Source organism: bacterium (assembly GCA_016789445.1).
Classification (GTDB): Bacteria; Patescibacteriota; Minisyncoccia; order Phycocordibacterales; family UBA2100; genus UBA10103.
The window spans coordinates 1-53,906 of the sequence record JAEUQT010000001.1 but is presented as its reverse complement, the minus strand read 5'-3'; the positions used below and the strand labels follow the sequence as shown (position 1 = coordinate 53,906).

Genomic DNA, 53,906 nt, shown 5'->3' with positions numbered 1-53,906 from the left:
CCGTAGTCTGCAGTTTCGGATCCCAGTTCACGATGCGGTTTCCCCGATAGATGAGTCCCGCGTCGAACATGCTCACGAACGCCGTCATGACTGCCTTGTAGCGTGCTTCGTCGAGCGTATACGCGTAGCGGCTCCAATCGAGGGATGCGCCCATTACCTTCACCTGATTGATGATGGTGTTCTTGCTCTCTTCGGTGAACGCGTCGATGCGCTGCATCAATTCCTCACGGCCCAGATCGTAGCGCGTCTTCTTCTCCTTCTTATAGATGTCGGTCTCGACTTTCGCCTGCGTCGCGATGGCGGCGCTGTCGGTTCCGGGGATCCAAAGCGTCTTCTTGCCGTTCATGCGCGCGTAACGGATGAGGATGTCTTCGATGGCGAGCATCGCGGCATGACCGATGTGCAGGGTGCCGGTCACGTTCGGCGGAGGGAGGACGATGGTGTAGGACTCGGCATCGGGGGCGGTGAGGCCGGCCTTGATCATGGTATCCGGATTGGCATAGCCGCTTTCGTCCCAGAGTTTGAGGGTTTCCGGCTCCCGGTCGACGGGGTTATAGGGTCTGAGGAATTCTTCGGGGATTCCGGCCCTGTTTTCAGGCATAAAAGGCATCCTAGCATTAAGTTGCTGACGCTTCACGCCCTCTTTAACTGGCTACGCTATAAAGACAGCCCCAACGCCGGACTAGTTTCGGCAGCGGGGTAGAGGGCTTTGCTTGTGACTAGTCACTCGCGAAGCCCTTTTTCTTATGCGTTGCCGCTCAAGCGCAGATTTCCGTTTGCACGGAGCGTGCTGATATCCGCGAACTGACCCGCCTGGGCCCGGAAATAACCGGCGAGCGCGATCATGAGGGCGTTGTCGGTGGAGAGGGCGCGGGGCGGGATAAGGAGTTTTGCGTCGAGTCCGTATTCCTTGATTCCCTCCTGCATGCGCTCGCGGAGGTATTGATTCGCGGAGACGCCCCCGCCGATGAGAACCGCGTGCGCTCCGTGTTCCTCGACGGCACGGATGGTCTTTGCGACGAGGACGTCGGTCACTGCGTCTTCGAATTCGCGTGCGATTTCCATTTTCAAGGAGTCCGAGAGCGGCTGGTGAGCTTCGACGACGCGGCGCACCGCCGTCTTGATACCCGAGAATGAGAAATCGTAATCCTTTGAATCCATCATCGGGCGCGGAAGCTGTACGGTGGAAGGCAGTTGCTTCTCGCGCGCCATCTCAGCGAGTTTCGCGATCTCAGGACCGCCGGGATAGGGAAGATCCATGAGTCGTGCGACTTTGTCGAATGCTTCGCCGACCGCATCGTCGCGCGTCTGTCCTACCAGTTCGTACCGCATCGGCTCTCGTGAGAGTACGAGCTCCGTGTGGCCACCGGATACCAAGAGGGAGAGAAGAGGGAATTTGAAGGGAGCGAATCTTCCTTCTGCCATCGCGCTCAATATGATGTGGCCCTCCATGTGATTGACCGGAACGAGCGGCAGCTGCCACGCATGTGCGAGCGCGCGCGCGAAATTCACCCCGACCCAGAGCGCGGGCTCAAGCCCGGGGCCGTGCGTGACGGCGATGCAGTCGATGTCCGGCTTCGCGTGCGACGCGAGGAATTCTTTCAGTTGCGGAAGCAATTCCTGTTCGCGGGTGAGGATGTCATCGAGGCCATCGAGAGGTGTGGTTCCGGAGGCGGAAAGCTTCGCTTCTTCAAGTGCTTGTGCGAAAAGAGGCACGAGATTCTTTTCGTGTTCGCGTCGGGCGAGATTCGGGAATACGCCGCCGTAGGGGGCATGGGTCTCTACCTGCGAGAGGAGGGAGTTGCCGAGAAGCGAATACGAGAAATCCGGCCCGAACGAGCCGTCTGCTTCGATGATGGAAATGCCCGTCTCGTCGCAGCTGGTTTCTATTGCGAGTATGCGCATCTGCCTAGACTAGCCGAGAGTGCATCTTGAAGCTAGTGGCGCTTCCTATGCTCATGGATGGCGATAGAGAAGAAGAGGATGCCGGCAGTGCCGAAAATCCATGACATCCAATCGAGGAGACCTGCTTCCGCGATGGATGATGTCCAGCCCATATCCTTCAATGCATTCAAGAGGAAGGAGCCCATAAGGAACGACGCCGCGATGGCGTACCGATCATGATGCTTCATGTCCTGAGTATGCGTGGCAAACCCTCGAGAGGGAACAGTGGACTGTGGACAGAGGCTCTTCATCTAAATTTCCGTGAGGCATTGGTATGCTCGCTCGATGGAGCCGCTGACGGCGCTTCTCACCGCGTACCAGATCCCGAGCGTCTTCGCTGGCGCATTCTTTTTCGGAGACAGTGTCATCCTGACCGCTGCGTATGTGGCGGGGCAGCTCTCGTGGTCGCCGATCCCGCTTTTCCTTGCCGCGCTTCTCGGGACGGTTCTCTCGGATACATTGTGGTTTCTCTTCGGCGCAAAGCTGCTCAGTCGATTCAATGATGCCAAATTCCTCAAGAAGGAGCGCGAAAAGATGTCGGGATTCGTACAGCGATTAGTGGGGGAACGACCGCTTCCCGCGCTCATCATGGTCAAATTCCTGTATGGGAGTCGCGTCGCGATGATCCTCTTCGTCGCATCGCGGGGCATGTCCTTCACGACGTTCTCCTTCTTCAATGCCATCGGCTCAATCATCTGGCTTCTCGTATTTATTCCGCTCGGGTATTTCGCCGGTAAAGGCGTCGGGACGGCATTCCCCTATGTCAGTGTCGTTCCCGCTGCGCTTGCGGTATTGGTCCTCAGTATCATCGCGTTCCGCGTAATCACGATATGGATGGAAAGACGAAACGCATAGCAGCTATCGTTGCAGCGTATAACGAAGCGGGGAACATTCACCGCGTATTGGAATCGCTCACCCGGTATCCCGGTTTCGATCAGGTCATCGTGGTGGATGATGGCTCCGATGATGGAACATCAGCGGTCGCGACGACGTACCCGATTCGACTCATTCGTCATGCGGAGAATCAAGGTAAAGGTCGTGCGATGGCTACTGGTGCTGCCGCGACGGACGCTGACATACTCTTCTTCTGTGATGCCGATATGTACGGTATCGATGCTCCGATGCTTGAGGGGATTCTTGCGGCGGTGAGAGAGGGGAAAAGCGAGATGGTGATCGCCATGCGTAACTGGCGGATGTATTACGTGGGTTCCATCGTATCCGTCATCCCCATGCTCGGCGGACAGCGTGCGCTGACGCGCGGGTTGTGGGAGAAAGTCCCGAGCATCTACAAGGAACGATTCATGATCGAGATCGCGCTTAATTTCTATGCGCGGTATTGGGGTAACGGATTCCTGTATCGGGTGTGTCCTGATTTGCGACAGGTGCCGAAGGAGCGGAAGTTCGGACTCTGGCGCGGATTCGCGCGACGGATGATCATGTTCGGCGAAGTCTTCCTCGCGCAAGCACGGTTGCAGCTTCTCAATGTGCCGCAGACGATGAAGGCGGGGAGGGTGGCGCTGCGCAACATTGTTGCTGCAGCTGCAGGCGCGGTCATAGGCAGTGTCATCATATTCGCAAGCTATGCGGGACCGGTCTCATTCGTCCGCGAGGTCTTCGCTAAGGAATTGGCGGAAGATCCTGACGCTCCGCTCGTGCAGTTCCTTCTCTACCTTGGTTCGAATGTCGGAGTCGATCTCATCGCGCTCTTCGGTGTCATGCTCGTAGCGCTCAATCTCTTCGTCGTGCTTATCAATCTCAAGGACCTACGGCTTTTGGCGTATCGGCCGGCGAAGGTGGTGAGGGTGGGTTGAAAAGAGTTGCTCGTGGTCAGGCATTCAAATTCTCAGTGGTCACAGAGATTCCCGTCGCCGTCGCGATGGAGCAGAAAGGATCGGTCACGAATAAAATCCGCCTCGTCAGGCGAATTTTTTCGCGACCCCGTCTCGCCGGTCTTTCATGTGTGGTCAGGCATTCAGCTTGCGCCGTCGCGCAAACTGCCGCCCGACCCGGCCTCGCGGTTCCGCCTGCTGGCGGAACATCGCTCCGGCTCGCACATGGCACAAAACCTGCCGCAGGGCAGGTTTTGTGTCTCATGTGCGCGCTGAGGGGATCGAACCCACGGCCCTCGTCACGTCAAGACGATGCTCTACCACTGAGCTAAGCGCGCGTTATTTTCTCACTTTCAGTCTCGTGCTCGCCCAGCCTGGCATATCAGCGTCATCCGCCGGAGCTAAGCGCGCTAAGCTTGATTCCCCTAGGAATCGTGTGGCGCAGTATAGTCCAAAGCGGTAGAATCTTCAATATATATGTCCCTTGAGCGGATGCGTCGCGTACAGCAGCCTGAAAGCCCGGCTGAAGATACACATTCCGTCGATGATCTGCTCGATCTGCTGCCCGAAGAGCACCATGACACCTGGGTGCAGAAGATCGCGGGCAAGGAGGTGCAGGAGCAGAAGGCGATCCTGCGCAATGGAATCCAACGACGCGCTGAAGCGGTAAAACCCGCTGATCACCACTCAGAATATCTGCGCATCGCGAAGGAATTGCCGCGAGAGCTCATCGCACGTATGCGCGATATCGATCGTCATTCAGAGGAGATCAATCGTGGCCAGAACGGGCGTATCATCCGTTGTCTGCAACAGGATCCGACCCGTCCGGCGGTCGTGTACAAGGTCCTGCTCCACCCGCCGATGCATCCGCATAATTCATTGAGGTCGGAGGCCGCTTTTCAGGCCGACGTCCACCGGCTTTCGCTCGATCATCCTGAGATCCGTGTCGCGGTGCCGCGGCCCTTCTTCTTCGCAAGCAAGCTTGGTATCGATACGATCGCGCAGGAAGAAGTCACCAGCTGTATCGCGGTTAAAGATATCATCGATCAGGATATTCCGATTCCAGCGGGGCTTGATATCGATACGATATTCGCGGAAGTGCAGCGCTTCGTCGATCTGATGCACGCGAACGGTTTCTATCATCGGGATCTGCGGGAGGGGAATATCATGGTGAACCTTGATCCGAATCCCGATGGAGATGAACCTTTGGCATATGTCATCGATATGGGATATTGCGCGCGAGCGTGGAGTGAAGAGGAGGCATATCGAAGACTTGACGCGCCGCGAGATAATGTTATACTAAAGAAAGTTAAAGAAATGCTGGAACACCGGCGTGAAATCCAACAGGAGCGTTCATAACTATGCTAGGCGTCACTGAAGAGATGGTAAAGGAAATCAAAGCCGCTTTTGCGAGCGGTACATCCTCTGACGGTTTCTTTCCGCTCCCGAATATGGGCATGTACTTCGTCTCACGGACGAAGCAGCAAGCGGCCGGTTACGGATATATGTTCTCTGAAAATGTAGATGGCCAGGAGGTCCATATCTACATACGAATCTAGACGGTCTCGCATCAGGTGAGACCGTTTTCTGTTATGGAACTACTTTCAAATGATGAGCCAGAAATAATCGAAAAAGCCGCACGGGTACTTCGTGCAGGCGGCGTCATACTGTATCCGACCGACACCCTCTACGGACTCGGGGCGGATGCGCTTTCAGATGAGGCGGTGGCGAAGGTGAAGGAAATCAAAGGTCGCGATGCGGCAAAGCCTATCCATGCGATCGTCGCGGATGTCGAGATGGCGAATCAGTACGTGGAGTTCGGGGAAAAAGGATTCGCGCTCGCCTGTGCGTATATGCCCGGGCCGCTCTCCCTCATATTAAAGAAACGTGCAGGCGTCGATACCGGCATCGGGAAGAATATGGATACGTTCTGTATCCGTATTCCGGATAACCGGTTCTGTATCGAACTCGCACGAGCATTCGGTAAGCCCTATACGACGACCAGTGCCAATCGTGCAGGAGGGACGACGGGGCGATCGGTGCGGGAGATCCTCGAACAATTAGGTGAGAAGGCATCCTTGATCGATCTCGTGATCGATGCGGGAGAGTTGCCGGAGCGGAAACCATCCACCATCGTGAACGTGAGTACCGCCGACGCGGTCATCGAGCGGGAAGGAGCGATCTCCCGCGCGGAACTTACTCTCTGACGACGAACGAGGTGATCGTGTGACCGGTGCGGTCGTTCGAGGTATAGGTAAACTCCGCCTCGTACGCATTGTGGCCGTCTTCGTATTTTACTTTGCCTTTGTTTTCTTCCGGCTCTACTTCGATTTCGGTCACGTAGAACGTACCTCCCATGGTCTCCTTGATGGGGGAGAGCGCGGAGATGTTCTGGGTCACGTAGGCCTCGACGCTCATCAATTTGCCCTGAGGTGCGCTGGTGGTCGGCGTCTGTTCCTGCGGCTGCGGCGTCGGGACGAGTTCGGCTTCCTGATCCTTCGGCGTGTACGCGAAATAGCCGCCGATACCGACCGCGATGATAACGAGTGCGAGAAGTGCGATTTTGTTCATGAAAATGTAGACGCGTCTGATGCGTATATGTTACCGATTATAGCGCTCTTTGTGGTGCTTGAGGTACGCCACGATGATAAAGCTGATGATCACCATGAGGAACCATGAGGTGATCTTGTTGGTGCTGACGACGTTCCAGACGTGGACCTGATCGGGATACTGCCATGCGCCCCAGAGCGTGGAGAGATTTTCGGCAATCCAGATAAAGAATGCGGTGAGACAGAAGCCGAGCGAGAGCGGCATGGAATACCGGCGTTTCGTTGGTACGAACGTGATGAAGGTGCGTGCGAAGAGGACGAAGACCGCCGGGATGAGGATGATGCGGAAATCCGGTACAAAACGATTGGTGAAGAAATTGAGGTAGATGAAAAAACAGAGGACGACCGTCATCCAGTACGGCGGGTATCCGCGCAGTTCGAGCTTCAGCAATCGCCATGCCTGTGAGATGTAGCTGCCGACGGCTGCGTACATGAATCCGGAAAAGAGCGGAACGGTCGCGATCTTGAAAAAAGCTTCCTCCGGGTAGCTCCATGAGCCGACAAATGCACTCGTCTTATAGAGTTCAAGTACCGTGCCGACGATGTGGAAGAGGAAGATAGTCTTTATCTCGTCCCAGGTTTCTACTTTCGTGAGAAAGAGGATGATCTGCAGCGCTATCGCGCTCAAAAAGAGAAAATCGTAGCGGGCAAGACCAAAGAGGGGAATGTGATTGGAAAGGAAAAGAAGCACGAAGAACGAACCTGCGAATATGCAGGATCGAGCTTCCTTAATGCCGAACACTACGAAGTCCCTGGCGAACTCTTTGAGTGTAAGCCGGGAATACATGTGACCTCACGGGGAATCGAACCCCGATTAACGCCTTGAAAAGGCGCTGTCCTAACCATTAGACGATGAGGCCTACGGGGGCCAATATAGCGCATTTTCCCCAAAACTTGAAGGGGTGGTCCTTTTCGTGTCCTCGTGCATGCTATCCTTATCGGCGTGGAGAAGTTCCCCGCACATACTCCTCGCCCTGAAGGCGAGCATACCTCCGAATTGCCCGAAAAGGCTCGTGCTGAGCTGCGCCAGACCCTTGCCCGAGTGCTTGCTAATGACGTCGCTGAGCGAGAGGCAGAAACCAAGGCTCAGCGTGCCAAAAAGGGCTAATTCTGGTACTATCTGCCCGACTGGAGAGGTGGCTGAGTGGATGAAATGCCGTTGACGGCTTTTCATCCGGTCCGAGCTCCGCGAGGAGAAATCGATGTGAGCCGATTGAAATTCGGCGCACCGATTTCAGGAGGAAGCGAACTCCGCACGTGCTCGAGGATTAAACGTGCAAAACGCACAATCGACTTGGAGAGGTGGCTGAGTGGTCGAAAGCACCGCACTCGAAATGCGGCAGACTGGAAACGGTCTCGAGAGTTCGAATCTCTCCCTCTCCGCCAAGAGTATTTTTTATCGGAGGTATGCGAGTGCATACCGCTCCGATACGCCGCTGAGGCTTAGTTGAGCTTGAGGTTCAGAAAGCGCAGTATGGATTCTCTATGGCAAATTACCCCCCCTACGGCTCGATTTTTAGAAAGTGGGATCCCCATGTCCATACGCCGGAGTCGCACCTGAACAAGGCAGATCATGATCACGGCCGGCGTTCGGGAGTTGGTCGCGGTGTGGCCCCTCGGCGTCGTGCTAGTCCACGAACAGGTGAAGCGCTTTGAAGATTTCACCCCAGACAATGACCCTCAGGGTGAACATGACTTCGGCAGCTTCGAGCATGTCGGCGAGATGCTGTTCTGGAAGATTGACTATTACGCCAAGGATCTCGAGTTCGGGTCTGAGAATCCGGCTGACGCGGGTATCACGACGCGGGTACTCACGATCATGCTCGCGGATGAGTACTGAGTGGGAGGCCTCGCGCGCAGCGCGAGGCCTTTTGGGGCAGGCGGCTCGCTCCAGAACTCCGCCAACGCCGCCTAGAACTTCAGGCAGTAGGTATAACACGAAGTCCCTGGCGAACCGACGTACTGGTTTGCGCACTCACAGGCCGCTGTCCCGATCGGCCTTGCTCCGGCCGTAACCGCATCGCCTGAGCGATACGCGCTGCATCCGGTGCGGACGTACCCCGAAGGACAGTTGGCGGTCGTGCAGCGCGAGCCTCCGGTGGAAGCAGTTGTGCACGAAACCGTGGTTTGCACAGGACTGACAGCCACGGCTGCCGTCGTCTGTACCGTGCCATCGATGAAAGTAATGCTCACCACGCCGCTGCTCGGAAGGAAGCTGCTCCAGCTGCCGCTGCTGTTCTTGAACTGCAACGTGCCGGCATTGTCGCGGATGCCATAACCACTCGTGCCCGTAGCGGCGCCGAAATTGAGGTAGCGCGACGCGCCGGAGAGGAGGAGGTTGCCGTCGACGCGGCTGCTGCCGCTCACGTCGAGGCGATAGGTGGGCGCAGTGTTGTTGATGCCGAAATTGCCGGTCAGCGTACCGTTCCCGAAAACAGCGAGCGTGTTCACCGAGAGACCGCCGTTTTTGACTTGCGCGGTCGCTCCGATGTTGATCGGCGCGGCGGCGTTGCCGTTGGGTGGTGCGGACGTCGGGCCTGCCCAGGCGACGACGACCACTGAGGTGAAGACCGCGCCGACAAACCCAGCGGCTATCATCTCGAGGCCTCGCTGAAGTCTCTGCATCATGCAGATGATTGTACCAAGCCGTGGTCGGCTTGCGTAGAAGCGTGAGGATTAGCTGCCCGTGGTTTCCATCGCGGGTGCAGGTTCGGCATCCGCAGGGCTAGGACCGAGTGCTTCAGTCCCCAAGCCCGGCTCCGGGTTCTCGTACGCTGGCTCTTGTTGCTGTTGGGGTGTCCCATTATCGTCGGGCGATGCCGAAGCATCGGGGAGGTCCGGGACGTCGTCATTAGCCGCTGGAGGCGGCACGGATGAGGGGAGCACGGCGGCGCCGATCTGGTTTAGCAGGGCGTTGAGCTGGGATTTGGTAAGGCAGAGCGGGGAAGCGTCGTTCGCGCCCTCGGCGATGCAGAGTTCGCGCGTGAGCGTCAGGCTTTCGCCGACGGCGCGCTGGAATGCCAGTTCCTTCGTGACGAGGTGTTCCGCCAGGTCCGCGAGTTTACGGGCGAGGTCCTGGATGGCGCCGACGAGGATGGCGAGGATGGCGCGGTCGTCGATGCCGGAGATATTCAATTGGGCATCATAGGTGGCGAGATGAGCGTCCACGTCGGCCGCGTCTTCGGCGATGAAGCCGTATCGGGTGCGGCCGTCGCCATGCTTGTATCTGAAGGAGACCGGGTTGAGCGCGAGGACCTGCTCGAGAGCTTCGGTCACGAGGGGATTGATTTCCTCCTTCGTGTCGCGCGTCGAGGAGAGGCAGCTGTCTGACGCGCCGTTGTAGACCACCTGCTTGTTCGCATCGAGGCAGAGGGAACCGGCGCCGGTGACGAGGGCCGTAAGGAAGAGAGTGGTCGATGTCGTTGACATGGGAATCCTCCTGTACTGAACGACTGGTGTAATTATACATTAAATAAATAATTAAGTCAAATACCTCGGCTTTTCCACCGATTCCCTTACGACACGTAAGCATAAGGAAGCCAAGCCGTCTTATTGATACAATGGAATTCATGAATCGCTTCTGGCCCTGGCTGGCGGCTATCGTCCTTCTTTTGGTCATTGGTGGTGCCTACCTTATTTCAGTGACGCCGTTTCAGGTGGATCAAGAGGCGGCCGTGCGTCGCGTTGTGGAAGATTTCGGGTCGCAGCTCAAGGATGTATCGCTTCTTGCACCGTCGGCCGATGTGGAAGCTGCTATGCGGGCAAATTACAGTCCGTACGTCTTGGATGTGCTCGTTCAGGAGTGGGCAATCGACCCGGCGAATGCGCCAGGAAGACTGACGTCGAGTCCGTGGCCGGATCGCATCGATATCCGCACTCTGACAAAGGAGACTGACACACGGTACCGCGTCGAAGGTGATATCGTGGAAGTAACGAACGAAGGAGGTGGTATCAACGAAGAGCCGACCGAAGCGCTCCGACGCCCGGTTACTATCACCGTCGAGCAGCTTGAAGATGGCTGGCGGATTACGGAATTCATCATGGCACCGGCTCCAAACGAGGGACAGTGGCTGCGTTCATCGGCAAATGCGCAGAATATCAGCTTCATGTATCCGGTGGAGCTTCCGACGACGTATATCCAAGCCGCACAGTGGCCGCCGGTCGTTGAGAGAGTCGTGAATCAGTATTCCTGTAATTCAGGACCGATAACTGCCGCAGACGGGCCGATGCAGACCGTCGAGAAGCGCACGATCGGCGATCGTGAGTACTGCGTCACGTCGCGGGCACAGGGGACGGCTGAGGGTGATGTGCGTGCCTATGAATACGCGTTCGCGTTCGGCGATGCGACGTACCGTCTGTTCTTCCAGCTCCGCTATCCGCAGTGCCTCAATATCGAAGGTCCGCAGCAACAGGCGTGCGTGAGCGAGCAGGAGAACTACAACCTCGACGCCGTCATCGACCGTATCGCGCAGAGCATCCAGATGGGTAAGTAGAAAAATAACCGACCTGAGAAGGTCGGTTATTAGATTATCCACGATGAGCGCTTGGATGTCCTCTCTGGCCACACTGGTGCTTCATTGCTGAAAAATTAGTGCAGTCGCTGCCGCGTTCGCGATTATTATGAATAATAACCGTCACGCAGCCACAATCCCATCGTCGAATATCAGCATATACGGGACATCCGTGTTTGCATGCACAGTGGCGTGCTTCGGATGTATATTCATTCTTAGCCACCTTGTACTCCTTTCTGTTATGCTGAGTAAATCCGTGGCAAACCTAGCATATTCATGATCCCGACGCTACCAAACCCTCTTCGATCCTTCCGTCTCTATCGCTTGCGTGAATTGGCGCGAAGGATCGGAGCGGAAATGATTGATCTCAATCTGGACCCCGGGTTTATGAACCACTATCAATCCTGTGCGCGTTATTTTCGGCAGAATATACCGACCAAGACGGCACACGCTGGCGTTATGCAGGGTGCGAGTGTGGTGTATGGTCGCGAGACCATTTCAGGCGATGCGGTAATAGGTGGAATATACGACGCTGAATATCGAGGGACAGAGACCCGGTATCGATATCTGAGCCCTCTCCATACGGAACGAGGATTCGAACTGGTGACTAATTGTACTATCGATAGAGCGTCTCATCTTTCAATTGTAGATGTTGGTGCTGGAAGTGGAGAGACACTTAAGTTCTTTGCATCGAGATTGCGCGTTCCTCCTCAACAGCTGTACGGTGTCGATGTAAGTGGTGTGAGTGTCTCATTGCTTAAGAATGAGGGATTTAACGGTAGCGTGGGGCGTCTTGAATCCGTTGGATATCCTGCCGGATCATTCGACCTTACTTTCTTAAGTTACTTCATTGATTATGACCTTGATCAGGCGTCGACCTTCAAGGAGGCGATTCGTGTGACAAAGCCGGGGGGATTGATCGTAATTGAGGGATTATTCCCAGTACGTCCTCCCGCCGAACTCGTGGCTTTTATGAGATCTCCTGCAGTGACGAGAGGTCAGAAGCACTGGGAGGATATTTTACTCGTTAGCGAATGGTTCAAGCAAAGAGAGTTTCCAGGAGTACGCATCCGCCTTGCTCGGATTGCAGTAGGGGAGCGGTATGTATACAGCCGCTTCGGATTCAAGAAACTACCCTCATACTTTCTCGCGTTCCATTTAGAAAATACAAGATCTTTTGTGCAGTGATATACTTTATATATGAAATGGGGAATCGCGATCGTCGTCGTTATCATCGCGGGGGCGATGTACTACTTCTGGCAGGAATCACACTTCTCGACGCGTGGTGAGAGAAAACCGGCGACGCAGATACAGGCAGAGGTGAAGACCCGCATGTCGGAGGATGACCCGAAAAAGGAAATTCCAGAGGGCGTAATAATGGAGGACGGCACTATCTGACGCGGGAATACGCCATCTGCATCGTTGCGGGACCCCTGCGTCGACGTCATCGTGCGCGCAGGTACGTCTCCGTCGCCGCTTTCCCCGCGCCTCGCATCTACCGCATTCCTGCGTCAGATCGCGTTTAGACTACGATTTCGGATATGCTGGCAGTCGCGGGCTGGTGGTCCTTTTCCATGTGGACGTAGGCGTAGATGTCTTCGAGCGCCTTCACGGCGTCTCCTGCGGCGATGTTGTTCTGGTGGTACTTGCCGTCGGTGCAATCACCCGCCGCCCAGATGCGGGCGTTGGAGGTGCGCTGGGTGTACGGATCGGCGATGATCTGGCCGATCTCGTTCATCTTCACGACGTCCTTCACCCAGTCGGTGTTCGGGACAAGGCCGATCTCGACGAAGATACCCGCGACATCAAGCTTCTTCTCTTCGCCGGCAGCATTCTTGAAGCGCAGACCGTTCACGAATTTCTCGCCGGTGACTTCCAGAAGCGTGGAATTCTTCTCGACGCGCATCTTCGGGTGTGCGAGTACTTTCTCGACAGTGAGTTCGTCGGCGCGGAACGTCTCGGAGCGATTGAAAAGGGTGACGGTCTTGCAGTACGCGAGGAGCTGCATCGCGGTTTCGAACGCGGCGTTGCCGCCGCCGATGACGGCGACGTCCATGTCAGCGAACAGGGGTCCATCGCACGAGGCGCAGTAGGTGAGGCCTTTATTGTCGTATTCCGCCGCGCCCGGGATTTCGAGTTTGCGGCGGTTGGAGCCGGTGGCGATGAGAAGGGTGCGTGCTTCGTGGGTGGAACTGTCGGAACAGGTGATGGTGATGTGCGTGCCGTTATCGACCGTCGTCTTTGCGCGGTGCGGAGAGACGATGGTGAGCCATTCGCCCTTATAGGCTTCGACATGTGCGCGGAGTTTCTTCGCGAGATCGGCGCCACTGATGGCCTGATCGCCGATCCAGTTCTGGATTTCCGGAGAAACGGTGCTCTGGCCGCCCCAATCATCGGTGATGAGGATGGTCTTCAGGCGCTTGCGCGCTGCGTATACGGCTGCTGCTACCCCTGCGGGGCCGCCACCGACGATTGCGAGGTCATACATAGGAAGGACAGTATATCAAAGTAAAACGACTCACCGAAGTGAGTCGTTTCCGGCTCATCCTTCAACAGGACGGCCTTTTATGATGCGATAGTACAGTCCGTAGAGAACGAGAAAGCACATTGCCACGAATGTTGAAACGGCAACTGCTGGCCAGAAGCTGATGTCCGCAAAGAGCTGCTTCAGGGAGGGACGCTGCATGAGCCAAAAAAGCCCTGACGCAGCGAACGCTCCGATAGCAACAGTCCCCATGAAATCGAGGAACGAGAGTGGCCGTCCGTAATAGAGGTATCGATATGTCATCCACGTAACTGCCGTGAATAGCATCTGCAGACCTAGCTTCACTTGATCGATCGGTGGTTCCACCTGCCTCCTCCTTCTAATGAATAGGATTAACAACCGAATGGATGATGCCATCGAAAAAGTGGCATGTCAATCCATCTCTTTGAGGGATTACTTGCGGCGAAGGAAGGAAGGGAATCCGCCCCAGACATCGTCATCGTCGCTCGTGCCTTGGATGGGTTGGATTTCCTGCGGGCGCGGTGGCTCTTTCGGGGCCTCGTCCTTCTTCTCGTCCCGCTTGATGATCGGGGATTCTTCCTTCTTCTCACGGGATGGTGGGACGACGGACTTCTCGATGATCGGGGATGGTTCCATTTTGCGGATCGGGGTCATTTCAGGCTCCTTGCGGGAAAGGCGCTGCGGAACGGCGATTGGTGTCGTCGGATAGCCGACTTTGCCGCCGCCGAGGCTCTCCGGGAAGCCGGTCGCGATGACGGTAACCTTGACCTGACCCTTCTTGAGATTCTCGTCGGTGACGGCACCGAAGATGACCTTCGCTTCCGGATCGATCGCTTCGGTGATGACGTTCGCCGCTTCCTGCACTTCGAGCATGGAGAGGTCGTCGCCACCGGCAACAGAGAAGAGCACGCCCTTCGCACCGTTGATGGAAACTTCGAGGAGCGGAGAGTTGATCGCGAGGCGAGCTGCCGTTTCTGCGCGCTTCTCGCCGATCGCCGTACCGATACCCATGAGTGCTGAGCCTGCGTTGTGCATGATGGTGCGCACATCCGCGAAGTCGACGTTGATGATGCCGGTGGTGGTGATGAGGTCGGAGATGCCTTCGACCGCCTGCTTCAGGATGTCATCGCACATCTGGAACGCGTTCTTGATGCCGGTCTCACGCGAGACGATCTGCATGAGCTTGTCGTTCGGGATGATGATGATCGCGTCGACGGACTTGCGCAATTCCATGATGCCGTTGTCGGCCAAGCGCATGCGCTGCGCGCCTTCGAATGAAAACGGTTTCGTAACGACGCCGACGGTGAGTGCGCCCAATTCGCGCGCGATCTTCGCGACCGCCGGAGCTGCACCGGTGCCGGTGCCTCCCCCCATACCACAGGTGACGAACACCATGTCGGAGCCTTTGAGTGCTTCTTGGATTTCTTCGCGCGTCTCTTCAGCCGCCTGCTTTCCCAAATCCGGATCCATGCCGGTACCGAGACCGCGCGTGAGGTTGCGGCCGATGTGGATCTTGCGCTTCGCCTTCGACTTCTGGAGATCCTGCGCATCGGTGTTGACCGCGAGGAAATCCACGCCGACGACGTGGGAAGAAACCATGTGATTGATGGTGTTGCCTCCTGAACCTCCTACACCGACGACCCGGATGCGTGCAAACGATTCAACTTCAGGTCGTACTTGTTTTGCCATAGAAAGAAAATCTTGTTGGGTCATGATAGCACACGAGGATTTCTTGTAATCCTTGACGCGTGCATGATTTCGAGTCGTCTTTCACGGCTTAACAGAGCCATATGCGGGACTACGGTAGGAGCGAGCGGAACGCGTTCTTCACGGCGTCGAGCATGCGTTCGACGATATCGCCCAATTGATGATGGCGGCCGATGCGATCTTCCGCGAAACCCCAGCGACAAAGACCCAGCGAGACTGCCCACGTCGCATCGAGGCTAGAGACGCGTGCGGACATGACGGGGAGACCGATCTGGGACGGGAGTTTGAGCGCCGTCTTCGCGACATCAGCTGCTGCAGTAAGGCTTGCACCGCCGCCGGTGAGTACGATGCCTGCGGGAAGCAGGCGATCGCGTTTGATCGCCTTCAGGTGCGTGCTGATGAGCGCGAACATCTTCTTCAATTGTGCATTGGTGACCGTCGCGGCCTTTGACGGAGAAACCGTACTGCCGGTGATCGCGCCACGTTTCAATTGCTCAGCCTCGGAGAGCGGGAGCTGGAAGGAGAGTGCGAGCGCGTCGGTGATTTCTGATGAGCCCGTGGGAAAAACTTTGAGGGAGATCGGCGTGTCTTCGTCGAAGACGACGATCGAAAGTGTTTCCGCACCGATGTTCGCGAGGACGACGCCGGCGGTCTTCTGTGCTTTGGTGAGCGTCACTAAACTCGCCGCAAGCGGAGAGGCCATGATGCCTTCTACTTCGACGCCGGCGGCTTCGACTGCTTCGATGAGATCGTCGTGATGCTGCGCGAGCATCGTGATGAGCAGCGTGTCGGCGGAAAGTTTCGTGCCCTGCAGACCAAGCGGGCGTCCCTGCACGGGAATCCCATCAAGACGATATTCGAGGGGGATGACGTGGACGACGGTGCGATTGGAAAGACGTGACGATGCGCGCTTCTCGCTCTCAGCGAGCACGCGTTCCATTTCATGCGGCTTGACGACGCCACCTGATGCGGTGAGTGTGATGTCGGCGCTTGAGCGCACCTCTTCAAGCGAGATGCCGCCCATGGCGACACGTGCGTGTTTGATCGGGATGCGCGCTGCTTGGGACGCGCGTTGCACCGCGTCGTAGATCGCACGCGTCGCTTCTTTCTGATCCACGATGTAGCCGTGCCGGACCCCCTTTGAAGGTGAGGTCGCGGTGGCGAGGATCTGCATCGGCGCGTCGCTGTTCTCGGGCGGTGTAGCAACCACTACTTTTATGTAGTGCGTGCCGACATCGATTCCCGCATAGAACTTCTGCATGTCAGCACATTGTAGCGCATGACTGCCTCATTTTTATGGCTTTGTTGCTCGGATTACTGTGGAATCCCCTTGAAACCGAACTTTTTCAGGACCTTGGTCTCCAAAGCATCCATCTTGTCGCTATGGTCGTGGCCGGTGAGGTGTGCGCAGCCGTGGATGAAGAGGTGGGCCAAGCGCCAGTCGCGGGAGACCTTCATGGCACGCGCTTCGCGCTCGGCTTTGCGGACATTGAGGAAGATCTCGCCTTCATATTTCGAAATAGGGAAGGAAAGGACGTTCGGCTTGTAGGTTTTCTTGCGGTAGGTGGCGTTCATGCGCTGCGCGAGATCGTCGCCGCAGATGACGAGGGAAAGCTGGTAACCGGCGGGGAGGATGACCTTGGCCATGGCTTCAAATGGAAGTCGCACGGAATCACGTACCGTGCGTTTGATATCGATATGGGGAGATTGGCTCATGAAATTAGGCGGTGTGGAGAAGCTTCAGATGTGAGACGCGGGGAAGACAATTTTCGAGTCGTACTTTTAGGTACGATGAGGAAATTGTAGGGGCCCCGCAACGATGCAGATGAGGCTTATACACACGGCCTAACGTGCGATCGGGGTGTTTTCGCCCAACCCGGACGAGCGGCCGGCTGCAGGTGCCGGAGCCTGAGCATTCTCGCGGCTCATCGAGCCGGTCGCCGGACGACGGCCGCGGCGGACTTCTTCGACGAGCTTGCCCTCCTTGATGAGTTCCTGGCGACTCTGGTGACGCTGGATACGCTTGAGTGCGCGCTTCTTGGAAACGGTCTTGGACATATCGCGCTCGTAGTAACGGCGCTTGCGGACGGTCTGGATGAGGCCCGTACCCTGGACGCGGCGGGAGAACTTTCGGATGACCGAAAGGGCGCTCTCGGCACCGGTCTTCTGTACTTCTGCGTTTATCATGTGCTGGGGATACTACCACGGGGTATAGAGGGGCGCAATAGAGCTAAAACGGGGATATTGACTTTATTTATATTTGTACTATAATTTAATATAGAAACCGAATCAGGGAATAGGAGATCCAGATGGCAACTCTCGGTTTTATTCTCGCTCTTTTCGGGGCAACGCTCTTTCTCACTGCTTCGCAGAAAGTGGTCATGTTCAGCAGGCAACTTAAGCCTGGGACATACGACGAGAGTTGGGGCATGTGGCCGTCGTGGTTCGAGAAAGCGAGGCAGGAAGGCTGGCTGCGTAGGGGGAGGGATCGGAATATTCGTTCCGCTCTCAAGGGTCTCGCTATGCTTGCAATAGGATTAGTGTGCTGGCGCTTTATCGTGCTCGATAAGACTGGCCAGACCGTCCTTGTAGCGATTTCCAGTGTGACCATGTTCCTTGGTTATGTGTTTATAGCCATGGAGGACAGGTACTCAGTAGCATGCCGAACAATGATTACCGCCGGCATGCTCGGATGGGTATCGGTGGTCATCATGCACACCGCGTTGTCCGCCCTGACGATGCATTAGCCTCTTATCTTCAATATAGACACCCGACGAAAACCTCGTCGGGTGTTTTCTATACTCGCACTTTCTGACGACGAAGATAACTCGGGAGGTCCGGAATCAAAATGGCTTCCTGGCTGTTGGTCGCGACTTCGCGGACGAGGACGGTGCCCTCCATCGCTTCCTTGTGGCCCATGATGAGGAGGTGCGAGACCTTCATGCTCTTGGCGCGATCCATCTGTTCCTGCAATCGGTCATACATGAGTGATTGCTCGACGGCGATGCCTTCGCGGCGCAACGCTTCGAGGATGGGGAGCGCGCGGCGGCGCGCTTCGGCGCCGAGGTGGGCGAAGTAGAGCGCGGGCGCTGTCTTGCGTACCGCGGGGACCGCGCTCTTGCCGCGGATCTCGCAGGTGATGGTTGCGACTGCCGCGGTAGCCGGATGGCCCATGAGGCGCGTGGCGAGCGGATCGTACCGACCGCCGCTTGCAAAGACGACACGTGAATTCGTTTCCGGATCCTGGGCGGACACTTCGAACAACGTGTGTGCCCAGAAATCGCGGCTGCCGAGGACTCCCGCATGCAATTCGTACGGGATGTCGGACATCTCGAGGTATTCAAGAAGATCCCAGAAGCGACGACGTTCTTCTTCGGTGAGATATTCGACGCTCTGCGGCGAGCGCGGCATGGCCGGATGACCTTTCTCGAACAATTGGATGAGCGTGCCGAGTGGATCCTGCGCTGCGCGCGGTCGGAGCGCCGGTGCGATGCTATCGATATGCTTGCGGAGGAAGTGGCCCACGTCGCGCACGAAGCGATTCGACGATTCGATGGAGCCGATCGAGTTGATGGAAAGCGCGCGGTTGGCGATGCCTGCTTCATCGGCGACCGCATTCACGACGGTGATGAGAAGCGCTTCGGCGATTGCAGCCGGAGCACCGACGACATGGAGTTCGAAGGTAAGAGACGCAACCGGTCCGCGAGTTCCCGGCTGATTCTTTACGACGCGCCAGTAGAGCGGGATCTCACCCTGCTGACGATTAGCGCTCAAGGAGAGCTTCGCGCTCTGCAGAAGCATCTTCTCGTCCTTACGTGCAATCTGAAGGGTGTCGGTCTTCTGTTGCGGCAGCGAATTCCTACCCTTGGTGAGGCGCGCATCAAGCGACGTGAAGCCGTAATACTCGGCGGTGCGTATCGCACGCTCGACGAGTGCTGCGGTAGATTGGTGTCGTGTGTGTTTGAGTTGGATCATGGGTTATTGCCCCGAATCCTCTGCGCCAGAATCTTGAGAAGGATAGTCCGCGTCCCCCGGCAACACGCCGACGGATGAGACCGGGAAGAGACGGACGAGCACGTGACCGAGGATGTCCTCCTTCGGCAGTACTCCCCAGATGCGGGAATCAGATGAGACGCGGCGGTTGTCTCCCATGACGAAGTATTCATCGGTATCGAGCTTCAATTCCATGCCGGATGGACCGCCGAGATTGCTCGGAGAGAGGTATGGTTCGTCGAGAAGGAAGCCTTCAGGGTTCTCTGCGCTCGAGATACGTACGCCTTCTTCGGAAACGGAGACCGTTTCTCCCGGAAGACCGATCACGCGCTTGATGAGCGTGCGCGGTGCCTGCAATTCGCGGTTCTTGAGACGTTCTATAAGCGAGCATTCGCCGCTTCCGGGGAGGCAGAAGACGACGACATCGCCGCGCTGCGGATCGCTGAGGCGATACGAGAGGCGGTCGGTGATGAGATAGTCCCAATTATCAAAGGTGGGTTCCATCGAAGCGCCCGAAACGACATACGGCGCTGCGATAAAGAAGCGGATGAAGAGCGCGAGGCCGAGAGCGATCATCACGTAGGTCGCAAATGCTCCTGGTGATGATTCGTTCTTGCTTCGGATCTCCGGTGATGTGTTTCCCTGCATCACTGGATCATTCATGCGCGCAAGTATACTTCATTGAATGCATTGACACAAAGCGAATCGAGTGTCGCGTGTGGATTTTTTTGCTTTTTTGAATTTTTTTCGCGCGATGTGCAAAAAGTTTTCTCACTTCTTCTTCTTTCATGTACGATATGCGCATGACATGGGTCGTTATCGGCTTAGGAAACCCCGACGAAGAGTACGCGCGTACGCGGCATAACGCCGGACGCATGATGGTGCAGAAATTCGCCGAGAAACACGGCTTCTCCGAGTGGAAAGAGGAGTCACGTGCGAGATCATTCATCGCGCGCGGCATGATCGGTAAGAGTATCGCGGTCGCGGTCCTGCCGAATACCTATATGAATAAGAGCGGACTCGCCGCTCTGCACTATATAAAGAGCGTGAAAGCCGCCGAGAAGCTCGTTGTCGTCTATGACGATCTCGATCTACCGCTCGGAACGATAAAAATCTCCTTCGATCGCGGTTCCGGAGGACATAAAGGGATCGATTCGATCGCTGCTGCCGTGAAGACGAAGCGATTCGTACGAATACGTCTCGGAATCTCAAAGGAGAACAAGGATGGCGTCGCGAAGAAGCCGCAGGGAGAGGCTGAAGTGGAGAAATTCATCCTCGGCGAGTTCAAGGCGGATGAAATGCAGGCGCTGAAGAGCGTTTTCAAGAAAGCAGGGGAGGCGTTGGAGCTGATCGTCAGCGACGGACGCGAGATCGCGATGAATAAGTTCAACTAATCTTCGGGATATTTTCCGCTTGCCTCCCTCGGGTCGCTATCTGCGCCTGCTGGCGCAGCGCTCAGTCTCGGCCCCGTCGGGCCTGCGAAAACCCTCGGAATGCAAACGAAAAATATCCCGATGCGGTTATGCACATGCGCACCTCTTCATCTGCGCTTCAGCGGTAGTGCGGGAGTATAGTACGCATACCTATTTATCCGGACCGCACGAGCGGGGGATCGTGCGTAACTGAAAACGTTATGGGGAATAACGGGCACGTACTGCGGTCAGGTCAGATTATCAGTGTTCTCCTTCTTATCGCTTCGTTCGCATTCATGCTGCCGGGTGCAGCGGATGCGGCATCGCTCACTGATCAGGTGAAGAAGCGATTGTGCGATCGTCAGGATCGTCTTGCGGGCCGTCTTGCCCGCGCGCTTATCAATCCATCGCTCTGCGAGGATGCGCCGAATCCGACACCGAAACCGACACTTACCTTTACGGCGAACCCTGCTGAAATAGGCGAGGGAGAGAGCTCGACGCTCTCGTGGAGTACGACGAATGCGACCAGCTGTACCGCATCGGGCGGATGGAGTGGTGGCAAGAATACGTCGGGCTCTCAGAGTGTTTCGCCGGACGAAGATACGACATATACGCTCAACTGCTCAGGCGCAGGAGGAAGCGTATCTAAGTCGGTAACGGTTTCCGTTGATGAGGAAGAACCGCTTCCGACACCGACTCTCGATTTCGATGCGAATCCGACGAACGTAACCGCGGGTGGTACTTCCACGCTGAGCTGGGATTCAACGAATGCGACGGCGTGTGTTGCATCGAATGGTTGGAGCGGTACGAAATCGCTTGATGGTTCCCAGGTCGTGACGGTGAATGCGACAACGACGTACACGCTTGCATGCGGTAATGGCGTCAGCACGTCGACCGAGAGTGTGACGGTGAATGTCGTCGCGCAACCGAGCGTGAGCGTGGATATCAGTGCTGATCCGACGACCATCACCGAAGGCGGTTCCTCGGAACTTACGTGGAACTCGGAGAATGCGACGAGCTGCACGGCGTCGAATGGATGGAGCGGCTCGAAGGACCTTGATGGCACGGCGGATGTCTCGCCGACGGTAACGACAACCTATGCGATCGAATGCACCGGACCCGGTGGAACGGCACAGGATTCGGTGACGGTTACCGTGAACGAAGCGCAGGACGCTCCGGATGTTTCCATCAGCGCGAACCCGACCAGTGTGACGCCGGGTGCAGGTAGCGCGACTTCCACTCTTACATGGACGACGACTGATGCGGATCAATGTCTTGCAACCGGAGGTTGGAGTGGCGCAAAGGCATTAAATGGAAATCAGATCGTCGAACCGAACGCGACAACTACGTACTCACTTGAGTGCAGCAATGAAGCGGGCACATCGACGGACAGTGTGACGGTGAATTTCGTGCCGGAAGCTGAGCCGGAGCCAAGTCTTGATCACATCATTATTAGTGAAGTGTATGACCAGCCTGATGTATCACATGGAGCAGATACGGCTAACGAATGGATCGAGCTGTATAATCCGACGAATTCAATAGTCGATCTCTCTAATTGGACGATTAAGGATGCAACGACGAATTTCGATCGTATCCCAGCAGGAACGACGATTGCTGCAGGCGGATTCATTCTTCTAACGAACGCATCGACAACCTTCAGTAGTTTCTGGAATATTCCTGGCGGTACGCAGGTTGTTGCCTTCGAGAGTGCGCTCGGTAGCGGCCTTAACAATTCCAGCGAATCGCTCTTCTTGCGGGATGCAGCGACAACTACGGTCGACTCCCTCTCATGGGGAGCAAATACCGATGGGTTCGTTTCAGGCAATGGAGCGGTAGATGTATTGCCGGGACATTCGCTCGTGCGTTCAAATCTTACTGTTGATACAGGAACGGCAGCTGATTGGATCGACGACGAAACTCCTTCTCCTGGAGTGGCAAATTAAGAAAGGTAAGGCAAAAAATCCCGCCGAGAGGCGGGATTTTTCGTTAGGCGCGCTGGACCTTGGCGAGGATGTGGCGAAGGCGGGGAAGCGCATGGGTACGGAATGCCTTGGTGACTTCGAGGGTCTTCCATCCGTTGCGCTCTGCGAGATATTCGTAGGCGACTACCTGGATGGCGTGCATGGCGAGGCCCATGGCGATGCCGAGAAAGAGTTCCTCAGCGACGATCCATGCATACGCAGCAGCAAGGAGGCTCACGAAGGTGAGTGCCGTCTCGCGGTCGGATGCGTTCAGGAATTCCTGCGCGAATTCTTTCATAGTCTTCATACCTGGATTGACGTAAACGTATCTAAAGCCTTTCACGTGGAGCACGTTTGAGGAGGATTCTCTTTAACATGCGTTTACACATATGTCAAATGCGCCCCTCTCTGGGGCGCATTTGAATTGCCGGTTGGGATTACTGATGTCACGCATAAATCGCTACTGCGATTTTGCGCGACCCCGCCTCGGCGCCAAGCGCCTCCGGCCTTGCGAAGCTCAACTATTATCGCTTCTCACCAGCAAACGAAAGCGTCATACGGCGTTCCTTCGGCTCGAAGAGCTTGATGACGAACGGGTAGACCTTGCCGAGCTCGAGCGATGCGCGGAGATCGTTCTCATCCTTGAACTCGCTGATGTGAACGAGACCTGCGACACCTTCCTCGATGGATGCGAGCGCGCCGTGCTTGTTGTACTTGATGACCACGGCTTCCACCTTCTGGTCCTTCTTGTACTTCGCGGCAGCTGCCTTCCATGGATCGTCCTTGAGAGCCTTGATCGAGAGGGAGACCTTGTCGTCCTTGATCTCGATGACCTTCACCTTCACGCTCTCTCCTACCTTGTAGCGGCTCTTCGGGTTCTCGACGAGCGCCCAGTCCATCTCAGAGATGTGGACGAGGCCTTCGAGACCTTCCTCGAGCTTCACGAAGACGCCGAATTCCGTAGCGCCGGTGACAACGCCTTCGACTGCATCGCCGACATGGTACTTCTCGACGAGCGATGAGCGCTCAGACGAGCCTGCACCCTTCTCGGAGAAGATGAGCTTCTGCTCCTTCGGATTCGCGGTGATGACGAGGAGTTCGAGATTGGTGCCGACGAGCTTCTTCAGTTCGCCGAAGATCTTCTCCTTGTCGCCATCCGGAACGCGCGGATAGTGTGCCGGTGCGAGTTGCGATGCCGGGAGGAAGCCCTGGATGCCCTGCCAGTTGATGATGAGGCCGCCCTTGTTGGCGTCGGTGACCGGAAGCTGGAAGACGGTCTTCTTCTGCATCGCCTGCTCCGCCTCGCCCCAGATGAGCGCCTGGCGAGCCTCGCGGAGCGAGAGCTCGATGTAGCCTTCCTTCTTCTCGATGCCGACGACCTTCGCGGTGATGGTATCGCCGACGTTGGTGTTCTTAAGAGCCTCGCGAGCTGAGAGGTATTCGCGGCCGTAGATGATACCCGTACCGAACGGGTGGAGGTCGACGAAGACGCGTGCGCGGCCGATCGCGATGACCGGACCTTCGACGACATCGTCGTTCATCGGACGCTTCGGTGTCGATTCGAGGAACTCTGCCATCGGCCCCGTCGGGACCTGCACCGCTTCCTCTTTTTCGCTGTCGAGGACTTCGACCTCGGCAGCCTTAGTAGCTGTAGCCATTGTGTATATACGTCCGGGTTCTCCCTCCTTTGCTTCCGTACCTTTGAGAGGAGGCGAGGATTAGCCCTTCCGCAGAACTTATAAGGCGTGCCGGCACTATATATATGAACGGGCGGGGTGTCAAAAGGGGTGGGGATATAGAGAAAAGAGACCTGATCGTGGGGATCAGGTCTCTGGGGGTGTTCAACTTACTTGGGTGGTTCCATTACGGCCTCATGGTCCTGAGTGAGAGTCATTTCGACACGAACCGGCTTTACCGAGTCGCTAACGGAATGGTGGTCTCATTCGTGGTCCTCCAAGTAGGGGGCAGCTGAACCTCAGTGGCTCAGTGCTCACGAGAAGATAGCAATCGACGCTTCGGGCGTCAAGGATAGGCGTGTGCATATACTATTGGTATACTTCCGCCATGATTCTCACGTACCATGACGGGTTTTGTGTGCGCGCGAGCGCGGGGGATACGACCGTAGTCTTCGGGCCGATTTCCAAGCAGTCTAAGAATTTCAAACCGACCAATTTCGGCGCCGACGTCGCCTTCATCTCGCTCAACCATCCGGATATGAATGGCGCCGAGGAGGCAGGTCGCGGTGAGAAGCAGCCGTTCGTCATCCAAGGGCCGGGCGAATACGAGATCAAGGATATCACTGCGTTCGGTTTTCCTTCTGAATCCGAATACGGCAAAGAGCACCGTATCAACACGCTTTACTCGGTGACCTTCGATGGGCTTTCGGTCTTCTATGCCGGAGCGGTGAGTACGCCGACCCTTCCGAAAGATGTCGAAGAGATGGACTCGCCGGATATCCTTATCGTCCCGATCGGCGGCGAAGGCGCGCTTACTCCTGCCGAAGCGCAGAAGCTCGCGGTATCTCTGGAAGCGAAGATCGTCATCCCGGTCGGCTACGATGCAGCAGCTCTGAAGGTATTCCTCAAGGAAGCGGGCGCTGAAGGCGTGGTGCCGGAAGAGAAGCTTACGCTGAAGAAGAAGGATGTCGCCGGAAAGGAAGGCGAGGTGGTGGTGTTGAAAGCGTAGTGCTTCTGATGCGATACAATAGGTATCGATGGTAGTCCAGCAGAAATTCAACGACCTCAAAGATGCATCGCACGACGACAAGAAAACCGTCGCGACGAGCATCGCGGTCTTTGTCGTCATCATCCTCATGATTGCGTGGGGCTTTCTCTTTCTGAAGAAAGTACAGCGCACGGATCTCAAGACGCTTGAGAACGGCGCCGTGCCGACGGATCAGTTCGATATGAACCTCATCCGGCCGAATGAGCGTAATCAGGCACAGTACGATCCGACCGACGACATCCGCAATCTCCGCAACAACACTTCGCAGGACGATGTCAGTGCGTCAGGCGGAGGGAGTGTCGCGCCGGGGACCACTGATGACTTCGGGAATTCAGGCGGTTTCTAGATAGCTGAAAGACCTCTTTTTTGATATAATCCAGTGAATATGGCGCGTGCGAAAAAGGCTGAAGAAGCTCCTCAAAACGACGGGAATTCGGTAGATACCGCGGTGCGCATCGTGCCGCGCTCGATCACGACCGAGATGCGCGAGTCGTACCTCGACTACGCGATGTCGGTCATCACCGCCCGCGCGCTTCCGGATGTGCGTGACGGCTTCAAGCCGGTGCACCGCCGCATCCTCTTCTCGATGAACGAGAACGGCCTTACGGCGAGCGCGAAGACGAAGAAGTCCGCGACCATCGTGGGAGATGTGCTCGGTAAGTACCACCCGCACGGCGATGCGTCCGTGTACGACGCGATGGTGAAATTGGCGCAGGATTTCTCGATGCGCTATCCGATGATCATCGGCCAAGGAAACTTCGGTTCGATCGATGGCGATGGCGCCGCAGCATACCGCTATACCGAAGCGAAGATGTCGCGTCTCGCGGGCGAGATGATGCGTGATATCGACAAGGATACCGTCGATTTCCGTCCGAACTACGACAACACGAAGATGGAACCGGTGGTCCTTCCGGCGGCGGTCCCGAACCTCCTCCTCAACGGTACGCTCGGTATCGCCGTGGGTATGGCATCGAACATCCCGCCGCACAACCTCCGCGAAGTAACCGCAGCGACGGTGCACCTCATCGATGCTCCGGATGCCACGACGGAGGATCTCCTGCAGTTCGTACAGGGTCCGGATTTCCCGACGGGATGCATCGCGTTCAACCAGACCGATATCAAGCATGCGTACTCGAGCGGCCGCGGCGGGGTCGTGGTGCGCGGCGAGGCGGAGATCACGGAGAACAAGAAGGGCGACTACCAGATCATCGTCACCTCCATCCCGTACCGCGTGAACAAGTCCGACCTCCTCACGAGGATCGCGGATCTCGTGCACGAGAAGAAACTCGAAGGCATCAAGGACATCCGCGACGAATCGGCGAAGGATATCCGCATCGCGATCGATCTCAAGAACAACGCGAATCCGCAGACGGTGCTGAATTTCCTCTACAAGCACACGCAGCTCGAGGAGACCTTCCACTACAACGTCGTCGCGCTCGTCGACGGCGTGCCGCAGACGCTTTCCCTTAAGGTCGTCTTGGAGCAGTTCATCCTCCACCGCAAGGAGGTCGTCACGCGCCGCACGAAATACGACTTGGGTGTCGCGAAGGCGCGTGAGCACATCCTCCTCGGCCTTTCGAAGGCGCTCGATCATATCGACGAGATCATCCAGCTCATCAAGAAGTCGAAGGACACCGATGATGCCCGCAAGGGGCTCATGACGAAGTTCAAGTTCTCCGAGATCCAGGCGAACGCGATCCTCGACATGCGCCTCCAGAAGCTCTCCGGCCTCGAGCGCAAGAAGATCGAAGACGAATTGAATGCCGTACAGGCGACCATCGCGTACCTCGAATCGCTCCTCAAGAGCGAGAAGAAGATGATGGACCTCATCAAGAAGGAATTGACGGAGATCGCGGAGAAATACGGTGACGATCGTCGTACGAAGATCGTGAAGCGTGCCGCGAAACTCTTGAATCCGGAGGATCTCGTCGCTGATGAGGATTTCGCACTCGTCTTGACACAAGGCGGCTACATCAAGCGCACGAATCCGGCCGAGTATCGTCGCCAGAAGCGCGGCGGTGTGGGTGTCATCGATCTCGATACCAAGGAAGAGGATTTCGTGACGCACCTCCTTACGGCGAGTGCGCACTCGGATCTCCTTTTCTTCTCCGACAAGGGTAAGGCGTACCAGATCAAGATGTACGAATTGCCGGAAGGTAAGCGCGCGACGAAGGGTAAGTCCATCATGAATTTCATCTCGCTCGAACAGGATGAGAAGATCACTTCGATCCTGCCGATGCCGAAGGAAACCAAGGCGATGGAAGGCCTCATGCTGGTGATGGCGACCAAGAACGGTACGGTGAAAAAGACGTCCGCCGAGAGTTTCAAGGAGGTGCGCCGCTCGGGCCTCATCGCGATCGGACTCGACAAGGGCGATGCGCTTATTTCCGCACGATTTGCGCGCAAGGGGGATACGGTCTTCCTCGTGACCGCGAAGGGCCAATCGATCCGCTTCGCGGAGAGCGATGTGCGCGAGATGGGTCGCCAGGCCGGCGGAGTCCGCGGTATCAAGATCCCATCTTCCGATGAGGTCATCGGCGCAGACGTCGTCGAGAAGGGGTCCAACAAGGAACTCCTCGTCCTCTCATCGCTCGGTTTCGGCAAGAAGACGCCGCTCAAGGAATACAAAGTACAGGGACGTGGCGGCTCCGGCATCAAGACGTCTGCCGTTACGGCAAAGACGGGACCAGTGATCGCGGGTCTTATCGTCGACGAACACGGGGAACTCATCGCGATGTCGCAGAAGAGTCAGGTCATCCGTACCGACCTCACGGAGATCCGCTCGAGCGGTCGCCAGACGCAGGGTGTGCGCGTGATGCGATTGCGCGACGGCGACAAGATCGCTGCCTGCGTCATTCTTGAAGGGAAGGCCGAGTAATCAACAGGTTGACACTCCCCTGAAGGGGCGTATAACCAGAACAGGGTTAGGGTTGCATCAAGAAAAGGAGGCCGGTAATGGCGGATTTTTTCAGGAGCGCAACGATCGTCCTTATGGGCGTGACTGTCATCGGAGCCGGTGTTTTCGTCGTCATCTACGGGTGACGAAAATTCCGTTTCTATCCAAACCGCGACGCAGTGCGTCGCGGTTTTAGTTTTACACCTACGTGATCCGGTGCGCGCAGAAAAGCATATATACTGATTCCAATGTACCCTCACCAGGGAGGTTCTACGCATGAGAAGCGTCGTTTCGCGCATCCCGCGCGCACGGTGAGCGCGTTCGGTATCGAGCCGGGCATGAAGGTTGCCGACTTCGGCGCCGGTTCCGGCGCGTATGTGAATCTCATCGCCAAGGAGCTTCTCGGAAGCGGTACGGTCTATGCGATCGATATCCAGAAGGATCTCCTGCGACGCATCAAGAATGATGCCGTGAAGCATGGCCACACAAATGTCGATGTCATCTGGGGGGATGTCGAGGAAGACGGCGGTTCGAAACTCGGCAGCGTGTTGGATATCGTCCTTGTCTCGAATCTCCTGTTCCAGGTACGCGACAAGACGGGCGTCCTTATCGAGGCGGAGCGAACGCTGAAGCATGGGGGAAGAGTCATCATCATCGATTGGTCGGAATCGTTCCGCGGCATGGGACCGACGGAAGATCATGTGGTCACCAAAGAGCAGGCATACGAGCATGCACGAAAGGCAGGACTCACCTTCGTGCGTGAATTCAATGCCGGCGCGCATCATTACGGGCTTATCTTCCGGAAAACTTCCCAATAACACGCTCGCGCGTAGTACCATATCCGTATGAAGCCCGGCATGTCGACATTCCAGATGGTGCTCCTCGCGGTATTCGGCACCTTCGCGGTGGCGAGCGTGCTCATCTTCTCGTTCTTCATCGGTACGAATTCGAGTTCGTCGACAGGGCCGGTCGTGGTGTGGGGAACGTTCGATGAGAGCGCATTCTCGACGGTCATCCGTCAGATGGTTGAAACCGAAAGCCGTTTGCGACAAGTGAGCTACGTGCAGAAAGATCCGACGACGTTCCGCGCCGAGCTCGCGAATGCGCTCGCATCCGGTACGGGGCCTGATCTGTTCATCCTCCGCCAAGACGAAACCATCACCGAAGGGGCGAAGATCTTCCCGATACCGTACGAACAGCTTCCGCGCGATACCTTCCGCAACCTCTGGGCTGAAGCGGCGGATCCGTTCTTGGGCGCTGAAGGATCCCTCGGTATCCCGTTTGCCGTGGACCCGTTCGTCCTCTATTGGAATCGCGACATGCTCTCGACCGCAGGCATCGCGAAGCCGCCGGTGTATTGGGATGAGGTGTACGACCTCACGCGTACCGCGACGCGTAAGAGCGATGCGGGTTCGATCACCAAGAGCGCGATCGCGTTCGGTGAATACGCCAACGTGAACCACGCGAAAGCGATCCTCAGCATGCTCATCATGCAGGCAGGAGGCAGGATCACCGGAAGGGATAGCGCGGGTACGCTCATGCCATCTCTCACGGCGCGCGTGAATGAGACTTCGCAGCCGGGGGACAGTGCGCTGCGCTTCTTTACGCAGTTCTCGAATCCATCCAGTCCGGATTACAGCTGGAATCGTTCCATGCCGGAAGCGCGCACTGCGTTTGCGCAGGGGGATCTGGCGATCTATCTCGGACCGGCGAGCGAAGAGCCGCTCATCCGCCGCCTTAATCCGAATCTCAACTTCGCGATCGCGACGAGCGTGCCGCAGGTGAAAGGTGCCGAGCGTACCGTGGATGCGGGGTACGCGTATGCGTTCGCGATCCCACGTGCATCGCAGAATCCTCAGGGCGCGCTCACGGCAGCGTACATCCTTGCGGGGCCGGAAGGATCCAAGCTCCTCTCGCTCGCATTCGGTCTGGCATCGGCGCGTCGCGACGTGCTTGCCGAGCCGGCGCAGGGGAACGATGCGGTCTTCAATAAGATGGCGCTCCTGGTGCGTACCTGGGAAGACCCGAATCCCCAAGAGACAGAACGCATCTTCAAGGATATGATTGAAAGCGTCACCTCGGGTGCGGCGCGTACGCTAGAAGCGGTGCAGCGTGCCGAACAGGCGATGAGGACGCTGACCACGCAATAGATATGACGCATCGATATCTCGCACGCCTGACGACACTCGCCATCCTCCTGTGGGCGGCGGCATTGCCGGTTTTCGCGCAGGGCGTGCAAGGCGGTCTCGAGAATCCGCTCAAGTTCTCATCCGTCGAGAAATTCGTGGAAGGATTTTTGCGCGCTATCGTCATCATCGCCCTTCCTTTGATCACCGTCTTTATCGTCTACGCCGGCTTCAAGTTCATCGCGGCGCGCGGAAATCCGGAAGGACTCAACGACGCGAAGCGCAATATCACCTACGTCATCATGGGCGCGATCCTCATCCTCAGCGCGTGGGTCCTTGCGACGATGATCGGCGGTACGATCCGCCAGCTCCTCGGCTGATATGCGCCTTGCTCTCCTTGTCGCGATACTCGCACTACCGGCGGTGGCCGCAGCCGCACCGCGTACGTTCTCCGAGCTCGCGGAGACCGTCGTGCAGTTCCTCAATGCCGGCATCGGTACGGCGATCATCCTCGGTCTCGTCGTCTACTTCTATGGCGTCGCGACCGGACTTGTCTCCTTAAGCAAGGGCGGCTCTGAAGAATTAAGCCGCCGCATCGTGTGGGGACTCATCGCGCTCTTCGTCATGGTTTCCGTGTGGGGGATCGTCGGTCTCGTACGTAATTCGCTCTTCGGCGGTGGCGGTGGCGGCGGGGATTTCGGCGGCGGAGGTCCGCAGGAATTCGATTGTATCGCGGCGGAATGTCTCAATTGATGTATGTGGCGTCGCATCCTACCGTTTCTGCTCGTGCCACTCCCGCTCGCGGCACAAGAGGCCGTATCACAATCAGTCACGGTTGAGTTCGGTCTCTATGCGGCAATCGGATTCTTCGGTGCGGTCGCGCTCGGTGTCTTTTTCACGGGGTTCATCATGTACATCACGCGTCTCGGCACCGAGCGCCGCGAAGACGGCATCAAGATCATGGAAAAAGGGATGACGATCCTCATGGTCGTCGTCTTCGCGACCGCGGCTTTGTACTGGCTGGAGAAGTAGATATCCACACGGGGTTGATTGCTCCGCCCCGAGGGCGCGGTACGATTGATGCACTTAGACGGGTTAACCTTTTAGCGATTCAGTATGCGTACCAGACTATCAGTAGTTTCAGCACTCTCGGCAGGATCGCTCTTTCTCCCGATGCTCGCATCGGCGCAGACGCTTCTCAACACGCTCGCGATGGTCTCGCAGTTCCTCAACTCGCTGGTCTATCTTTTCATCACGCTCGCGATCGTGGTCTTCTTCTACGGTCTCATCAAGTACCTTCTCAACGACGGTGCTGAAGGCAAGACCGAAGGTCTCAAGGTCATGATGATGGGTGTCATCACGATCTTCGTCATGGTCTCCATCTGGGGCATCATCCGTCTCCTCCAGTCGACCTTCCGCGTTACTTCGACCGATCCGGTCATCCCGAAGACGATCCAGATCGATACGCGCATGATGCAGTAGCATCAGCGTAAGCGTGTATGCAAGCCGGCGAAGAGATCCTACAGCGGATCATCACGAACGTGATCGATCCTGGTCTTCGCGTCATATTCACCCTCGGCCTCTTCCTCTTCATCTGGGGAATCGTCGAGTTTTTGTGGGGCGTGAAAAACGGAGAAGCCTCACAGAAGGGGAAGGACCATATGGTGTACGGCCTCCTCGGCATGCTCATCATGGTTTCCGTCTACGGCATCATCGCGCTCATCGTGAACTCCTTCGGCTTGGATGTCGCATCCACCGATGTGAGCCGTGTGCAGAACTCCCTGCCGGCGAGTCCGTTCTAACCTATTTTCGTTTCTAATAACAAAACCGGAGCACGCTCCGGTTTTGGTTTTATGTGGGCAGGAGAGGACTCGAACCTCCATGCCTTGCGGCGCCGCGTCCTAAGCGCGGTACGTCTACCAATTTCGCCACCTGCCCGACAGGGGGACTATAGCACGAGAGTCTGGGGACTTGCAATTCAAAATATATATGATATAATTATAATCCCATCAGAAAGGCTGATGGATGTTCTTGGAGGTATACATGGGCCGACACGAATCCCGTCGTGGAAAAGACGAAGTCTCGTTCCGCGGTGATGATAAGCCGAAAATCGAGGATTTCACTATCGCCCAACGCATCAAGCTCGCCAGCGACGTCGTCGCTGCCATCAAGGAGACTCAAGACAAGTTTCTTGCGATGGGACTGACGAAGCCGGCAGCGGGCGTGAAGGCGTTCGAGCTATTCGAGATCGTCCAGGTTGATTATCGCGACTTCGAAGATTACGACGAAGATCGGGACGATCGCGGCGGCCACTAATCATCTCCCTATCTACTAACCAGGACCTTTCGGTCCTGGTTTCTTTGTTATAGAGCTGACAATTTGATGAGACATGGTATATTATCGGCAATCCGCCTATAGCTCAGCTGGTAGAGCATCCGACTCTTAATCGGCAGGTCGTAGGTTCGATCCCTACTGGGCGGACAAAAGACACAACAACCTCCCCTGTGGGAGGTTTTGTGCTTTTGTCCGAGGCGGAGCGATGTTTTGCGAGCACGCAAAACCGCGAGCCAGGCTCGGGGAAATTTTCGAGCGACGGCGAGAACATTATCTTTGAGGACTCGTCCGAGCCGCAGCGATGTTCCGGCAGCTGCCGGAGCGGCGAGTCGGGGTCGCGGAATTTATTGCACCGTCGGGCAAGAAATATCCGTGAAGATAAGGAATGATATTATCAAGCTAATTAGTGCTAGATATGACAGTCGATCGAGACACATTCTCACGAATACTGAGAAATGTCGCGCAGCGCGACACATCTGCAGATCCGAAACATTGGACAGAACACAATCCATTGTGGGGACATTGTGCAGTTGCTTCTGTTTTAGCGCAGGAATACTTGGGTGGTAAGTTGATGTGCGGTTCACTGGCACATATATCTAAATATGCGCATTTGCGCTCACATTACTGGAACGCTCTCGCAGACGGAACGCAGATTGATTTTACAAAGGACCAATATTCAGACCTCACGTTTCAACAACTTGAAGGAGAAGAGAGAGACAGTGGGCGTGTTCTTTCGCAACCCGATACGATTCGTAGATATCGACTCCTGAAAGAGCGATTCAAGAATCTTGTGTAAACAATTTTCGCTGCCGGGAGAAGGACTCGGCAAAGAGCTCGTTTTGATTCCGTTTGGCTCGGTCACGAATAAAGTCTGCACCGTCGTGCAGACTTTTTCGCGACCCCGGCTCGCGGTTTCGTCTGCTGACGAAACATCGCTCCGCCTTTCGAGTCCCACCCGAACAGTGCGTCGGCACTGTTCTCCCCGACACAGCTTCGCTCTGCTCAATCTGTGCCGGGGGTGGGACTCGAACCCACAAACCTTTCGGTGAACGATTTTAAGTCGTCTGCGTAAACCATTCCGCCACCCCGGCGTACGAGATTTATATCACGGACTAGGCCGCCTTCTCGCGCTTTGCCTTCTCTGCCTCGTACACGCGGTTGCGTAATTCAGTCGTCGAGAAGTTATGGCCGCGGGTGTTGTAGTAGACCTCAAGAGGGAGGTCGCGACCGGTGTACGGTTTGTCCTTGTATTCGACACCGAGGATGCGGATATTGATGCCGAGTTTGTTCTCCTTGAGGATATTGTAGAGATCCGCCTCGGTCTCGTAGGTGACGACCTCGTCGATGTACTTGATGCCCTTGAGGATGATCATGCGCTCCTCGACCGACATGATCGGCTTGTTCTTGGTGTCCGGTCGGTCGAGTGTCGGGTCGGTATGGAGGCCGACGATGAGGTAATCGCACTGGGATTTTGCCTCCTCAAACATGAGGAAATGACCTGCATGGCAGAGGTCGAATGCGCCCGCGGTGAAGCCTTTTTTCATAGGATAGGGGAATCCTGCAATGAGGATGAGGATTAGTCAATTGTATGGTTGGGGAGGCGGTGGAGTTGGTCACGGATAATTTTCTGCTGAAAATTTCCGCGACCCCGCCTCGACGCCGAGCGTCTCCGGCCTTGCGACGGGGCCCCAACCCCGTCTCACCCATCCAGTAGCGGTTTTGCAAAAACGGAGGCCACGGCGGGACTCGAACCCGCGCAGTAAGAGTTTTGCAGACTCCCGTGTTACCCCTTCACCACGTGGCCTTTAGAAAACAGTTTTATCTACGACTCACGCGGTAAGACAAAGGAGAAGATTGTGCAGACTCGTACCCCTTCACCACGTGGCCGTTGCGCTAATATAGCACGCGGTCTTTAGCGCGTCAGTTCGTCGATTCGCTGACGATTCGCTTCGCCGAAATCGATCGCGAAATCGACCGTCGGGACGTTGCGCAGCACCGTCTTCGACTTCAGGAAATCATGGAAATCGGTGCGCAGACGCTTCAGGCTCACCAGCATTTCCTCTTCGTGCGATTTCGGGAGGACGGATACGAAGATGGTGACGTTCTTCAGATCCGGTGCGATATCTGCATGGGTGACGGTAACGAGCGAGCCGCCTGCCTTGATGCTGCGTGCGAGGAATTCGCCCGCGCGGTGCGCGATCTCTTCGGCGACCTTATTCTGACGGCGTGATTCGTTCATCATACGGTTTTGGTACGGAAGCTTTCTAACACGTCTCCTTGGGCGAGATCAAACTCCGCCTCGATCTCGGCACCGAATTCACTGCCGGTCTCGATGCGTTCCGCGCTCTGGCGGTGCGACTGGAGGCTATCAACCCAGCCGATGCCGATCTCCTCGCCCTTGCGGGTGACGCGTACGCTCGTGCGCTTCTCGAAGCGGCCCTCGAAGACGGTGCCGCCGAGGGTCTGCTTGCCCTTGCCGCTCGAGAAGAGCTTGAGGATGCGTGCTTTACCGATCGATTCCTCGACCTGGCGCTTCGGGGCGCTTTCCTTGAGGATCTCGGTGAGGCTCTCAGCGAGTTTGTAGATGATGTCGTAGGTTTCGATGCGGACGTTGTGCTGGCGCGCACTCTCGCGTGCCGTCGCATCTACCGGTACATCAAAACCGACGATGACGGCGGGAGTCGCGGCGCTTGCGATCGCCGCCTTCACATCTGCTTCGGAAACCGCGCCGATACCGGTCTGTACGATGCGGATGCCGGTGAATTCGTCGCCGATCTTCGCGAGTTCATGCTGGATGCCTTCAAGCGAGCCCGTGACGTCGGCGCGGATGATGACGGGGAGGAAGAACTTCGAGGATTCTTCTTCGGCGAGGACGTTTGCAGCGCGGACGACTTCCGGCTTATCAGCTTCCGCTTCGCCTTTCTTCTTGTACGTGACGAATTCGGAACCGACTTCCGGAAGTTCGTCGAAACCGTAGAGCGTGACCGGAGAGGAGAACGTCGCTTCCTTGATCGCTTTCCCGTTGTGGTCGGTCATGATGCGGACCGGAACGACCGCGCGGCCAGCGCGCACCGCCTGACCGCTCGAGAGCGTGCCTTCGGTGATGATGAGTGTTGCCGCGATGCCGCGCTTCTCATCGCGATGCGCTTCGACGACGTAGCCTTTTGCAAGAACATCCGGATCTGCTTTGAATTCAGAGAGTTCGGCGACGAGAAGGATGAGATCAAGGAGTTCATCGACGCCCTGACCGCTCTTTGCGGAGATTGCTGTCCATGGGATATCCCCGCCGAGCTTCTCGAGATAGACGTGATTCTCCAAAAGCGATGCCTGTGTGCGGCTCATATCCGCGTTCGGCTTGTCGATCTTGTTGATAGCGACAACGAACGGCGTGTTCGATGCCTTGATGCTCTCCAGTGCTTCGAGGGTCTGTGCCTTCACGCCGTCATCCGCCGCGACGACGAGGATGGCGATGTCGGCGATCTTCGCACCGCGTGCGCGGATAGCCTGGAATGCCGCATGGCCCGGCGTATCGATAAAGGTGATCTTCTTGAGCTTGCCCTCACGCTCGTGGACGACCTCGTAGGCAGCGACGTGCTGGGTGATGCCGCCTGCTTCCTTGGCGACGGTGTTGGCCTTGCGGATGTAGTCGAGCAGCGTCGACTTACCGTGATCGACGTGACCGAGAACGGCTACGATTGGCGGACGTTCGGTTGTGGTAGAAGCGGAGGACATAGGTGGGGGTGGGAGTCATAAATGACCGCGCAATCATACAACGAAACGAACCGTCCGGCCAGTCCGGCGGTTCGTTTTGAGAACCCTCGGTTCTCAACGGACGGCAGCGCTTCGCTCGCCGCCCTGCTCTCCGACACGGGGAACCGATGGCGGTTCCCCGACCCCCTCCGCCCGTGCGCTGCTGCGCACGTTATCGAGGGGTCGTGCTAGGATGCCGGAATGTGGTTCTCGCGACCGAAACGCATCTATTTAGACTACGCGAGCGCGACGCCGGTGCGCGCTGAGGCACGCAAAGCGGTGGAGAAGCTCTGGGACACCTTCGGGAATCCGGGCGGCATCCATGCTGATGGTGTCGCGGCGGACAAGGCGCTCGAAGCGGCGCGCGATAAGGTGGCACTCGAACTGGCCTGCAAGGCGCGCGAGGTGATCTTCACCTCCGGCGGCACGGAGGGGAACAATATCGCGATCCTCGGCGTCGCGCGGAACCTTTTGAAGCGTCAGGATGATTTTTCGAAAACACACTGGGTAGTGAGTTCGATCGAGCATCCATCGGTTCTGGAATGCTTTGGGGAAATCGAGCGCTTGGGCGGCCAGGTGACGCACGTTGATCCGGATGAGCGCGGTACCATCACCGCTGATGCGGTGCTTGCGGCGGTAAAGAAGAATACGGTCCTCGTCTCCATCGGCTGGGCGAACAGCGAGATCGGCACCGTGCAGCCGATCCGTGAGATCGCACGCGCGTTGGTGGAAAAGCATCCGAAAACCCTCATGCATACCGATGCAGGACAGGCGCCACTCTATCTTGCGCCGCACGTGCACACGCTCGGCGTGGATCTGATGACACTCGATTCCGGAAAAGTGTACGGACCGCGCGGTGTGGGAGCACTCTATATATCGAACCGCGTGGATGCATCGTCAGTGTACCTTGGTGGCGGCCAAGAGAGAGGGCTTCGGCCGGGGACGGAGAATGTCGGGCTCATTGCCGGCTTTGCGGAAGCATTCGCGCTCGCGGGCATTGAACGAAAAGCCGAAGCACAGCGTCTGCAGATACTGCGCGACACGTTCGTGAAAAAGCTCGTTGCGCGTATTCCCGATGTGGTGGTGAACGGCGATATCAAACGCGCGCTGCCGAACATGCTCAACATCTCCTTGCCGGATATCCAGAGCGAATACGTGACGCTGCAATTGGATGCGAAGGGGATTTCCATTTCGACGAAGAGCGCGTGTCGCGAAGGGGGGAATCGTCGCTCGCATGTGGTGGAAGCGCTCGGCGGGCCATCATGGCGCGCGGAAAACACGCTGCGATTCTCGCTCGGAAACGCGACGTCGACAAAAGAATTGGAGAGAGTTCTCGATGAATTGGTGCGTTGCATCGCGAAATCCGAAACGTGATACTATTGATATATGGATCTCGAGAAGCTGAACAAATCACAGGTTGTCCTTCTCACGCTTCTCGTCAGCTTCGTCACTTCCATTGCGACCGGCATCGTGACGGTCGCGCTTATGGAGCAGGCGCCGCCGGCAATCACCCAGACCGTGAACCGCGTCGTGGAGCGCACCATCGAGAAAGTCGCTCCTGAATCGCTCGTCGCTTCTGCGGCATCACCGGAGACAATCATCGTGCGCGAATCCGATCTCCTCGCGGGTGCGATCCAGCGCGTTTCTCCTTCGGTCGTGCGGCTTTTTACGCCCGGCAGGGATGAGGCGGGGAATAACGCCAATCTCTTCATCGGTCTTGCGATCGTCGCGGATGCGAACGGCGTGCTTATCGCCGATGCAGGTACGCCGGATGGTGCGCTTACCGCGCTTCGCAGCGATGGCGTCTCGGTTCCGGTCAATGTCATCGCACGACCCTCAGGCTCCAACCTGATCCGCTTGCAGGCAGCTACGACGAATGAGAAAAATGAGAAGATCGACTGGAAACCGGTCGCCTTCGCGCGGAAGGATGCATCGCTGGGAGCGAGCATCGTCACCATCGGCGGGCGCACTTCCGTGAAAATCGGTAAGGGCGTCATCATCGGGACTTCAGCGTACGGGAACGATAATCCATCAGGGATCATCGAGACGGATATCCCTGCGGACTCGTTCGCAGCAGGGAGTCCGCTGATCGATGCCGACGGAGCGGTCATCGGTATTGCCACGAGAGAAAGCCGCGCCGCCGCTCCTGGAGGATTTCTTGCATCCTTGGCCATCGTGTTGCAAAATACTAGTACGGAGGGAGGCGCAGGTGCCCCATAAACGAAAGATATTCCCCCTTATTCGTCTAATACTGAATAACCATGACCCCATTCAACAATTTCACGACTAAGGCCAAGGAAGCGATCCACCGAGCGCATCAGTTGGCAGTGGAGCGCGGCCACAATCAGGTATCCACCGCACATCTCGTGTCGGCGCTTCTGCTACAGGAAGAGACGATGGTATTGCCGATGCTCGATCAGCTCGAAATCGACACCGCGCACCTCGCGGATTCGGTCATGGAACTCATCGAAGGCGGTGGCGGATCGACCGTCTCGCCGTCGTTCCAGCTCTACCTCACACCGGAATTGGTCCGCGTATTCGAGAGCGCGCCGCGCATCGCCGCATCGTTCAATGACCAGTTCGTCTCGCCGGAGCACCTCTTGCTCGGCGTCGTCGAGCATCCGGGTCCGGTCGGCGAAGCATTCAACCGCTTCCGCATCGATCGCGCGTCGCTCGCTCGCGTCTTGGCTGATATCAAGGAAGGCCGCATCCGCGACGTGGAAACCGAGAAGAAGCCGCGCGCACTCGTGCGCTTTGCTCGCTCTCTCACCGACCGCGCCCGCGAGAACAAGCTTGATCCGGTCATCGGCCGTGATCAGGAGATCACACGCGTCATCCAGATCCTGTCACGCCGCACTAAGAACAATCCGATCCTCATCGGCGAAGCCGGCGTCGGTAAGACGGCCGTCGCCGAAGGTTTGGCGACGCGCATCGCCAACGGCGACGTTCCGGAATCGCTCCGCGGGAAGGAATTGATCCAGCTCGATTTGGGGCTTCTCGTTGCGGGTACGAAGTATCGTGGCGAATTCGAAGAACGCTTGAAGGCGGTCATGAAGGAAGTCGAACGCGCCGAAGGGAAGATCATCCTCTTCGTCGATGAATTGCATACCTTGATCGGCGCTGGTGCTGCTGATGGCGCACTCGATGCATCAAATATGCTGAAGCCCGCGCTCGCACGCGGTGAGATCCGCATCGTGGGAGCTACCACGCTGAAAGAGTACCAGAAGCACATCGAGCACGACGCTGCGTTCACCCGTCGCTTCCAGCCGGTCTATGTAAATGAGCCGTCGCTCGACGATGCAGTCGCGATCCTTCGCGGCCTCAAGGAGCGTTACGAGCTCTACCACGGCGTCCACATCACGGACCAGTCGATCATCGCTGCGGTCCAGCTTTCCTCCCGCTACATCACCGAACGATTCCTTCCGGATAAGGCGATCGATCTCATCGATGAGGCCGCATCGGCACTTCGTCTCTCGCTCGAGAACAAGCCGCCGCAGCTCGAAGAAGCGCATCGCAAGATCATGCGCCTCGAGATCGAGAAAGAGGCTCTTAAGAAGGAGGCAGACGAGGGCGATAGCAAGGCGAAAGCCCGCGTGAAGTCCATCGAAGCGGAGATCGCCGATCTCAAGGACGGTACGCACGAGCTCGAATTGAAGTGGAAGAACGAGAAGGAGACACTCACCGAAATCAAACGCATCAAGAACGATCTTGAAGCGGCGCGCATCGACGCTGAGCACGCCGAATCCCGCTCCGATCTCACCAAGACGGCGGAGATCCGCTACGGCCGCATCCCGGCGCTCGAACACGAACTCGAGACCGCTACAAAGCGTTTGAAGAAATTGCAGCTCACCCGCCGTATCCTGAAGGAAGAAATCACCGAAGAAGATATCGCCTCGGTCGTCTCGCGTTGGACGGGCGTTCCCGTCTCGCGCATGCTCGAAGAAGAAGCAGAGAAACTCTCGCGTCTCGAAGACGAGCTCAAGAAGCGCATCATCGGCCAGAACGAAGCCGTGCAGAAGGTTGCGGATGCGATCAAGAGAAGCCGCGCCGGTATCTCAGACCCGCACCGTCCGGTCGGCTCATTCCTCTTCCTCGGTCCTACCGGTGTCGGTAAGACAGAGCTCACGCGTGCACTTGCGGATCTCCTCTTCAACAGCGACAAATCGCTCATCCGCGTGGATATGTCGGAGTACATGGAGCGCCATTCTGTCTCCAAGATGATCGGGTCTCCGCCGGGCTACGTCGGTCACGATGAAGGCGGCGGACTCACCGAACTCGTGCGCCATCGCCCGTATTCCGTCATCCTCTTCGACGAGATCGAGAAGGCGCATCCGGAAGTCTTCAACGTCCTCCTGCAGGTCTTAGACAACGGCCGCCTCACGGATTCGAAGGGACGTACGGTGAACTTCAAGAACACCGTCATCATCATGACCTCGAACATCGGTGCCGAGCACATCGATAAGATGTCGAGCCTCGGATTCTCCGCAGGTGCGCACTCGACGGAAAGCGAGAAGTACAACCAAGTGCGGGAGAAGGTGATGGGAAGCCTGAAGGATTTCTTCCGACCGGAATTCCTCAACCGTCTCGACGAGATCATCCTCTTCGACATCCTCTCGAAGGATGCGATGACGGATATCGTGAAGATCCAGACCGATCTCGTCGCGAAGCGCCTCGAAGAGAAGCAGATCTCGCTCACGTTCACCACTGCAGCGCTCGAACAGCTGGCGAAAGAAGGGCACAGCCCGCAGTACGGTGCTCGCCCCTTGAAGCGTCTCATCCAGACGAAGATCCTGACCCCGATCGCCAACATGATGGTGGCGCGTGGTGTCTTGGAAGGCGGTTCCGTCACTGTCGATGTGAAGGATGATCAATTCACCTTCGACGTCCGCAAAGCAGCAGAACGTCGTCCTCGCACCACTCGTGCGCGTGCTGGGGTAGGGGCGTAAGCAAAAAAGAAAACAGGCCGAGCTTTCCGCTCGGCCTGTGCTGCTAGTTCAGTTTCTTCTGTTGAAACTGTTTCTCTCGCAATCCCTTGCGCCGGTCCTCGATATAGTGTTCCGAGAAACCGAGCTTGTCGATATACCGATCAGCCGCTTCGCGGGTGAGCTCGTTTTTTTCAACTTTCGCATCAAGAATTGCCAGTATGCGAATACATCCAAACTCTTTGTTGTTCGCGAGCTCAAATCGAAGCTCATCCATGTGATCAACATCCAATAACTGCTTGTCATGGAGTTCTTGCAGCAAAGCCGCAAGATCTTCGTCGCTTGGTTCGGCCATGGCTCTTCCTTTTAGATTGAACTGAAATAAATAAATCAATGAAGCGATAAAATGTCAAGTATCGCAGAGATTAAACGAAAACAACCTCCGCGAGGGAGGTGTTTTCATTTTGTGCAGCGTATGGAACGAAATCGGAACAGTTCTGATGGGATCATATTGACTTAAGGCTGCAGGGCTATATTCTCAGCCCAGCACTGAACTGGCTATATGCATGGAGTTTGAAATGTCGAAGGATATTCCAGATACTAAGCGTCTAGTTAAGCTGGGTCCGCGTGAATGGGCCGGAGCCTCGCAACTTGCGAGAGATCTTAAGCTCGATGATGTCCAGCTTGGAGCAAGAATGGGCGTTACGGTGGCGACGGCGCTCAATAATGCACGTCGGCTTGGATTCACTATGCATTTGACCGGTGGCGACGGTCGTAAATATGCCTATGATCTTTCTACGCCAAAAATCGCGCATGAACTCGATAAGCGGGGCGTACGAACAGGTAAGTCGCTCAATCTCATTGACATGGGTCCTTCCCCTGGGCCAGCGAAGAAAGGACCAAAGCTCAAAGTGGTTACATAAGAACCTGCAAACGCAAACCGGTCAGTCCCTTTTGGAACTGACCGGTTTACTTTATTTGTGCGCCGAGTTGGATTCGAACCAACGAAGACCGAAGTCAATGCGTCTACAGCGCACCCCCTTTGACCACTTGGGTATCGACGCCCGTCTAAGGGCCGAACAGAGCGATTCTAGCAAAGAAGCACAGATTTCCCAAGGGTGAAGAGGATATAAAAAGCCGGCTTCGCGAGAAGCCGGCTGGATAGGATCAGGATTTCGGCGGGCCGCGGTAGACCGGGACCCGATACTCGTACGAGAGAATCGTATCGGAACGTGTGCCGAGATCGCTCAAACGATGGAAGAGCTCACCGTTGCGCAGAAGGAAGTTCGGGCCGCCGCTGCCCTTGTAGGGCTGGAACCCCGTAACGACGACGCCGGACCGCGCGAGTTTCTTGCATAGTTCGATGAACGGTTTTTTCGGCGTGTTGTTCTTGCTGATGAACTGGTCGATCTGACCATCAACATCAATGAACCATACGCTTGATTCGGCGGCTCCTGCGGCTTTCTTCACGCCGTCTCCTTTGACGGTCACTTCAAGAAGCGGCTGCTTGAACGCCGAAGCCGATTTCGGTCTTTCCGTAAACAGATCCTGCATGAACAAGTCCTTTCACGATTGAAACTGAAAACATTATATAATTAATTATGTATTCGTCAAATGGTATTTCGTTCGTCGCAAGGCGAATCTTTTCCCCAAAAGAGGAATGGGGAGAGAGTGGCGATGCTACACTTACGCCATGTTGCTTCAGCGCATCTTCGCGTTCATTCCGGCCGTAGTGGCCCTTCTGCCGTACTTCGCGTTTGCGCAGCAGGGAGGCGGTGGTTTGCCGGACAAAATCGTCCCGTGCAATGGCTTGGACTGTAAATGCGAGCATCTCATCCAGTTGGCGCAGAATCTCATCAACGGTGGCATCTTCCTCTCGGTATTCCTCGCGGCGCTCCTTTTCGCGTATGCCGGCTGGTTGTACCTCTCCAACGAGGCCATCGGCCAGAAGGATAAGGCTAAAAAGCTCTTCGGGAACGTGGCCATCGGCCTCATCGTCATCATGGTGGCGTGGCTGGTGGTGGATACCCTCATGAGCAGCCTCCTGAAGGATAATGTTGTTTGGAACAATATCTGCACCAATCTGGGCCTCTAGCCTGAAAGCCCGAAAAGGGCCCATCTGCGTTGTTGCTGGCCATCGGCTCAGCCTCACCGTACGCTCGGTACGTCTCAGCTGCCCCTTGTCCAGCGCCTAGCATCTGAGCCCTTTTCTGGCTTTCTTCGAGTTGCGCACTTTCGCTATATAGGGTATATTTCGGCCCACATATGTCGCAGGACCAACTCATCAAGCTCCAGTGCTCCGTCTGCAAGCGGACGAACTATTGGACGCGCAAGAACAAGAAGCTCGTCACCAAGAAGATCGAGCTCAAGAAGTTCTGCAAATGGTGTAAGAAATCTACACCACACAAGGAAGTCAAAAAGTAATATCTTGCCGCTTGCTCGAATGGTGCACTCACCATTTGCAGCGGGAGGGGGTCGGGGAACGGGAGTTCCCCGTGTCGGAAGGCAGCGAGAAGCGAGCGTTGGAAAACCGAGGGTTTCCAAAGTCTGCTAGTGGTGCACGTGGTGCGTATTGGCGCTTAGCATTCCAGGTTCTATACTCAGTCCCGAAGGGTCCATACTAGAGGATCGTATGAACCCGTCACTCGGAGAAAGAGAAAGCAAGCTTTCTCTTCCGATCCTCGTTAGGGTCCATCGTATAATGGTAGTACATCGGTCTCCAAAACCGTTAGCCTAGGTTCGATTCCTAGTGGGCCCGCTCAAAGCAAAAAGTATCGGAGGTATGCTGATGCATGGTTTTAAGCCACTATTCAGCTAGTTCTATTCCCGGAGGGGTTCGTACCCGAAAGGGATTCGAACCCAGGTGAATTAGAAATCGGCGTCTAGAACGTTTCTTCATAAGCGTATACAATCCCAACCATGGAGCTCCAAAGAGGTGATACCGATCTCGAGGCATTGAATCAGCAGCTGAATGATCCCGATCAGTTGGCGGAATACAAGCGACCCTACGACGACTATAAACCCGCGTTCCTGCCGAAACTTCTCGGTAAGTGGCTTGTGATCCTCGGTAACACGTTCTACGGACACGAACCGTCGTATCTCAAATTCCGCGCCGTCGAGGTGATTGCACGCGTCCCATATCATTCGTGGGCGTCGGCGGCCTTCACTATGCTTACCGCCACCTATACCGACGAACAGAAAGCGATGAAGCTTTCGAATATCGCTAAGTACGCACGTATCGCGCAGGACAATGAAACGATGCATGTCGTCGTCATCTCACATATCGCACGGAAAGAGGGCGAGAAGGCAGGGTATATCCTCCACACCCTCATCCCGATGCTTTTCGCGTTTTTCTACTTCTGGTGGTCCTACATCCTCTACCTACTGAATCCGAAATGGTCGTATGAGCTCAACTATATGTTCGAGAACCACGCGTTCGAGCAATATAGCCGCTTTCTTGAAACGTGGGGAGAGAAATTGAAGGGGAAATCGATAGAATCAGAATTTTTAACATGGTACGGGCGCAATCCGCGTAACCAGTATGAATTCTTCCGTTCCATACGCAACGACGAGATAATCCATCGCAATACCTCGATACGGGAGATAGTTAAGGATTAACGGAGACATCCAAACGGGGCTCCGGCACAGGGAGTGCTTCTCTGCATCTCGCCGAGGCGCTGCGGACGGTTAGGTTCCTGGTGTCCCCGCAAAATACACACAAGACAGCACCTGCGTGCTGTCTTTGTGCTTTTGCGGGAGCCGGAGGTATGTTTCGCCAGTAGGCGAAACGGACGAGGCGGGGTCGCGACCGAACTCGAGCTACGGCGAGAGTGAGAGTTGTGACCGCAACGATCCAAAAAAAGCCGCGCGAAGTAATTCGCGCGGCTTTCAAAAAGGTCCTAGTTTCCGGCACTAATTTGATGCCAGCGATCGGTACCGAAGGCGTGCCCTCGATCTCGATGTTGACGCTCTCTGCCGTTCGTGCGGTGGAGCGAGAACGTGTTTGGGGTAGCAGGATTGGATGCAGCTTGAGCCGGCAGCTGAATTTGTTTCTGAACCGGCTTCTTCTTCTGCTTGATCGGTCTGCGTTTCTTCATCGAAACCTCCTCTCTCAAATCCTGTAAGTATTATATCACACTACAGTACGTTGTAAAGCATGGATAGTTGCATGGATTCTAGCGCCATTCGATTTCCGGATTCTTCTTGAAGTAGGTGAGCTGCCGTTTCGCGTACTGCCAGATCTCGTTCTCGAGCTTTTCGAGCATTGCTGCCTTGTCGATCTTCTTCTGCATACGGAGCGCGAGGTAACGATATTCGAGACCGAGCTGATCCATTCGCTTGTAGGAGAGTCCGGCGTTATGTAGGCGCCCTGCTTCGCGGAGCATGCCGGATTTCATGCGGTCGTGGAGACGTTTGTGTATCTTCGTGCGGAGTTTCTTTTCATCAGGCTTGAGGCCGATCCATTCGATTGCGTAGGGAAGCGGCTCGGGTTTCGAGGCGGGGACGTTACCGAGTGCTTTGGCGATCTCGATGGCACGGATAAGGCGTACGGGATTCTGTGCATCAATATCTTTTGCGCGGCGCGGGTCGAGCTTTGTGAGCATTGCGAAAAGCTGAGCGGCGGTTTTCTTTGCGAGCTGCGCGCGAAGTTTCGGATTCGGTGGTACGGCAGGGAGTGCGATGCGGCCGAGAAGGGCGTCGATATAAAAACCGGTGCCGCCGCAGATGATGGGCATTTTGCCGCGGGAGATGATGTCGTCGATCGCTTTACGGCCGAGTTCCACGAATTCGTTGGCGGTGAACACTTTCTTGGGCGAAGCGACATCGAGCAGGTGGTGCGGCACACCCTGCATCTCTTTTTTCGTGATCTTGCCGGTGCCGATGTCCAGTCCTTTGTAGACCTGTCGCGAATCAGCAGAAATGACTTCGCCTTTCAGTTTCTTGGCGAGCTTGACCGCAAGGGAACTTTTGCCCGAGGCGGTAGGACCGACTATGACTATTATCTTCTGCATCCACCGCATACTGCATAAAAGAAAAGCGGACGGCAAGGATGCCGTCCGCGGTCATTAGGAATCTTCGTAATCAGGAACCTTAGGCTGGCCGTGTTTCTCGACGTATTCCTTGCCTTTGCCGATCTTGGTATTGATCGGTCGCCCTTCCGCACAGAGCGGACATTGGCTGGAATCGTACATGACCATCCGCGTCGAGACGACGCTGAATAATTTCGGTGGCTTGCCGATGTCGACGATGCGCACATCGCCACGATTGCAGATGGCGCCGACGCCGATGACGTCGCCGCCATGCGTACGTGCAAGTTCGACAACCTGCTTCACGGAACCTCCGGTGTTGAGGATATCCTCGACGATAAGGATCTTCTTGCCCGGCACTTTTTCATCGTATCCGCGCTTTAGGACGAATCCATCACCTTCCTTGTCGGCGTAAATAGCCAATGGCTTCGATCGAGAGTTCGCGCCGAGATGGTATGCGACCTGCTGCGCGACAAGCGCGCCGCCAACCGCTGGTCCGAGGACCACATCAGGAAGCGGAGTCCCGAACATATCCCGGAACTCGTCAGCGATCATGCTGCAGAGTTTCGAGAAGCCCGCGGGATGCATGAAAAGTGCGTCCTTGTTGACGTACTCGCTGCCGTGGCCGCCCTTAGTGTAGACGAAGTGGTCGTCCTTGAGGATTGCTCCCATATCTCGGAGCGTATCCCAGACGGATTGTTCACTCATGGTCTGACTCCTGTTTCTATTGACCTCAGCGAGCATACCGCGTGCATGCGCAAAAAGAAACAGGCGACCTTGCGGCCGCCTGTGAAGTTGAAAGAACTAGACCATCGAGAGGTTAGCGCTTGCCGCTGCGATTTCGTCGCAGAAGGCGCGTGCCGCTCCCGCCGGATCCTCCGCGCCCATGATAGGGCGGCCGATGACGAGGTAATCCGCACCCGCCTTGATGGCGTCTCCTGCAGACATCGTGCGGTTCTGGTCGTCAGCCGGAGCGTCTTTTCGACGGATTCCCGGTGTGATGCAGAACAGCTTGTCGCCGATCGTTTTCCGGACGACTTCAAGCTCGAGCGGGGAACAGACGATTGCCTGCGCGCCAGCTTCGAAGAGAGTCTCCGCGAAATACGAAACCTGCGCGGTTGGAATGCGACCGTAGATGGCTTTGCACTCCTCGGGTGACATCGACGTCAGAACCGTGACGCCGATGATATTCGCATCCGCACGCTTAGCGACCGCTGCCCGTACTGCGTCGATACCGGCGCTCGCCATGACCGTGATACCCCACACCCGCTTACGCGTAATGTTGGCAACTGCGCCGCCGACCGTATTGGGGATGTCGTTCAGTTTGACGTCCCACATCACGGGTACGGCGCGGGTCTGCACGAACTTCCGCAGATTGTCACCGACATGCATCGAGTGATCCGGCATCGGAGCGTTGATGGCCTCCAGACCGATCTTCACGCCGCCGATGAACGGATAGAGCATCTCGAGAAGCTCGTAGTCTTTGACGAGCATCGAGCTCTTGTCGAAGGCGGGGAGTATGCGCTGGAACGATTCGAGTTTCAGCATCCTATTCACCTCTTTTTGAGCCACTATTGGCTTCGGGCAGCCTAGCAGAATGAGCCTAGAAAGGCTAGAATCCTGATGTTTGGCTTCATACAAGCCGGAATGGCGGAATGGTATACGCACACGACTCAAAATCGTGCGGGGGCAACCCCTTGAGAGTTCGAGTCTCTCTTCCGGCACCGATTGAGCATCGCGAAAGCGGTGCCGGAAAAGACAGCGCCAATGCGCTGTCTGTGAGAGACTCGAAAGGCGGAGCGATGTCCCGCTAGCAGGCAGGACCGCGAGCCGGGGTCGCGGAAATTCCCGAGCGTCGGCGAGGAAATTATCCGTGACCGAGCTTCTTCCGGCACCGTGATATAATCCTCTCGATATGGAGGAAATTCCAGGAAAGGCGCTGTACGACAATTCCATCTACTGGGTAGAGGTGGATCGCATCAAGCCGAATCCGTACCAGCCGCGTAAGGAATTCGACCAGATGGCGCTTGCATCGCTTGCGGAGAGCATCCGTCAGTACGGCGTCTTGCAGCCGCTCACCGTGACGCGTAAGGAGACCGAGATTCCGGGTGAGGGAATCCGTGTCGAGTACGAACTCATCGCTGGCGAACGCCGTCTGCGCGCATCGAAACTGGCGGGTCTCTACCAGGTGCCGGTCGTCATCCGTCGCGCGGAAGACAGTGACCAGATGAAGCTCGAACTCGCGATCATCGAGAACCTCCAGCGCGAGGATCTCAATGCGGTGGATCGCGCGAAGGCATTCAAACAGCTTGTCGATCAGTTCAGCCTGAAGCATGCGGAGATCGGCAAGAAGGTCGGTAAGAGCCGCGAATACGTCTCGAACTCGCTCCGCATCCTCCTTCTGCCGCAGGATATCCAAGATGCGGTCGTCTCCGGTGAGATCACCGAGGGTCATACGCGTCCGCTCCTTATGCTCCAGGAGCGTCCGGAAGAGCAGCGCGTGCTCTTTGAAGACATCAAATTGAAACGATTGAATGTGCGCGACACCGAGCAGCTTGCGCGCCGCATCGCGACGGAGAAGACCCGCAAGGGCGACCTGACACCGGAATTACTCACGCTCGAGCGGGAGCTTTCGGATTCGCTCGGTACGCGCGTGCGCATCGAGAAGAAGGAGAAGGGTGCGGGGAAGCTTATCGTGGAATTCTTTTCTGCGGAGGATCTCGCACACCTGCGTGATTTGATTGCGAAGCGCGAAGCTTCTGTTACCTCTGACCTTACGCCCGCAGAAGCGATGCAGGAAGCGACACCGCCGGAGATAGCGGCGGAACTGCTGCCTCCCGAAGAACCTGCTGACGATCTATACTCAGCTCGAAATTTCACCGTTTAAGTTCCAGTGAATTGACAATTAATTTATATAGTGTATAATATAAACAGAGGTTGAAATCGCAACCTCGAATACAGGAGGCTTGAATGGAATTCTGGCTTGTACAACGTCTCGAGCTCGCTGCTGGTCATACTCAGGTAACGAAACTCGAGCATCTCAGTTTCGATTACATGGGTGCCGCCGAGTTCGAATTCGGCGCGCTGCCTCGGGCTCGGCAGAGTATGTCAGCATCGAATCCAACCATGTCGAGCGTCGTCATAAAAGCGTTCGACACGGAAGCCACGTTCCACATCGTCGCTCCGATGAAGATGATCGACTCCGTGGGACTGCGTCTCCAAAAGTGGTTCGACAGGAATTGCCGGACCAAGGAAGTGTCACGTCTTGATGCCGTGATTACCCGGAAGGGTCGGCGCGGTACAGCCCTTATCGCAGAAGAGTTCTCGCGGTTGCCTGTCGCGTGGTGGGCACTGAATGAGGACGTGTTCTTTACTATGGAGAAGAATATCGCGAAGATCTGGCTCGACTCGCTTCAGCAAGCGAAAAACGCGGCCTGATCGTAATCCTCGGCACCCTCGTTTATGACGAGGGTGCTATTTTTGATGTCTTAGATTCTGTGCCGCCAGCGCTTGGCGGATCATTTTTTTCGCGAGCGTCGTCTTCGCGATGTCGTGCCATTTACGTGAGGGCTTTCCTGCAGGTTTCGTGACGATCTCGACGATGTCACCGTTGCGCAGCGGAGTGTCCAGCGACACCATCTTGCCGTTCACTTTCGCTCCCGACATGCGATTCGCGATCTCGGAGTGGATGGCGTACGCGAAATCGATAGGTGTAGCCCCCAGTGGGAGATCGATGACGTCGGCCTTCGGCGTGAAGACGAAGACGCGGTGCGTGAAGAAATCGGATTTGATGGTCTCGAGATACTCGGTGCTTTCGCCGTGTGCTAGTGCAAGATCTTTCACCCAGTCAGGAACGGTGCTCTTGCCTTCTGCGGGTTCCGGAGAGATCGCGGGAGACGTCTTGCGGCCGAGCGGGATGAATTGGCGTATCCATTCGAGACCGCCACCGCGCTTGCCTTCGACATAGCCCTGCACTTCCTTGTAGGTGAGGTGTGAGGCGATGCCGAACTGCGCTTCGCGATGCTGCGCCTCGGTGCGGATCTGGATCTCCATTGCACCGCCGTCACCCGTGTACACGGTCGTGTGGATCGATTGGTAGCCGTTGGGCTTCGGGAAGGCGATGTAGTCCTTGATCTTGCCTGGGACTGGGCGCCAATGCTTATGGACGACGCCCAGCGCGCTGTAGCAGTCGGCGACGCTGGGGACGATGATGCGCAGCGCCAAGATGTCGTAGATCTTCGTGATGTCCCAATCCTTACGCTCCAGTTTGCGGAAGAGAGAGTAGATGCCTTTCACGCGTGCATCGGCGCGGAACTCGCGCATGCCTGCGGCAGCGAGTTCGCGCTTCGCGTCCTTTTCCAGTTTCTCCAAGCGCTTTTCGTTCTCGTTCTTGCGTTCTTTCAGGAGCTCGACGGTCTTCTCATATTCTTCAGGATAGGCGTGGGGGAATGCGGCATCTTCGAGCTCGGTCTTGATGACGCTCATACCGAGGCGATCGGCGATCGGTGCGTAGATCTCGAGCGTTTCCATCGCGATGCGTTCGCGCTTCTCGACAGGGACGTGTTCGAGCGTCTGGGCGTTATGCAACCGATCGAGGAGCTTCACGATGAGGACGCGGATATCTTCCGCCGTCGCGGCGAAGAGTTTGCGCAGCGATTCCGTATGGCGTTCCATACCGCGGTATTTGAGTGCGCCGAGCTTGGTGACGCCGTGGACGATGTGACGCACTTCGGTACCGAATTCCTGCTCGATGGTGTCTTCGGAAACGTGCGCGTCTTCGACGGTGTCGTGGAGGAGTCCCGCGGCGATGGTCTGGGCATCCATGCCGATCTCCGCGATGGAATGGCCGACATGGGCGATGTGGATGAAGTAGGGCTCCCCGGAATAGCGCTTCTGCGGCTCGTGGGCCTTCTCAGCGAAGTGGTAGGCCTTGGTGACCAAGGCGACGTCGGCCTCGCTCTTGCTCTGCATGGCGCTCAGGATCTCGGGGAGGGATTTGACGGGGGTCATACCGTGTATCATACTCCTCGGCAGCTACCTAGCCAACACGGAGGAAGAGATGTCACGATATTTCGGTTCGTCTGCCTGTTCACAAGACGCCGCCGAAGGAATCCGTACCGCGGCAGAAGAGGGACTGAAAAAGGTCCGTCGTTCGATGGCTGAACAGATGCGCGAATTCGACCCTGCGACTCACGGCATGGTCTCGACGCAGTCACCTGAAAAACCGGATCCGGCTGACGCAGTGATCACCTGTCACCATTGCCGCTTCGAGGGCTGTATGGCACATGCGCTGCATTGTCCCAGCTGTGGCATTCGTCTCTGACTTACAGAGCCCACCAACTTCCGGTGGGCTCATTCTTTGTATGGTCGTTTTCGGTCACGCATAAAATTTTTCCCGTCGCAAAAATTTTTGCGCCACCCCGACTCAGCATTTCCTTCTGCTGAAGGAAATATGCTTCCGTCTCACTAAAACTAGCTGCGCAGGCGACGAAGGTCGCGTGCTACTTCTTTTTACCTCCCAACTTATGGGGGTTATGCATTGGACAGCTCTTATTGCTGCAGCGTTCAGGGATCGTTTTAGTGCCTTCCATCATCAAGCTTCCGCATTCTTTGCAGACAGCGCCGGTCGGCTTGGCTTTGATGGCGTGTTTGCAGTCAGGGTAGTTGGAGCAGGAGTAGAAGAGTCCGAAGCGGCCGCGGCGTTCCACCATTTCGCCGGTCTTACATACTGGGCAGGCGACGCCGGTCTTCGCACGTGCTTCTTCAGCAGGATCTTTCTTAACGAATTTACATTTCGGATACGTGGAGCACGCGATGAAGCGACCGAAGCGGCCTTCGCGCTCGATGAGTTTGTTGCCACACTGTGGGCACGGTTCTTCCAACTCTTTCGGCGGTTCGATGATCGAGCCATCTTCCTTGCGAGCACCCATGCAGTCAGGGAAGCGAGAGCACGACATAAAGCGACCGGTCTTCGAGAGTTTGTAGACCATCGGCGAGTCACAGGTCGGGCACTTGAATTCTTCCGGTGCCGGGCCCATGTTGGTGAGTTTCTCGATCTTGTTCTTTGACTTCACGGCTTTCGTGAACGGGCCGTAGAAATCCTTGAGCGTTTTCGCGTATTCGCGCTTACCTTCCGCGATCTCGTCAAGTTCGTTCTCCATTTCTGCAGTGAAGGTGTCGGAGATGTAATCGCCGAAATGCTCCTCAATGAATGAGGAGACGACGTCTCCCGTGTGCGTCGGGATGAGCGTGCGGCCCTGCTTCTCAACATAACCGCGCGTTTCGAGCGTGGAGATGATGGATGCGTAGGTGGACGGGCGACCGATACCGCGCTTCTCGAGTTCTTTGACGAGACCTGCTTCGGAATATCGAGATGGCGGCTGCGTTTCTTTTTCTTCGGTGTGCGCTTCAACGAGGGTGAGCTTGTCGTGTGCAACTACCTTCGGCAATTCGACATCTTCGCCGCGAGCTGCAGGATCTGCCTTGAGCCAGCCATCGAAGATGACGCGCTGACCGTTGGCAGCGAAATCGGGGATGGTGACGCCCGAGACATTCGCGAGAATCTTCGTGCGAAGGACTTTCGCATCCGTCATCTGCGAGGCGAGCGTGCGAGCGCGGATCAATTGGTAGAGGCGTTTCTGGTCGTCGGTGTGGCCGGCGCTGCGCGTATGCATGTTGGTCGGGCGCACCGCTTCGTGTGCTTCCTGTGCGTTCTTTGATTTTGATTTATACGTGCGCGCTTCCGCGTAGTCTTTGCCGAATTCATCGGCAACGGTGTGGAGGATCTGTTCGACCGCTTCTTTCGCGAGATTGGTCGAGTCGGTACGCATGTAGGTGATCATGCCCGCTTCGTAGAGCTTCTGTGCGGCGCGCATGGTGCGCGATGGTGCGAAACCGAGGCGGGTCGAAGCGGCCTGCTGCAAGGTAGACGTAGTGAATGGTGCACGCGGTGAGCGGGACTGTTCGGTCTCATCGACGCTGACGACGTGCCAGTCTTTCGTCTGTGCCGCTTCGTAGATGCGTTTCGCTTCCTTCTCGTCGCGCGGCTCTTCGACGGCGGTGACGGTGAACTGTTCGCCCTTCTTCGTCTTCACATCGGCAGAGAGCACCCAGAATTTTTCCGGGATGAAGGCACGGATCTCACGCTCGCGCTCCATAAGGATGCGGAGCGCAGGGGATTGCACGCGGCCGGCGCTGAGGCCGTAGCGTACTTTCTTCCAAACCAAGCCGGAGAGATCGTAGCCGAAGAGTCGATCAAGGACGCGACGCGCTTCCTGCGCTTTGACGAGTTCGTCATCGATGGCGCGCGGGTGAGCAAGTGCTTCTTGGACGGCGCGCTCGGTGATTTCATGGAAAACGATGCGCTTCGGCTTCTTGAGCTTCATCGCCTCGGCAAGGTGCCACGCGATCGCTTCGCCTTCGCGGTCGGGGTCGGTCGCGAGGATGACTTCGTCGGCTTTCTTTGCGGTGTCATGGAGGAGTTCGATGACGTGCTCCTTCTCCTTCACGATCTGGTAGCGTGGCTTGAAATCGTCGTCGATAGCGACGGCGTCTTTGTTGCTTTTCGGGAGGTCCCTGATGTGGCCCACCGAGGCTTTGACCGTGAAGCCCTTTCCGAGGTACTTCTCGATCGTCTTCGCCTTGGCAGGGGATTC

63 protein-coding genes and 10 tRNA genes (1 of these 73 running past the window's edge) are annotated in these 53,906 nt (G+C 56.5%); 39 read left to right on the top strand and 34 right to left on the bottom strand.

The window, feature by feature from the left end:
* From JNK62_00365 to JNK62_00355, 3 genes are all read right to left on the bottom strand, one after another.
* Positions 1–601, bottom strand: the beginning of a protein-coding gene (locus JNK62_00365) for a valine--tRNA ligase (protein ID MBL8157980.1). Its footprint begins 1,601 nt before the window's first position; only the first 601 of its 2,202 coding nucleotides appear in the window; its start codon is at positions 599–601; its stop codon lies off the left edge, out of view.
* 143 nt (positions 602–744) lie between these two features.
* Complete coding sequence (gene tsaD, locus JNK62_00360; GenBank protein ID MBL8157979.1) at positions 745–1,905, bottom strand: tRNA (adenosine(37)-N6)-threonylcarbamoyltransferase complex transferase subunit TsaD; 1,161 nt, start codon at positions 1,903–1,905, stop codon at positions 745–747.
* Between the two features lie 32 nt (positions 1,906–1,937).
* Entirely contained in the window at positions 1,938–2,132 is a 195-nt protein-coding gene (locus tag JNK62_00355) for a hypothetical protein (protein ID MBL8157978.1), read from the bottom strand.
* A gap of 97 nt (positions 2,133–2,229) precedes the next feature.
* Here JNK62_00355 and JNK62_00350 point away from each other — a divergent pair, with 97 nt between their 5' ends.
* Positions 2,230–2,799 carry a VTT domain-containing protein gene (locus JNK62_00350; protein MBL8157977.1) on the top strand — a complete coding sequence of 190 codons (570 nt, stop codon included), beginning with the start codon at positions 2,230–2,232 and terminating at the stop codon, positions 2,797–2,799.
* Complete coding sequence (locus JNK62_00345) at positions 2,775–3,755, top strand: glycosyltransferase (protein ID MBL8157976.1); 981 nt, start codon at positions 2,775–2,777, stop codon at positions 3,753–3,755. Before JNK62_00350 ends, JNK62_00345 begins: the two co-directional genes overlap by 25 nt.
* A gap of 284 nt (positions 3,756–4,039) precedes the next feature.
* On the opposite strand, the gene JNK62_00340 is transcribed toward JNK62_00345, so the two are convergent.
* Positions 4,040–4,111, bottom strand: a tRNA-Val gene (locus JNK62_00340).
* Between the two features lie 139 nt (positions 4,112–4,250).
* Between JNK62_00340 and JNK62_00335 the strand changes: the two genes are divergently transcribed.
* Genes JNK62_00335 through JNK62_00325 form a run of 3 tightly spaced genes read left to right on the top strand, consistent with a single transcriptional unit; the run spans position 4,251 to position 5,980 of the window.
* Complete coding sequence (locus JNK62_00335; GenBank protein MBL8157975.1) at positions 4,251–5,132, top strand: hypothetical protein; 882 nt, start codon at positions 4,251–4,253, stop codon at positions 5,130–5,132.
* A 2-nt stretch (positions 5,133–5,134) separates the two neighbouring features.
* Complete coding sequence (locus tag JNK62_00330; GenBank protein ID MBL8157974.1) at positions 5,135–5,332, top strand: hypothetical protein; 198 nt, start codon at positions 5,135–5,137, stop codon at positions 5,330–5,332.
* 33 nt (positions 5,333–5,365) lie between these two features.
* A complete protein-coding gene (locus tag JNK62_00325; GenBank protein MBL8157973.1) occupies positions 5,366–5,980 on the top strand; it encodes a threonylcarbamoyl-AMP synthase in 615 nt (204 codons plus the stop codon).
* On the opposite strand, the gene JNK62_00320 is transcribed toward JNK62_00325, so the two are convergent.
* From JNK62_00320 to JNK62_00310, 3 genes are all read right to left on the bottom strand, one after another.
* Positions 5,970–6,344: a hypothetical protein gene (locus JNK62_00320; protein ID MBL8157972.1), complete on the bottom strand. Its 375-nt coding sequence runs from the start codon at positions 6,342–6,344 to the stop codon at positions 5,970–5,972. The two genes, JNK62_00325 and JNK62_00320, sit on opposite strands and share 11 nt — an antisense overlap.
* A gap of 30 nt (positions 6,345–6,374) precedes the next feature.
* Positions 6,375–7,169 carry a DUF817 domain-containing protein gene (locus tag JNK62_00315; protein ID MBL8157971.1) on the bottom strand — a complete coding sequence of 265 codons (795 nt, stop codon included), beginning with the start codon at positions 7,167–7,169 and terminating at the stop codon, positions 6,375–6,377.
* A gap of 1 nt (position 7,170) precedes the next feature.
* Positions 7,171–7,242, bottom strand: a tRNA-Glu gene (locus JNK62_00310).
* 62 nt (positions 7,243–7,304) lie between these two features.
* On the opposite strand from JNK62_00310, the gene JNK62_00305 reads away from it, so the two are divergent.
* From JNK62_00305 to JNK62_00295, 3 genes are all read left to right on the top strand, one after another.
* Positions 7,305–7,490: a hypothetical protein gene (locus JNK62_00305; protein ID MBL8157970.1), complete on the top strand. Its 186-nt coding sequence runs from the start codon at positions 7,305–7,307 to the stop codon at positions 7,488–7,490.
* Positions 7,491–7,678: 188 nt separating this feature from the next.
* Positions 7,679–7,768 (top strand) — tRNA-Ser (locus JNK62_00300).
* Between the two features lie 187 nt (positions 7,769–7,955).
* The gene (locus JNK62_00295; protein ID MBL8157969.1) at positions 7,956–8,222 is read left to right on the top strand and encodes a DUF3768 domain-containing protein; all 267 of its coding nucleotides are present in this window, start codon (positions 7,956–7,958) and stop codon (positions 8,220–8,222) included.
* Positions 8,223–8,293: 71 nt separating this feature from the next.
* Here JNK62_00295 and JNK62_00290 read toward each other — a convergent pair whose 3' ends face one another.
* Complete coding sequence (locus JNK62_00290) at positions 8,294–9,010, bottom strand: hypothetical protein (protein ID MBL8157968.1); 717 nt, start codon at positions 9,008–9,010, stop codon at positions 8,294–8,296.
* 48 nt (positions 9,011–9,058) lie between these two features.
* The gene (locus JNK62_00285) at positions 9,059–9,811 is read right to left on the bottom strand and encodes a tail fiber domain-containing protein (protein MBL8157967.1); all 753 of its coding nucleotides are present in this window, start codon (positions 9,809–9,811) and stop codon (positions 9,059–9,061) included.
* A gap of 140 nt (positions 9,812–9,951) precedes the next feature.
* Here JNK62_00285 and JNK62_00280 point away from each other — a divergent pair, with 140 nt between their 5' ends.
* From JNK62_00280 to JNK62_00270, 3 genes are all read left to right on the top strand, one after another.
* Positions 9,952–10,875: a hypothetical protein gene (locus JNK62_00280; GenBank protein MBL8157966.1), complete on the top strand. Its 924-nt coding sequence runs from the start codon at positions 9,952–9,954 to the stop codon at positions 10,873–10,875.
* 375 nt (positions 10,876–11,250) lie between these two features.
* Positions 11,251–12,081 (top strand): class I SAM-dependent methyltransferase, encoded by an 831-nt coding sequence (locus JNK62_00275; GenBank protein ID MBL8157965.1) that lies wholly within the window; start codon positions 11,251–11,253, stop codon positions 12,079–12,081.
* 12 nt (positions 12,082–12,093) lie between these two features.
* Complete coding sequence (locus tag JNK62_00270) at positions 12,094–12,291, top strand: hypothetical protein (protein MBL8157964.1); 198 nt, start codon at positions 12,094–12,096, stop codon at positions 12,289–12,291.
* Positions 12,292–12,415: 124 nt separating this feature from the next.
* Here the strand turns inward: JNK62_00270 and JNK62_00265 are convergent, their stop codons facing one another.
* From JNK62_00265 to JNK62_00240, 6 genes are all read right to left on the bottom strand, one after another.
* Positions 12,416–13,381: an FAD-dependent oxidoreductase gene (locus JNK62_00265; protein MBL8157963.1), complete on the bottom strand. Its 966-nt coding sequence runs from the start codon at positions 13,379–13,381 to the stop codon at positions 12,416–12,418.
* Positions 13,382–13,435: 54 nt separating this feature from the next.
* Entirely contained in the window at positions 13,436–13,744 is a 309-nt protein-coding gene (locus JNK62_00260) for a hypothetical protein (protein MBL8157962.1), read from the bottom strand.
* An 87-nt stretch (positions 13,745–13,831) separates the two neighbouring features.
* Positions 13,832–15,088 carry a cell division protein FtsZ gene (ftsZ, locus tag JNK62_00255; protein MBL8157961.1) on the bottom strand — a complete coding sequence of 419 codons (1,257 nt, stop codon included), beginning with the start codon at positions 15,086–15,088 and terminating at the stop codon, positions 13,832–13,834.
* A 109-nt stretch (positions 15,089–15,197) separates the two neighbouring features.
* Positions 15,198–16,367: a hypothetical protein gene (locus JNK62_00250; GenBank protein ID MBL8157960.1), complete on the bottom strand. Its 1,170-nt coding sequence runs from the start codon at positions 16,365–16,367 to the stop codon at positions 15,198–15,200.
* Positions 16,368–16,420: 53 nt separating this feature from the next.
* The gene (ybeY, locus tag JNK62_00245) at positions 16,421–16,822 is read right to left on the bottom strand and encodes an rRNA maturation RNase YbeY (GenBank protein MBL8157959.1); all 402 of its coding nucleotides are present in this window, start codon (positions 16,820–16,822) and stop codon (positions 16,421–16,423) included.
* Between the two features lie 129 nt (positions 16,823–16,951).
* Positions 16,952–17,293 carry a 30S ribosomal protein S21 gene (locus JNK62_00240; protein MBL8157958.1) on the bottom strand — a complete coding sequence of 114 codons (342 nt, stop codon included), beginning with the start codon at positions 17,291–17,293 and terminating at the stop codon, positions 16,952–16,954.
* A gap of 122 nt (positions 17,294–17,415) precedes the next feature.
* Between JNK62_00240 and JNK62_00235 the strand changes: the two genes are divergently transcribed.
* Complete coding sequence (locus JNK62_00235) at positions 17,416–17,853, top strand: hypothetical protein (GenBank protein ID MBL8157957.1); 438 nt, start codon at positions 17,416–17,418, stop codon at positions 17,851–17,853.
* 49 nt (positions 17,854–17,902) lie between these two features.
* Here the strand turns inward: JNK62_00235 and JNK62_00230 are convergent, their stop codons facing one another.
* Positions 17,903–19,081, bottom strand: a complete 1,179-nt coding sequence (locus JNK62_00230) for a hypothetical protein (protein MBL8157956.1) — start codon at positions 19,079–19,081, stop codon at positions 17,903–17,905.
* Positions 19,082–19,084: 3 nt separating this feature from the next.
* Positions 19,085–19,762, bottom strand: a complete 678-nt coding sequence (gene lepB, locus JNK62_00225; protein ID MBL8157955.1) for a signal peptidase I — start codon at positions 19,760–19,762, stop codon at positions 19,085–19,087.
* Between the two features lie 140 nt (positions 19,763–19,902).
* Here lepB and JNK62_00220 point away from each other — a divergent pair, with 140 nt between their 5' ends.
* Both JNK62_00220 and JNK62_00215 read left to right on the top strand, forming a co-directional pair.
* On the top strand, positions 19,903–20,493 hold the full coding sequence (locus JNK62_00220; protein ID MBL8157954.1) for an aminoacyl-tRNA hydrolase: 591 nt from the start codon (positions 19,903–19,905) through the stop codon (positions 20,491–20,493).
* Positions 20,494–20,732: 239 nt separating this feature from the next.
* Entirely contained in the window at positions 20,733–22,454 is a 1,722-nt protein-coding gene (locus JNK62_00215) for a lamin tail domain-containing protein (protein MBL8157953.1), read from the top strand.
* 43 nt (positions 22,455–22,497) lie between these two features.
* Here the strand turns inward: JNK62_00215 and JNK62_00210 are convergent, their stop codons facing one another.
* Positions 22,498–22,779, bottom strand: a complete 282-nt coding sequence (locus JNK62_00210) for a hypothetical protein (protein MBL8157952.1) — start codon at positions 22,777–22,779, stop codon at positions 22,498–22,500.
* A 217-nt stretch (positions 22,780–22,996) separates the two neighbouring features.
* A complete protein-coding gene (locus JNK62_00205; protein ID MBL8157951.1) occupies positions 22,997–24,130 on the bottom strand; it encodes a S1 RNA-binding domain-containing protein in 1,134 nt (377 codons plus the stop codon).
* A gap of 406 nt (positions 24,131–24,536) precedes the next feature.
* On the opposite strand from JNK62_00205, the gene JNK62_00200 reads away from it, so the two are divergent.
* The 10 genes from JNK62_00200 to JNK62_00155 all read left to right on the top strand — a co-directional run bounded on the left by JNK62_00200 (position 24,537) and on the right by JNK62_00155 (position 32,020).
* Positions 24,537–25,157: an MBL fold metallo-hydrolase gene (locus JNK62_00200; protein MBL8157950.1), complete on the top strand. Its 621-nt coding sequence runs from the start codon at positions 24,537–24,539 to the stop codon at positions 25,155–25,157.
* 28 nt (positions 25,158–25,185) lie between these two features.
* Positions 25,186–25,542 (top strand): hypothetical protein, encoded by a 357-nt coding sequence (locus JNK62_00195; GenBank protein ID MBL8157949.1) that lies wholly within the window; start codon positions 25,186–25,188, stop codon positions 25,540–25,542.
* A gap of 39 nt (positions 25,543–25,581) precedes the next feature.
* Positions 25,582–28,074 (top strand): DNA gyrase subunit A, encoded by a 2,493-nt coding sequence (gene gyrA / locus JNK62_00190; GenBank protein MBL8157948.1) that lies wholly within the window; start codon positions 25,582–25,584, stop codon positions 28,072–28,074.
* A 266-nt stretch (positions 28,075–28,340) separates the two neighbouring features.
* Positions 28,341–28,910: a class I SAM-dependent methyltransferase gene (locus JNK62_00185; protein MBL8157947.1), complete on the top strand. Its 570-nt coding sequence runs from the start codon at positions 28,341–28,343 to the stop codon at positions 28,908–28,910.
* 27 nt (positions 28,911–28,937) lie between these two features.
* Positions 28,938–30,242, top strand: a complete 1,305-nt coding sequence (locus tag JNK62_00180) for an extracellular solute-binding protein (GenBank protein MBL8157946.1) — start codon at positions 28,938–28,940, stop codon at positions 30,240–30,242.
* A gap of 2 nt (positions 30,243–30,244) precedes the next feature.
* Positions 30,245–30,598 carry a TrbC/VirB2 family protein gene (locus JNK62_00175; GenBank protein ID MBL8157945.1) on the top strand — a complete coding sequence of 118 codons (354 nt, stop codon included), beginning with the start codon at positions 30,245–30,247 and terminating at the stop codon, positions 30,596–30,598.
* A gap of 1 nt (position 30,599) precedes the next feature.
* On the top strand, positions 30,600–30,971 hold the full coding sequence (locus JNK62_00170) for a hypothetical protein (protein MBL8157944.1): 372 nt from the start codon (positions 30,600–30,602) through the stop codon (positions 30,969–30,971).
* A 3-nt stretch (positions 30,972–30,974) separates the two neighbouring features.
* Positions 30,975–31,250 carry a hypothetical protein gene (locus JNK62_00165; GenBank protein ID MBL8157943.1) on the top strand — a complete coding sequence of 92 codons (276 nt, stop codon included), beginning with the start codon at positions 30,975–30,977 and terminating at the stop codon, positions 31,248–31,250.
* An 84-nt stretch (positions 31,251–31,334) separates the two neighbouring features.
* Complete coding sequence (locus JNK62_00160) at positions 31,335–31,700, top strand: hypothetical protein (protein MBL8157942.1); 366 nt, start codon at positions 31,335–31,337, stop codon at positions 31,698–31,700.
* Positions 31,701–31,717: 17 nt separating this feature from the next.
* Positions 31,718–32,020 carry a hypothetical protein gene (locus tag JNK62_00155; GenBank protein ID MBL8157941.1) on the top strand — a complete coding sequence of 101 codons (303 nt, stop codon included), beginning with the start codon at positions 31,718–31,720 and terminating at the stop codon, positions 32,018–32,020.
* A 54-nt stretch (positions 32,021–32,074) separates the two neighbouring features.
* Here JNK62_00155 and JNK62_00150 read toward each other — a convergent pair.
* Positions 32,075–32,156: transfer RNA gene (locus tag JNK62_00150), tRNA-Leu, on the bottom strand.
* An 87-nt stretch (positions 32,157–32,243) separates the two neighbouring features.
* Between JNK62_00150 and JNK62_00145 the strand changes: the two genes are divergently transcribed.
* The 3 genes from JNK62_00145 (at position 32,244) to JNK62_00135 (ending at position 33,348) form a co-directional block, all read left to right on the top strand.
* Positions 32,244–32,534 carry a hypothetical protein gene (locus tag JNK62_00145; protein ID MBL8157940.1) on the top strand — a complete coding sequence of 97 codons (291 nt, stop codon included), beginning with the start codon at positions 32,244–32,246 and terminating at the stop codon, positions 32,532–32,534.
* Between the two features lie 92 nt (positions 32,535–32,626).
* Positions 32,627–32,699 (top strand) — tRNA-Lys (locus tag JNK62_00140).
* A gap of 268 nt (positions 32,700–32,967) precedes the next feature.
* On the top strand, positions 32,968–33,348 hold the full coding sequence (locus JNK62_00135; protein ID MBL8157939.1) for a hypothetical protein: 381 nt from the start codon (positions 32,968–32,970) through the stop codon (positions 33,346–33,348).
* 214 nt (positions 33,349–33,562) lie between these two features.
* On the opposite strand, the gene JNK62_00130 is transcribed toward JNK62_00135, so the two are convergent.
* The 5 genes from JNK62_00130 to infB all read right to left on the bottom strand — a co-directional run bounded on the left by JNK62_00130 (position 33,563) and on the right by infB (position 36,284).
* Positions 33,563–33,643 (bottom strand) — tRNA-Leu (locus JNK62_00130).
* Positions 33,644–33,664: 21 nt separating this feature from the next.
* Positions 33,665–34,096: an adenylyltransferase/cytidyltransferase family protein gene (locus tag JNK62_00125; GenBank protein MBL8157938.1), complete on the bottom strand. Its 432-nt coding sequence runs from the start codon at positions 34,094–34,096 to the stop codon at positions 33,665–33,667.
* Between the two features lie 187 nt (positions 34,097–34,283).
* Positions 34,284–34,356, bottom strand: a tRNA-Cys gene (locus JNK62_00120).
* Between the two features lie 108 nt (positions 34,357–34,464).
* A complete protein-coding gene (locus JNK62_00115) occupies positions 34,465–34,794 on the bottom strand; it encodes a ribosome-binding factor A (GenBank protein ID MBL8157937.1) in 330 nt (109 codons plus the stop codon).
* Positions 34,791–36,284: a translation initiation factor IF-2 gene (infB, locus tag JNK62_00110; protein ID MBL8157936.1), complete on the bottom strand. Its 1,494-nt coding sequence runs from the start codon at positions 36,282–36,284 to the stop codon at positions 34,791–34,793. Before infB ends, JNK62_00115 begins: the two co-directional genes overlap by 4 nt.
* Positions 36,285–36,503: 219 nt before the next feature.
* On the opposite strand from infB, the gene JNK62_00105 reads away from it, so the two are divergent.
* The 3 genes from JNK62_00105 to JNK62_00095 are packed head-to-tail and all read left to right on the top strand — an operon-like array spanning position 36,504 to position 41,248.
* Positions 36,504–37,676: a cysteine desulfurase gene (locus JNK62_00105; protein MBL8157935.1), complete on the top strand. Its 1,173-nt coding sequence runs from the start codon at positions 36,504–36,506 to the stop codon at positions 37,674–37,676.
* Between the two features lie 12 nt (positions 37,677–37,688).
* A complete protein-coding gene (locus JNK62_00100; GenBank protein MBL8157934.1) occupies positions 37,689–38,522 on the top strand; it encodes a trypsin-like peptidase domain-containing protein in 834 nt (277 codons plus the stop codon).
* 41 nt (positions 38,523–38,563) lie between these two features.
* Positions 38,564–41,248: an AAA family ATPase gene (locus JNK62_00095; GenBank protein ID MBL8157933.1), complete on the top strand. Its 2,685-nt coding sequence runs from the start codon at positions 38,564–38,566 to the stop codon at positions 41,246–41,248.
* Positions 41,249–41,291: 43 nt separating this feature from the next.
* Here JNK62_00095 and JNK62_00090 read toward each other — a convergent pair whose 3' ends face one another.
* Positions 41,292–41,579: a hypothetical protein gene (locus tag JNK62_00090; GenBank protein ID MBL8157932.1), complete on the bottom strand. Its 288-nt coding sequence runs from the start codon at positions 41,577–41,579 to the stop codon at positions 41,292–41,294.
* Between the two features lie 211 nt (positions 41,580–41,790).
* Here JNK62_00090 and JNK62_00085 point away from each other — a divergent pair, with 211 nt between their 5' ends.
* The gene (locus tag JNK62_00085) at positions 41,791–42,147 is read left to right on the top strand and encodes a hypothetical protein (GenBank protein MBL8157931.1); all 357 of its coding nucleotides are present in this window, start codon (positions 41,791–41,793) and stop codon (positions 42,145–42,147) included.
* Positions 42,148–42,205: 58 nt separating this feature from the next.
* On the opposite strand, the gene JNK62_00080 is transcribed toward JNK62_00085, so the two are convergent.
* Positions 42,206–42,288 (bottom strand) — tRNA-Tyr (locus JNK62_00080).
* Between the two features lie 103 nt (positions 42,289–42,391).
* Complete coding sequence (locus JNK62_00075; protein ID MBL8157930.1) at positions 42,392–42,778, bottom strand: hypothetical protein; 387 nt, start codon at positions 42,776–42,778, stop codon at positions 42,392–42,394.
* A 139-nt stretch (positions 42,779–42,917) separates the two neighbouring features.
* Between JNK62_00075 and JNK62_00070 the strand changes: the two genes are divergently transcribed.
* The 4 genes from JNK62_00070 (at position 42,918) to JNK62_00055 (ending at position 44,842) form a co-directional block, all read left to right on the top strand.
* The gene (locus JNK62_00070) at positions 42,918–43,319 is read left to right on the top strand and encodes a hypothetical protein (protein ID MBL8157929.1); all 402 of its coding nucleotides are present in this window, start codon (positions 42,918–42,920) and stop codon (positions 43,317–43,319) included.
* 170 nt (positions 43,320–43,489) lie between these two features.
* Positions 43,490–43,648 carry a 50S ribosomal protein L33 gene (rpmG, locus tag JNK62_00065; protein MBL8157928.1) on the top strand — a complete coding sequence of 53 codons (159 nt, stop codon included), beginning with the start codon at positions 43,490–43,492 and terminating at the stop codon, positions 43,646–43,648.
* Positions 43,649–43,911: 263 nt separating this feature from the next.
* Positions 43,912–43,982 (top strand) — tRNA-Trp (locus JNK62_00060).
* Between the two features lie 161 nt (positions 43,983–44,143).
* On the top strand, positions 44,144–44,842 hold the full coding sequence (locus tag JNK62_00055; protein MBL8157927.1) for a hypothetical protein: 699 nt from the start codon (positions 44,144–44,146) through the stop codon (positions 44,840–44,842).
* A gap of 281 nt (positions 44,843–45,123) precedes the next feature.
* Here the strand turns inward: JNK62_00055 and JNK62_00050 are convergent, their stop codons facing one another.
* From JNK62_00050 to pyrF, 4 genes are all read right to left on the bottom strand, one after another.
* Positions 45,124–45,321, bottom strand: a complete 198-nt coding sequence (locus tag JNK62_00050) for a hypothetical protein (GenBank protein MBL8157926.1) — start codon at positions 45,319–45,321, stop codon at positions 45,124–45,126.
* A gap of 78 nt (positions 45,322–45,399) precedes the next feature.
* Positions 45,400–46,236 (bottom strand): tRNA (adenosine(37)-N6)-dimethylallyltransferase MiaA, encoded by an 837-nt coding sequence (gene miaA, locus JNK62_00045; GenBank protein MBL8157925.1) that lies wholly within the window; start codon positions 46,234–46,236, stop codon positions 45,400–45,402.
* 54 nt (positions 46,237–46,290) lie between these two features.
* Positions 46,291–46,959 (bottom strand): phosphoribosyltransferase, encoded by a 669-nt coding sequence (locus tag JNK62_00040; GenBank protein ID MBL8157924.1) that lies wholly within the window; start codon positions 46,957–46,959, stop codon positions 46,291–46,293.
* Positions 46,960–47,055: 96 nt separating this feature from the next.
* Positions 47,056–47,799: an orotidine-5'-phosphate decarboxylase gene (pyrF, locus tag JNK62_00035; protein ID MBL8157923.1), complete on the bottom strand. Its 744-nt coding sequence runs from the start codon at positions 47,797–47,799 to the stop codon at positions 47,056–47,058.
* Between the two features lie 93 nt (positions 47,800–47,892).
* On the opposite strand from pyrF, the gene JNK62_00030 reads away from it, so the two are divergent.
* The 3 genes from JNK62_00030 to JNK62_00020 all read left to right on the top strand — a co-directional run bounded on the left by JNK62_00030 (position 47,893) and on the right by JNK62_00020 (position 49,689).
* A tRNA-Leu gene (locus tag JNK62_00030) sits at positions 47,893–47,975 on the top strand.
* A gap of 191 nt (positions 47,976–48,166) precedes the next feature.
* Positions 48,167–49,138 (top strand): ParB/RepB/Spo0J family partition protein, encoded by a 972-nt coding sequence (locus JNK62_00025; protein MBL8157922.1) that lies wholly within the window; start codon positions 48,167–48,169, stop codon positions 49,136–49,138.
* Between the two features lie 83 nt (positions 49,139–49,221).
* Positions 49,222–49,689: a hypothetical protein gene (locus tag JNK62_00020; GenBank protein MBL8157921.1), complete on the top strand. Its 468-nt coding sequence runs from the start codon at positions 49,222–49,224 to the stop codon at positions 49,687–49,689.
* A gap of 36 nt (positions 49,690–49,725) precedes the next feature.
* On the opposite strand, the gene JNK62_00015 is transcribed toward JNK62_00020, so the two are convergent.
* Positions 49,726–51,261, bottom strand: coding sequence for a bifunctional (p)ppGpp synthetase/guanosine-3',5'-bis(diphosphate) 3'-pyrophosphohydrolase (locus JNK62_00015; GenBank protein MBL8157920.1), 1,536 nt, complete (start codon positions 51,259–51,261; stop codon positions 49,726–49,728).
* Between the two features lie 49 nt (positions 51,262–51,310).
* Here JNK62_00015 and JNK62_00010 point away from each other — a divergent pair, with 49 nt between their 5' ends.
* A complete protein-coding gene (locus tag JNK62_00010; GenBank protein MBL8157919.1) occupies positions 51,311–51,574 on the top strand; it encodes a hypothetical protein in 264 nt (87 codons plus the stop codon).
* A 178-nt stretch (positions 51,575–51,752) separates the two neighbouring features.
* Here the strand turns inward: JNK62_00010 and topA are convergent.
* The coding region (gene topA / locus JNK62_00005) for a type I DNA topoisomerase (protein MBL8157918.1) at positions 51,753–53,906 on the bottom strand (2,154 nt) is incomplete at its 5' end.

Coding starts and splice junctions, on each gene's coding strand:
- JNK62_00315 (MBL8157971.1), bottom strand. CDS start 7,169: ATGTATTCCCGGCTTACACTCAAAGAGTTCGCCAGGGACTTCGTAGTG.
- JNK62_00095 (MBL8157933.1), top strand. CDS start 38,564: ATGACCCCATTCAACAATTTCACGACTAAGGCCAAGGAAGCGATCCAC.
- infB (MBL8157936.1), bottom strand. CDS start 36,284: ATGTCCTCCGCTTCTACCACAACCGAACGTCCGCCAATCGTAGCCGTT.
- JNK62_00335 (MBL8157975.1), top strand. CDS start 4,251: ATGTCCCTTGAGCGGATGCGTCGCGTACAGCAGCCTGAAAGCCCGGCT.
- JNK62_00345 (MBL8157976.1), top strand. CDS start 2,775: ATGGATGGAAAGACGAAACGCATAGCAGCTATCGTTGCAGCGTATAAC.
- JNK62_00295 (MBL8157969.1), top strand. CDS start 7,956: ATGATCACGGCCGGCGTTCGGGAGTTGGTCGCGGTGTGGCCCCTCGGC.
- JNK62_00160 (MBL8157942.1), top strand. CDS start 31,335: ATGCGTACCAGACTATCAGTAGTTTCAGCACTCTCGGCAGGATCGCTC.
- miaA (MBL8157925.1), bottom strand. CDS start 46,236: ATGCAGAAGATAATAGTCATAGTCGGTCCTACCGCCTCGGGCAAAAGT.
- JNK62_00210 (MBL8157952.1), bottom strand. CDS start 22,779: ATGAAGACTATGAAAGAATTCGCGCAGGAATTCCTGAACGCATCCGAC.
- JNK62_00075 (MBL8157930.1), bottom strand. CDS start 42,778: ATGCAGGATCTGTTTACGGAAAGACCGAAATCGGCTTCGGCGTTCAAG.
- JNK62_00290 (MBL8157968.1), bottom strand. CDS start 9,010: ATGATGCAGAGACTTCAGCGAGGCCTCGAGATGATAGCCGCTGGGTTT.
- JNK62_00270 (MBL8157964.1), top strand. CDS start 12,094: ATGAAATGGGGAATCGCGATCGTCGTCGTTATCATCGCGGGGGCGATG.
- JNK62_00115 (MBL8157937.1), bottom strand. CDS start 34,794: ATGATGAACGAATCACGCCGTCAGAATAAGGTCGCCGAAGAGATCGCG.
- JNK62_00010 (MBL8157919.1), top strand. CDS start 51,311: ATGTCACGATATTTCGGTTCGTCTGCCTGTTCACAAGACGCCGCCGAA.
- JNK62_00185 (MBL8157947.1), top strand. CDS start 28,341: ATGTACCCTCACCAGGGAGGTTCTACGCATGAGAAGCGTCGTTTCGCG.
- JNK62_00155 (MBL8157941.1), top strand. CDS start 31,718: ATGCAAGCCGGCGAAGAGATCCTACAGCGGATCATCACGAACGTGATC.
- JNK62_00350 (MBL8157977.1), top strand. CDS start 2,230: ATGGAGCCGCTGACGGCGCTTCTCACCGCGTACCAGATCCCGAGCGTC.
- JNK62_00125 (MBL8157938.1), bottom strand. CDS start 34,096: ATGAAAAAAGGCTTCACCGCGGGCGCATTCGACCTCTGCCATGCAGGT.
- JNK62_00320 (MBL8157972.1), bottom strand. CDS start 6,344: ATGAACAAAATCGCACTTCTCGCACTCGTTATCATCGCGGTCGGTATC.
- JNK62_00265 (MBL8157963.1), bottom strand. CDS start 13,381: ATGTATGACCTCGCAATCGTCGGTGGCGGCCCCGCAGGGGTAGCAGCA.
- gyrA (MBL8157948.1), top strand. CDS start 25,582: ATGGCGCGTGCGAAAAAGGCTGAAGAAGCTCCTCAAAACGACGGGAAT.
- JNK62_00055 (MBL8157927.1), top strand. CDS start 44,144: ATGGAGCTCCAAAGAGGTGATACCGATCTCGAGGCATTGAATCAGCAG.
- JNK62_00145 (MBL8157940.1), top strand. CDS start 32,244: ATGTTCTTGGAGGTATACATGGGCCGACACGAATCCCGTCGTGGAAAA.
- JNK62_00025 (MBL8157922.1), top strand. CDS start 48,167: ATGGAGGAAATTCCAGGAAAGGCGCTGTACGACAATTCCATCTACTGG.
- JNK62_00040 (MBL8157924.1), bottom strand. CDS start 46,959: ATGAGTGAACAATCCGTCTGGGATACGCTCCGAGATATGGGAGCAATC.
- JNK62_00105 (MBL8157935.1), top strand. CDS start 36,504: ATGTGGTTCTCGCGACCGAAACGCATCTATTTAGACTACGCGAGCGCG.
- JNK62_00355 (MBL8157978.1), bottom strand. CDS start 2,132: ATGAAGCATCATGATCGGTACGCCATCGCGGCGTCGTTCCTTATGGGC.
- JNK62_00170 (MBL8157944.1), top strand. CDS start 30,600: ATGCGCCTTGCTCTCCTTGTCGCGATACTCGCACTACCGGCGGTGGCC.
- JNK62_00135 (MBL8157939.1), top strand. CDS start 32,968: ATGACAGTCGATCGAGACACATTCTCACGAATACTGAGAAATGTCGCG.
- rpmG (MBL8157928.1), top strand. CDS start 43,490: ATGTCGCAGGACCAACTCATCAAGCTCCAGTGCTCCGTCTGCAAGCGG.
- JNK62_00220 (MBL8157954.1), top strand. CDS start 19,903: ATGACATGGGTCGTTATCGGCTTAGGAAACCCCGACGAAGAGTACGCG.
- JNK62_00240 (MBL8157958.1), bottom strand. CDS start 17,293: ATGATAAACGCAGAAGTACAGAAGACCGGTGCCGAGAGCGCCCTTTCG.
- JNK62_00275 (MBL8157965.1), top strand. CDS start 11,251: ATGATTGATCTCAATCTGGACCCCGGGTTTATGAACCACTATCAATCC.
- JNK62_00200 (MBL8157950.1), top strand. CDS start 24,537: ATGATTCTCACGTACCATGACGGGTTTTGTGTGCGCGCGAGCGCGGGG.
- JNK62_00280 (MBL8157966.1), top strand. CDS start 9,952: ATGAATCGCTTCTGGCCCTGGCTGGCGGCTATCGTCCTTCTTTTGGTC.
- JNK62_00090 (MBL8157932.1), bottom strand. CDS start 41,579: ATGGCCGAACCAAGCGACGAAGATCTTGCGGCTTTGCTGCAAGAACTC.
- JNK62_00070 (MBL8157929.1), top strand. CDS start 42,918: ATGTTGCTTCAGCGCATCTTCGCGTTCATTCCGGCCGTAGTGGCCCTT.
- JNK62_00015 (MBL8157920.1), bottom strand. CDS start 51,261: ATGACCCCCGTCAAATCCCTCCCCGAGATCCTGAGCGCCATGCAGAGC.
- JNK62_00180 (MBL8157946.1), top strand. CDS start 28,938: ATGAAGCCCGGCATGTCGACATTCCAGATGGTGCTCCTCGCGGTATTC.
- lepB (MBL8157955.1), bottom strand. CDS start 19,762: ATGAATGATCCAGTGATGCAGGGAAACACATCACCGGAGATCCGAAGC.
- JNK62_00250 (MBL8157960.1), bottom strand. CDS start 16,367: ATGCAGAAGTTCTATGCGGGAATCGATGTCGGCACGCACTACATAAAA.
- JNK62_00235 (MBL8157957.1), top strand. CDS start 17,416: ATGGCAACTCTCGGTTTTATTCTCGCTCTTTTCGGGGCAACGCTCTTT.
- JNK62_00175 (MBL8157945.1), top strand. CDS start 30,245: ATGACGCATCGATATCTCGCACGCCTGACGACACTCGCCATCCTCCTG.
- JNK62_00050 (MBL8157926.1), bottom strand. CDS start 45,321: ATGAAGAAACGCAGACCGATCAAGCAGAAGAAGAAGCCGGTTCAGAAA.
- tsaD (MBL8157979.1), bottom strand. CDS start 1,905: ATGCGCATACTCGCAATAGAAACCAGCTGCGACGAGACGGGCATTTCC.
- JNK62_00330 (MBL8157974.1), top strand. CDS start 5,135: ATGCTAGGCGTCACTGAAGAGATGGTAAAGGAAATCAAAGCCGCTTTT.
- JNK62_00325 (MBL8157973.1), top strand. CDS start 5,366: ATGGAACTACTTTCAAATGATGAGCCAGAAATAATCGAAAAAGCCGCA.
- JNK62_00195 (MBL8157949.1), top strand. CDS start 25,186: ATGGTAGTCCAGCAGAAATTCAACGACCTCAAAGATGCATCGCACGAC.
- pyrF (MBL8157923.1), bottom strand. CDS start 47,799: ATGCTGAAACTCGAATCGTTCCAGCGCATACTCCCCGCCTTCGACAAG.
- ybeY (MBL8157959.1), bottom strand. CDS start 16,822: ATGAGCCAATCTCCCCATATCGATATCAAACGCACGGTACGTGATTCC.
- JNK62_00100 (MBL8157934.1), top strand. CDS start 37,689: ATGGATCTCGAGAAGCTGAACAAATCACAGGTTGTCCTTCTCACGCTT.
- JNK62_00215 (MBL8157953.1), top strand. CDS start 20,733: ATGGGGAATAACGGGCACGTACTGCGGTCAGGTCAGATTATCAGTGTT.
- JNK62_00285 (MBL8157967.1), bottom strand. CDS start 9,811: ATGTCAACGACATCGACCACTCTCTTCCTTACGGCCCTCGTCACCGGC.
- JNK62_00165 (MBL8157943.1), top strand. CDS start 30,975: ATGTGGCGTCGCATCCTACCGTTTCTGCTCGTGCCACTCCCGCTCGCG.
- ftsZ (MBL8157961.1), bottom strand. CDS start 15,088: ATGGCAAAACAAGTACGACCTGAAGTTGAATCGTTTGCACGCATCCGG.
- JNK62_00230 (MBL8157956.1), bottom strand. CDS start 19,081: ATGATCCAACTCAAACACACACGACACCAATCTACCGCAGCACTCGTC.
- JNK62_00020 (MBL8157921.1), top strand. CDS start 49,222: ATGGAATTCTGGCTTGTACAACGTCTCGAGCTCGCTGCTGGTCATACT.
- JNK62_00085 (MBL8157931.1), top strand. CDS start 41,791: ATGGAGTTTGAAATGTCGAAGGATATTCCAGATACTAAGCGTCTAGTT.
- JNK62_00205 (MBL8157951.1), bottom strand. CDS start 24,130: ATGGCTACAGCTACTAAGGCTGCCGAGGTCGAAGTCCTCGACAGCGAA.